The organism is Desulfofundulus thermosubterraneus DSM 16057 (assembly GCF_900142025.1).
In the GTDB taxonomy this organism is placed as follows: domain Bacteria; phylum Bacillota; class Desulfotomaculia; order Desulfotomaculales; family Desulfovirgulaceae; genus Desulfofundulus; species Desulfofundulus thermosubterraneus.
This window is the reverse complement of sequence record NZ_FQZM01000012.1, coordinates 1-57,671: the sequence shown is the minus strand read 5'-3', so window position 1 is coordinate 57,671 and position 57,671 is coordinate 1. Positions and strand designations below refer to the sequence as shown.

The 57,671-nt window shown below is 53.4% G+C and carries 49 protein-coding genes, 1 tRNA gene, 1 pseudogene and 3 riboswitches; of the genes and pseudogenes, 46 read left to right on the top strand and 5 right to left on the bottom strand.

All coding sequences use genetic code 11. The features are described 5' to 3' along the window. Positions 1-270: 270 nt before the first annotated feature. A riboswitch (molybdenum cofactor riboswitch) is annotated at positions 271-389 on the bottom strand. Positions 390-660: 271 nt separating this feature from the next. Both BUA65_RS05615 and BUA65_RS05610 read left to right on the top strand, forming a co-directional pair. Further along, positions 661-2,289 (top strand): long-chain-fatty-acid--CoA ligase, encoded by a 1,629-nt coding sequence (locus BUA65_RS05615; protein WP_072867902.1) that lies wholly within the window; start codon positions 661-663, stop codon positions 2,287-2,289. Between the two features lie 90 nt (positions 2,290-2,379). Further along, a complete protein-coding gene (locus BUA65_RS05610; RefSeq protein WP_072867901.1) occupies positions 2,380-2,673 on the top strand; it encodes a 4Fe-4S binding protein in 294 nt (97 codons plus the stop codon). Positions 2,674-2,794: 121 nt separating this feature from the next. On the opposite strand, the gene BUA65_RS05605 is transcribed toward BUA65_RS05610, so the two are convergent. Further along, a complete protein-coding gene (locus tag BUA65_RS05605; protein WP_072867899.1) occupies positions 2,795-4,777 on the bottom strand; it encodes a sigma-54-dependent Fis family transcriptional regulator in 1,983 nt (660 codons plus the stop codon). Positions 4,778-5,361: 584 nt separating this feature from the next. Here BUA65_RS05605 and BUA65_RS05600 point away from each other — a divergent pair. The 18 genes and pseudogenes from BUA65_RS05600 to BUA65_RS17615 form a co-directional block, all read left to right on the top strand. Further along, entirely contained in the window at positions 5,362-5,790 is a 429-nt protein-coding gene (locus tag BUA65_RS05600) for a MaoC family dehydratase (protein ID WP_072867897.1), read from the top strand. After that, entirely contained in the window at positions 5,790-6,575 is a 786-nt protein-coding gene (locus BUA65_RS05595; RefSeq protein WP_072867895.1) for an enoyl-CoA hydratase/isomerase family protein, read from the top strand. Before BUA65_RS05600 ends, BUA65_RS05595 begins: the two co-directional genes overlap by 1 nt. Before the next feature lie 46 nt (positions 6,576-6,621). Beyond that, positions 6,622-7,473 (top strand): 3-hydroxyacyl-CoA dehydrogenase family protein, encoded by an 852-nt coding sequence (locus BUA65_RS05590; protein ID WP_072867893.1) that lies wholly within the window; start codon positions 6,622-6,624, stop codon positions 7,471-7,473. A gap of 19 nt (positions 7,474-7,492) precedes the next feature. Continuing rightward, a complete protein-coding gene (locus BUA65_RS05585) occupies positions 7,493-8,266 on the top strand; it encodes an SDR family oxidoreductase (RefSeq protein WP_072867892.1) in 774 nt (257 codons plus the stop codon). A 17-nt stretch (positions 8,267-8,283) separates the two neighbouring features. Beyond that, positions 8,284-9,498 (top strand): thiolase family protein, encoded by a 1,215-nt coding sequence (locus tag BUA65_RS05580; RefSeq protein WP_072867890.1) that lies wholly within the window; start codon positions 8,284-8,286, stop codon positions 9,496-9,498. Between the two features lie 65 nt (positions 9,499-9,563). Then, positions 9,564-11,201 (top strand): acetate--CoA ligase, encoded by a 1,638-nt coding sequence (locus tag BUA65_RS05575; RefSeq protein WP_131821464.1) that lies wholly within the window; start codon positions 9,564-9,566, stop codon positions 11,199-11,201. A 225-nt stretch (positions 11,202-11,426) separates the two neighbouring features. Further along, positions 11,427-12,872 (top strand): sodium:solute symporter family protein, encoded by a 1,446-nt coding sequence (locus BUA65_RS05570; RefSeq protein WP_072867886.1) that lies wholly within the window; start codon positions 11,427-11,429, stop codon positions 12,870-12,872. Between the two features lie 462 nt (positions 12,873-13,334). After that, complete coding sequence (locus BUA65_RS05560; protein ID WP_072867883.1) at positions 13,335-14,156, top strand: DUF169 domain-containing protein; 822 nt, start codon at positions 13,335-13,337, stop codon at positions 14,154-14,156. Between the two features lie 282 nt (positions 14,157-14,438). After that, on the top strand, positions 14,439-16,586 hold the full coding sequence (locus BUA65_RS05555) for a molybdopterin-containing oxidoreductase family protein (protein WP_072867881.1): 2,148 nt from the start codon (positions 14,439-14,441) through the stop codon (positions 16,584-16,586). A gap of 6 nt (positions 16,587-16,592) precedes the next feature. Then, positions 16,593-17,636 (top strand): 4Fe-4S dicluster domain-containing protein, encoded by a 1,044-nt coding sequence (locus tag BUA65_RS05550; protein WP_072867879.1) that lies wholly within the window; start codon positions 16,593-16,595, stop codon positions 17,634-17,636. Positions 17,637-17,638: 2 nt separating this feature from the next. Next, positions 17,639-18,469, top strand: a complete 831-nt coding sequence (locus BUA65_RS05545; RefSeq protein WP_072867877.1) for an FAD/NAD(P)-binding protein — start codon at positions 17,639-17,641, stop codon at positions 18,467-18,469. A gap of 22 nt (positions 18,470-18,491) precedes the next feature. Next, positions 18,492-18,752 carry a hypothetical protein gene (locus BUA65_RS18045; RefSeq protein ID WP_131821463.1) on the top strand — a complete coding sequence of 87 codons (261 nt, stop codon included), beginning with the start codon at positions 18,492-18,494 and terminating at the stop codon, positions 18,750-18,752. A 75-nt stretch (positions 18,753-18,827) separates the two neighbouring features. After that, on the top strand, positions 18,828-19,628 hold the full coding sequence (fdhD, locus tag BUA65_RS05540) for a formate dehydrogenase accessory sulfurtransferase FdhD (protein WP_072867876.1): 801 nt from the start codon (positions 18,828-18,830) through the stop codon (positions 19,626-19,628). 22 nt (positions 19,629-19,650) lie between these two features. After that, positions 19,651-20,238, top strand: coding sequence for a molybdenum cofactor guanylyltransferase (mobA, locus tag BUA65_RS05535; protein WP_072867874.1), 588 nt, complete (start codon positions 19,651-19,653; stop codon positions 20,236-20,238). Positions 20,239-20,458: 220 nt separating this feature from the next. Further along, entirely contained in the window at positions 20,459-21,472 is a 1,014-nt protein-coding gene (locus tag BUA65_RS05530) for an MBL fold metallo-hydrolase (RefSeq protein WP_072867872.1), read from the top strand. 287 nt (positions 21,473-21,759) lie between these two features. Next, positions 21,760-21,954, top strand: coding sequence for a hypothetical protein (locus tag BUA65_RS05525; RefSeq protein ID WP_013823925.1), 195 nt, complete (start codon positions 21,760-21,762; stop codon positions 21,952-21,954). A 126-nt stretch (positions 21,955-22,080) separates the two neighbouring features. Continuing rightward, positions 22,081-22,572: a MogA/MoaB family molybdenum cofactor biosynthesis protein gene (locus BUA65_RS05520; RefSeq protein ID WP_072867870.1), complete on the top strand. Its 492-nt coding sequence runs from the start codon at positions 22,081-22,083 to the stop codon at positions 22,570-22,572. A gap of 35 nt (positions 22,573-22,607) precedes the next feature. Next, positions 22,608-22,919, top strand: a pseudogene (locus BUA65_RS17615) (P-loop NTPase family protein); the annotation flags it as partial. Between the two features lie 92 nt (positions 22,920-23,011). On the opposite strand, the gene BUA65_RS05505 reads toward BUA65_RS17615, so the two are convergent. The 3 genes from BUA65_RS05505 to BUA65_RS05495 all read right to left on the bottom strand — a co-directional run bounded on the left by BUA65_RS05505 (position 23,012) and on the right by BUA65_RS05495 (position 24,581). Next, entirely contained in the window at positions 23,012-23,407 is a 396-nt protein-coding gene (locus BUA65_RS05505; RefSeq protein ID WP_072867864.1) for a pyridoxamine 5'-phosphate oxidase family protein, read from the bottom strand. A 182-nt stretch (positions 23,408-23,589) separates the two neighbouring features. Next, positions 23,590-23,754, bottom strand: a complete 165-nt coding sequence (locus tag BUA65_RS19095; protein WP_341349609.1) for a pyridoxamine 5'-phosphate oxidase family protein — start codon at positions 23,752-23,754, stop codon at positions 23,590-23,592. Between the two features lie 125 nt (positions 23,755-23,879). Then, a complete protein-coding gene (locus BUA65_RS05495; RefSeq protein ID WP_242656238.1) occupies positions 23,880-24,581 on the bottom strand; it encodes a Crp/Fnr family transcriptional regulator in 702 nt (233 codons plus the stop codon). A 555-nt stretch (positions 24,582-25,136) separates the two neighbouring features. Here BUA65_RS05495 and groES point away from each other — a divergent pair. The 26 genes from groES to BUA65_RS05365 all read left to right on the top strand — a co-directional run bounded on the left by groES (position 25,137) and on the right by BUA65_RS05365 (position 57,292). Beyond that, the gene (gene groES / locus BUA65_RS05490) at positions 25,137-25,427 is read left to right on the top strand and encodes a co-chaperone GroES (RefSeq protein ID WP_013823923.1); all 291 of its coding nucleotides are present in this window, start codon (positions 25,137-25,139) and stop codon (positions 25,425-25,427) included. A gap of 54 nt (positions 25,428-25,481) precedes the next feature. After that, the gene (groL, locus tag BUA65_RS05485) at positions 25,482-27,101 is read left to right on the top strand and encodes a chaperonin GroEL (protein WP_072867862.1); all 1,620 of its coding nucleotides are present in this window, start codon (positions 25,482-25,484) and stop codon (positions 27,099-27,101) included. A gap of 101 nt (positions 27,102-27,202) precedes the next feature. Next, positions 27,203-27,481, top strand: a riboswitch (cobalamin riboswitch). Positions 27,482-27,890: 409 nt separating this feature from the next. Further along, positions 27,891-28,589 (top strand): energy-coupling factor ABC transporter permease, encoded by a 699-nt coding sequence (locus tag BUA65_RS05480; protein WP_072867960.1) that lies wholly within the window; start codon positions 27,891-27,893, stop codon positions 28,587-28,589. A gap of 2 nt (positions 28,590-28,591) precedes the next feature. Continuing rightward, positions 28,592-28,924 carry an energy-coupling factor ABC transporter substrate-binding protein gene (locus BUA65_RS05475; protein WP_072867860.1) on the top strand — a complete coding sequence of 111 codons (333 nt, stop codon included), beginning with the start codon at positions 28,592-28,594 and terminating at the stop codon, positions 28,922-28,924. Then, positions 28,917-29,699 carry a cobalt ECF transporter T component CbiQ gene (gene cbiQ / locus BUA65_RS05470; protein ID WP_072867858.1) on the top strand — a complete coding sequence of 261 codons (783 nt, stop codon included), beginning with the start codon at positions 28,917-28,919 and terminating at the stop codon, positions 29,697-29,699. Before BUA65_RS05475 ends, cbiQ begins: the two co-directional genes overlap by 8 nt. Next, on the top strand, positions 29,696-30,619 hold the full coding sequence (locus BUA65_RS05465; protein WP_072867856.1) for an energy-coupling factor ABC transporter ATP-binding protein: 924 nt from the start codon (positions 29,696-29,698) through the stop codon (positions 30,617-30,619). The genes cbiQ and BUA65_RS05465 overlap by 4 nt, the downstream gene beginning before the upstream one ends. A 109-nt stretch (positions 30,620-30,728) precedes the next feature. Beyond that, a complete protein-coding gene (locus tag BUA65_RS05460) occupies positions 30,729-31,676 on the top strand; it encodes an L-lactate dehydrogenase (RefSeq protein WP_072867854.1) in 948 nt (315 codons plus the stop codon). Positions 31,677-31,780: 104 nt separating this feature from the next. Beyond that, positions 31,781-31,858 (top strand) — tRNA-Arg (locus BUA65_RS05455). Between the two features lie 350 nt (positions 31,859-32,208). Next, a complete protein-coding gene (gene argH / locus BUA65_RS05450; RefSeq protein WP_072867853.1) occupies positions 32,209-33,585 on the top strand; it encodes an argininosuccinate lyase in 1,377 nt (458 codons plus the stop codon). Positions 33,586-33,994: 409 nt separating this feature from the next. Next, a riboswitch (guanidine-I (ykkC/yxkD leader) is annotated at positions 33,995-34,107 on the top strand. Between the two features lie 165 nt (positions 34,108-34,272). Then, positions 34,273-35,181, top strand: coding sequence for a branched-chain-amino-acid transaminase (gene ilvE / locus BUA65_RS05445; RefSeq protein WP_072867851.1), 909 nt, complete (start codon positions 34,273-34,275; stop codon positions 35,179-35,181). Positions 35,182-35,243: 62 nt separating this feature from the next. Then, positions 35,244-36,902: a dihydroxy-acid dehydratase gene (gene ilvD, locus BUA65_RS05440; RefSeq protein WP_072867850.1), complete on the top strand. Its 1,659-nt coding sequence runs from the start codon at positions 35,244-35,246 to the stop codon at positions 36,900-36,902. Between the two features lie 19 nt (positions 36,903-36,921). After that, a complete protein-coding gene (ilvB, locus tag BUA65_RS05435; protein WP_072867848.1) occupies positions 36,922-38,580 on the top strand; it encodes a biosynthetic-type acetolactate synthase large subunit in 1,659 nt (552 codons plus the stop codon). Between the two features lie 17 nt (positions 38,581-38,597). Beyond that, on the top strand, positions 38,598-39,116 hold the full coding sequence (ilvN, locus tag BUA65_RS05430; protein WP_072867846.1) for an acetolactate synthase small subunit: 519 nt from the start codon (positions 38,598-38,600) through the stop codon (positions 39,114-39,116). 3 nt (positions 39,117-39,119) lie between these two features. Beyond that, on the top strand, positions 39,120-40,115 hold the full coding sequence (gene ilvC / locus BUA65_RS05425; RefSeq protein WP_072867844.1) for a ketol-acid reductoisomerase: 996 nt from the start codon (positions 39,120-39,122) through the stop codon (positions 40,113-40,115). An 80-nt stretch (positions 40,116-40,195) separates the two neighbouring features. Next, positions 40,196-41,860 carry a biosynthetic-type acetolactate synthase large subunit gene (gene ilvB / locus BUA65_RS05420; protein ID WP_072867843.1) on the top strand — a complete coding sequence of 555 codons (1,665 nt, stop codon included), beginning with the start codon at positions 40,196-40,198 and terminating at the stop codon, positions 41,858-41,860. Positions 41,861-41,882: 22 nt separating this feature from the next. After that, positions 41,883-43,427: a 2-isopropylmalate synthase gene (locus tag BUA65_RS05415; RefSeq protein WP_072867841.1), complete on the top strand. Its 1,545-nt coding sequence runs from the start codon at positions 41,883-41,885 to the stop codon at positions 43,425-43,427. Between the two features lie 4 nt (positions 43,428-43,431). Then, positions 43,432-44,694: a 3-isopropylmalate dehydratase large subunit gene (gene leuC / locus BUA65_RS05410; RefSeq protein WP_072867839.1), complete on the top strand. Its 1,263-nt coding sequence runs from the start codon at positions 43,432-43,434 to the stop codon at positions 44,692-44,694. Then, positions 44,695-45,192, top strand: coding sequence for a 3-isopropylmalate dehydratase small subunit (gene leuD / locus BUA65_RS05405; protein WP_072867837.1), 498 nt, complete (start codon positions 44,695-44,697; stop codon positions 45,190-45,192). Continuing rightward, positions 45,192-46,274: a 3-isopropylmalate dehydrogenase gene (leuB, locus tag BUA65_RS05400; RefSeq protein ID WP_072867958.1), complete on the top strand. Its 1,083-nt coding sequence runs from the start codon at positions 45,192-45,194 to the stop codon at positions 46,272-46,274. The genes leuD and leuB overlap by 1 nt, the downstream gene beginning before the upstream one ends. A gap of 12 nt (positions 46,275-46,286) precedes the next feature. Further along, complete coding sequence (gene cimA / locus BUA65_RS05395) at positions 46,287-47,855, top strand: citramalate synthase (protein WP_072867835.1); 1,569 nt, start codon at positions 46,287-46,289, stop codon at positions 47,853-47,855. Positions 47,856-47,968: 113 nt separating this feature from the next. Beyond that, positions 47,969-48,790: a diadenylate cyclase CdaA gene (gene cdaA, locus BUA65_RS05390; protein WP_072867833.1), complete on the top strand. Its 822-nt coding sequence runs from the start codon at positions 47,969-47,971 to the stop codon at positions 48,788-48,790. A 21-nt stretch (positions 48,791-48,811) separates the two neighbouring features. Continuing rightward, positions 48,812-49,756: a CdaR family protein gene (locus tag BUA65_RS05385; RefSeq protein ID WP_072867831.1), complete on the top strand. Its 945-nt coding sequence runs from the start codon at positions 48,812-48,814 to the stop codon at positions 49,754-49,756. A gap of 189 nt (positions 49,757-49,945) precedes the next feature. Further along, positions 49,946-51,283, top strand: coding sequence for a phosphoglucosamine mutase (glmM, locus tag BUA65_RS05380; RefSeq protein ID WP_072867829.1), 1,338 nt, complete (start codon positions 49,946-49,948; stop codon positions 51,281-51,283). Between the two features lie 368 nt (positions 51,284-51,651). Further along, positions 51,652-53,481 (top strand): glutamine--fructose-6-phosphate transaminase (isomerizing), encoded by a 1,830-nt coding sequence (gene glmS / locus BUA65_RS05375; RefSeq protein WP_072867827.1) that lies wholly within the window; start codon positions 51,652-51,654, stop codon positions 53,479-53,481. A gap of 302 nt (positions 53,482-53,783) precedes the next feature. Continuing rightward, complete coding sequence (locus BUA65_RS05370; RefSeq protein ID WP_084062086.1) at positions 53,784-55,181, top strand: SIR2 family protein; 1,398 nt, start codon at positions 53,784-53,786, stop codon at positions 55,179-55,181. Continuing rightward, the gene (locus tag BUA65_RS05365) at positions 55,178-57,292 is read left to right on the top strand and encodes an ATP-binding protein (RefSeq protein WP_072867825.1); all 2,115 of its coding nucleotides are present in this window, start codon (positions 55,178-55,180) and stop codon (positions 57,290-57,292) included. Before BUA65_RS05370 ends, BUA65_RS05365 begins: the two co-directional genes overlap by 4 nt. A gap of 176 nt (positions 57,293-57,468) precedes the next feature. Here BUA65_RS05365 and BUA65_RS05360 read toward each other — a convergent pair. After that, positions 57,469-57,671 (bottom strand): ATP-binding protein (locus tag BUA65_RS05360; protein WP_165613200.1); only part of this gene is annotated, 203 nt, incomplete at its 5' end.

Genomic DNA, 57,671 nt, shown 5'->3' with positions numbered 1-57,671 from the left:
TTCCAGTGAGTGCTGGGTCCCCGCTCACTTATATGCTCCGCGCCGGCAACAAGTTTCAAAGATCGCCTCTCTCACCTCCTGACTCCTTAAGGACAGGCCATACATAATTGGATTCGCAGCCGGCAGGGACCTCAAGGCTTGTTCCAAAACAAAAAAGCTGTGCTCTGGCGAAAAGGTAGATGCACAGCCTTTTTCCGGGCGACCAGGTGGTTATACGCCCGCAGAAAAAAACTGTGTTCTGCGGGAAACAGAACACAGGCCTACCCCTTAAAAGCTTGGCAGTGTTCTCCTTTCCGCACTGGGAGGCACACCAGTTTCCCGGTATACCCTGCCGGCCCGAAAACCATAGCCATGGCCACAGGTAATCGGGCTCGGAGAACGGTTGTTATATTGTCCTATTGCAAGTTGCTACACAACATAATACTTATTCGAGGGAATGAAAAGAAATCCTCCCGAAGGGATAATTTTTTTAACCACTGAAAACCCACTGGCCTGCCTCCTGGCTAAAAAGGTGTCGCCCGTTAGGGCGCCGGGCCCGTCTGGGAGAATGTTCACAAAAAATAATGAAGAAAATTAAGAAAATAAAAAAAGACAGGGAGGTTTTTTCATCTATTTTGTTGAATGAATAATCACTTATTAAAGTCAGGAGGGAGGATTTCCATGGCCCAGCAAGTTACACTACCCTGGCTGCGCTTTTATGAGGAAGGTGTGCCCCCAAGCCTGGAATATCCGGATAAGACCATGCCCGAGTTGTTGGAACGCGCGGCAGTCGATTGGCCTGACCGGGTCGCCATCATCTTTGCCGGTGTGGAGATCAACTACCGCACCCTGGCGGGTATGGTACACCGGTTTGCCGCGGCCCTGGCGGCTCTGGGTATTAAAAAGGGTGACCGGGTAGCCCTCATGTCGCCCAACTGTCCCCAGTATGTGGTCGGCTACATGGCCATTCAGAAAATCGGGGCGGTGGTAGTGCAGGTAAACCCCATGTACACCGAGCGGGAACTGGAGCACCTCCTGGTGGATTCAGGGGCCGAAGTAATCATTGCCTATGACGCCCTTTATCCACGCATTAAATGTCTCCGTGGAGTGACTCCCTTAAAACACGTAATTTTATTTAGCCTGGGCCAGCCCCAGTGCACGGCCGATCCGGATGTCCTGCAGGCGGAACAAATGATGGCCGGTGCCCCGCCCGGGCCGCCGGTGGTAAAGATCGATCCCGTAGCGGATCTGGCGGTACTGCAATATACCGGCGGCACCACCGGCATACCCAAAGGCGCCATGCTCACCCACCGCAATGTGGTGGCCAATGCCCTGCAGATGGTGGCCTGGTTTGCCGGCTGCCAGTACGGGCAGGAGCGGGTACTTTCGGTGCTTCCCTTTTTCCACGTCTACGGTATGACCGTGGCCATGAATTTTGCGGTGGCTATTGCGGCGACTCAGATCATCCTGCTCCGATTTGAAATTAACCAGGTTCTTGAGTGTATCAATGCCTACCGGCCCACCCTTTTCCCCGGCGTCCCTACCATGTACGTGGCTTTTAACAACCACCCGGAGATTAAAAAGTACGACGTGCGTTCCATTAATTATTGCATCAGCGGTTCTGCGCCTCTACCTGTGGATGTGGCGCAAAAGTTTGAAGAGTTGACGGGCGGTTATCTGGTGGAGGGCTACGGGCTTTCGGAAACCTCCCCGGTGACCCATTGCAACCCCCTGCGGGGAAAACGCAAGGTGGGTAGCATCGGCCTGCCCCTGCCGGATACCCTGTGCAAGATCGTGGATCCGGAAACGGGTGATCGGGAGTTGCCTCCAGGGGAAGCCGGTGAGCTTTGTATCAAGGGACCCCAGGTGATGAAGGGTTACTGGAATATGCCCGGGGAGACAGCCTATGCCCTGCGGGACGGCTGGGTTTATACCGGGGACATAGCCAGGATGGACGAAGAGGGCTATTTCTACATTGTGGACCGCAAGAAGGACATGATTATAGCGGGCGGATTCAATATCTACCCGCGGGAGGTTGAAGAGGTTTTGTTTGAGCACCCCAAGGTTTTGGAGGCCGTGGTAACCGGGATACCCGACCCCTACCGGGGGGAAACGGTGAAAGCTTTTGTAGTTTTAAAACAGGGGCAGACGGCTACGGAAGAGGAATTGATCCAGTACTGCCGCGGCAAACTGGCGGCCTACAAGGTGCCGCGGCAAATAGAATTCCGGGACAGCCTGCCCAAAACCATTGTGGGCAAGGTATTGCGCCGTCACCTGCGGGAGGAGGAACTGGCCAGGCAGAAGAAATAGTGTTCATAAGATTTATCCGCGGTGGCAGGGATCGGCTGTCCTTTGTAGAATTATAAATACATATAATCTTTTGCATGGGAGATGGAGAGGATGGCCGAAGCCAAAAAACAACAAAAAGAAGTGGTTATCACTTTAAACGGCGTGCAGCTTGTAATACCGCCGGGGGCCAAAGTAAAAGAGGTGGCCGCGGCCGCCGGGGTCGAAATTCCCGCCCTAAAAGTGGACCCGGAAAAATGTAAGGGCTGCCAGATGTGCACTAAAGCCTGTGAAACGGGCGCCATCTCGGGCAACAAAAAGGAGCCCCATTCCATTGACCAGGCCCTGTGTATCCGCTGCGGTGAATGTCTGGCGAAATGCAAGCTGGGAGCCATTGTTCCCGCTTAAAGGTGACATATTAAAACCAGGCCGTGGTGGGGCCTGGTTTTTAGCTGTCGGAAGATGGCTTACCGGGTTGCTTTCTCCCCTCACCCGCAAAACCAGTTGATTTTAACCAATCCACGAGAGCTTACTGTTCCAGCTCGATACCATATTGTTTAATTTTCCGGTAAAGGGTGGCCCGGGAAATGCCCAAATATTCAGCCGCTTTTGTTTTGCTTTTATATCGGGCCAGACAGTTGCGGATGGCCTGTTCTTCCGCCTTTTTAATTAATTTGCTTTCTTCTTTTGTGAGTGCCGGGTTGTGGGAAATCATGTAATTGTTGTACTGACTTAACTCCGGCGGTAGTAAGTCGGGGGTAATCACTGTTCCTGTACAAAGGTTAACTGCACGTTCGAGCACATTTTGCAATTCACGAACATTCCCGGGCCAGTGATAGTTTAAAAAGATGGCCATTACTTCGGGAGAAACTCCTTTTATGTCTTTACCCTTGTTTTTACTGAGACGTTTTACAAAATGGTTGGTCAACAATGCAATGTCTTCCCTGCGCTCCCGCAGTGCCGGCAGAAATATAACCATAACATTCAGGCGGTAAAATAGATCCCGGCGAAAGGTCCCCCTTTCCACCTCTTTCAGGAGGTTTTTGTTTGTGGCAGCAATGATTCTAACGTTGACCGGGAGATATTCCCGCCCTCCCAACCGCATTACCCTTTGTTCTTCCAATACCCTGAGCAGGGCGGCCTGGAGATCCAGGGGCATTTCACCGATTTCGTCTAGAAAAATCGTCCCCTGGTCGGCTAATTCAAACTTACCTGGATTGCCCCCTTTACGGGCACCGGTAAAAGCGCCCTCCTCATAACCAAAAAGCTCACTGGCAATTAGCTCCCGGGGGATGGCCCCACAATTGACGGAAACAAAGGGTTGTTCGGCACGAATACTGGCGTTGTGGATCGACTGGGCAAAAAGTTCCTTGCCAGTTCCACTTTCCCCCAGCAAAAGAACATTGGAATCGGAGTTGGCGGCCGCCTTTCCCAGTTTTACTGCTTCCAGAAATAATGGATCTTGGCCTACTAGGTCGGAGAAACTTATTTTTGCTTTTGGTATAGCCAGACGGTTAACCAACCGGTTGACCCGTGAAAATTCCTGAAGAACTACCACACGCCCCAGGCTTGTGCCATCGTGATCGTTGAGCGGGCGACAGCTCACATTACACCGGATTTTCTCGTGTTTCCGGTGGATATGAATGATGGTATCGGTAAAGGCCCTATTTGATTGGACAAGATTGATAAAATAATGGTTTGCTTCTATATCCCCAAAAATCTCGGTTAACCTTTTGCCAATGGCCGTACTTACGTCGAGTCGCAGCAATTTGGCCGCCTGGGTATTAAGGTGCGTGATGTAGCCGTAATTGTCAATAGTTAGTATTCCGTCCGAGATTGATTCCATGATCAGGTTTTTGTAATGGTTGGCCAGAACATTTTCCCGAAGTACCCTTTTAATAGCCAGCTGGCTTTCAATGGCATTTGCACCAGCCACTACCATGCCCAGAGTATGGTAATGCACTTTTTCGAAATATCCAGTGATATCCAAGGCCCCGATGATCCGGCCGTTTGGATCACGGATAGGTGCTGCTGAACAAGTACCGTTATAGCAACAGATGCAAAAATGCTCGTAACCGTAAACCTGGATAGGTTTCCCTTCCACCAGACACAGTCCAATGGCATTGGTCCCCATTACTTCTTCCGACCAAACTGAACCTTCAATTAGATTAGCTCTTCTGGTAAATTCTAGCCCTTCCTGATCCCCGATCATGACCAGTATAACCCCATCTTTGTCTGCAATGGCCACTGCAAAGCCGCTTCCCTTTACGAAATCATAAATATTTTTTACTACAGGCACAGCCACTTCTAACAATTCCCGGTTTTCCTGGAGTTTGTTTTTAAACTCTTCGGCCGTTAACACGGTCTGGTTGGCCTTCATATAAGGATTGACCCCATGTTCAAGGCTTCTGGCCCAGGAGGCTTTGATTTCCTCCCGTACACGCACATTTTTATCACCAACGGTACGCACCAGTTTCCAGAGCATCTTCATTTCCTGGGCGGCCTGTAGCATAAACTAATCCCTCCTGTTGTCTCAAAACAAGTCGTCCAATTTTGATTTATTTTAGCATATAAGCGAAAAAAAATTAAGACCAGCCAGAAAATTTTAACCTGCAAATGTTACCTGCAAAGCTTCCAGTCTTTGGGCAGGTACCCAAAAACGGTTTGGACTTGGATAACTCTTGCAAGTTATCTCTATGTCCCCAGCCACGACTGCAACTGGCCATGACTAATATCAGTCTAAAAAGTGGATTATCCTTGTCTACTAGCGAATGAGGCTCTCTCCGGGAGATATTGCTTATGAATAAAGCCGGTGGATGAAGTCTGAGAACGAGGGGTGCAATAAACGTTCTACTATAAAACATTTTGTATCAACGCCGTCTCATATTTTTACGTTCCATGAACTTGCCTCATGGTTGGTTTTCGTTTTGACTCATATTTATACACTTTATGCATACGGTAAAACCGCTTTTTCTTTATGATATTTAGAGTTTTTTTCTTTGGTTTGATAATTATTGTGTTTTATGCCTGATTGGCATGATCGTTGCTAACTACAATTATTGAATTACTTCATAGGCCAAGGAGGGGAGGGATGATGTGGAAGAGAGGAAGACATTTGATCAAATCAAGGTTGGTGATGTGGCACGCTTTAGCAAAACAATTACGGAAAGCGATATTTATCTTTTTGCCGGGATTACCGGGGATTTAAACCCCGTACATATCAATGTGGAATTTGCCCGGAAAACTATTTTTGGACGGCAGGTAGCTCATGGCATGCTGACTGCGGGGTTAATTTCTGCAGTAATTGGTATGAAGTTGCCTGGCCCAGGTACCGTTTATCTTGGTCAAACACTTAAATTCTGCCTTCCAGTATTTCCTGGGGATACAATTACCGCGGAAGTTGAGGTGATTGAAAAAATTGCTGCAAAAAACAGGCTCAGGTTGCGTACAACGTGCTTTAATCAGGAGGGCAAAGCGGTAGTTGAAGGTGAGGCTTTAGTGATGGTAGGGAAAGAGGTATACTGATGGGTTATTCAGTTATCGATTACCAGATCGTTCAAGATCATATTGCGGTAGTTACACTGTCCCGCCCTGAGAGTTTAAATGCATTAAACAGGCAAATGTTTATCGAATTAGGCTTGGTTTTCAGCGAAATTGAACGAGATAACCGCATTAAGGCAGTCATCCTCACCGGAAGTGGCAGCAAAGCTTTTTCAGCAGGAGCGGACGTAAGCGAACTTCAACGCCTTTCTGCCATGGAAGCGAGAAATTTCGCCCTGGCGGCCTACCGGACCCAGGACCAAATTTGCTCCCTGCCGGTACCGACCATAGCCGCCCTTAATGGTTATGCCCTGGGGGGTGGTTGCGAACTGGCTATGTGCTGCGACTTGCGGTTGGCTTCCGAAAACGCCCGGTTAGGGCAACCGGAAATCAACCTGGGCATTATCCCGGGAGGAGGTGGTACCCAGCGTCTAGCCCGTTTGGTGGGGGTGAGCCGGGCCAAAGAATTAATTTTTACGGGTAAAATCATCCCGGCACGGGTGGCTTACGAGTGGGGCTTGGTGAACCGGGTTGTGCCCTTGGAAGAGTTAATGGAAACGGCAATCAAACTGGCCGGGGAAATAGCTACCAAGTCCCGTCCGGTTTTGGCTCTGGCCAAATCGGCCATAGACCGGGGCAGCGATATGGACCTTACCCATGCGTTACATTACGAGATAGAGTGTTTCGCCGGGTGTTTTGCCACCGAAGACCATCATGAAGGAATAAAGGCGTTTCTGGAAAAACGCGTGCCCCGGTACACCGACCGCTAAAAGGGGTTAGCCCGAGTACCTTGTAGAAGGGGGTTTTGATACCTTAATGGAGATTAAAAAAGTTGCCGTTATCGGTGCAGGAACCATGGGTGCCGGTATTGCTCAGGTTTGTGCGTCCTCGGGCTATGAGGTATATCTAAATGATCTTTCAGTTGAAATGCTGGAAAAAGCACAGGCAAATATAGAAAACAGCTTGGCGCGATTCGTTGATAAAAAAAAGATTTCGGCTGACGATATGAAAGCTGCCCTTGGCAGGCTTCATAAAACTACTGATTTGATCGAAGCAGTCAAGGATGTCGACCTGGTTATAGAAGCGGTATTTGAAGACTTGGCGGTAAAAAAAGAGCTCTTTAAGAAAATTGATCAACATGTGCCAGAAAATGCTGTGCTGGCCTCAAATACCTCTTCGCTGCCCATTACCGCCATTGCTGCTGCTACCAGGCGACCCGAAAGAGTAATTGGTTTGCATTTCATGAATCCTGTTCCGTTAATGAAGGGCGTCGAGGTTATTCGTGCCCGGCTCTCTTCAGATGAGGCGGTAGCAACAGGTATTGAATTCGTGAAGAGCCTTGGCAAAATTCCGGCCGAAGCAGTTGATTACCCCGGGTTTATTGTAAGCCGCATCCTGGACGTGATGCTCAATGAAGCTGTTTATTGTGTCATGGATGGCAACAAACCAGAGGAGATTGACAAAGCCATGAAGGTTTGCACCAACTTCCCAATGGGGCCGTTGGAACTGATCGACATGGCCGGAGCCGATGTGCTCCTGCACGTGATGGAGTGTTTAAATCGGGAACTGGGTGATAAATACCGTCCGGCACCGCTATTGGCACAGATGGTGAGGGCCGGGCAATTGGGGCGCAAGACGGGTCAGGGATTTTACTCCTATAAGAAGTAAAGGCAAGGGGGATCGTCTGGTGCAGGTAAGAGAGATGTTTAACCTGGAAGGTCGGGTGGCGGTGGTCACCGGTGGTTCAATCGGCCTGGGTGAGCAAATGTGTATGGCCCTTGCCGAAGCCGGCGCTTCGGTGGTGGTGGCCTCGCGCAAACTGGAACGTTGTGAAGCCACGGCCGAAAAACTGCGTGGGCTTGGTGTAAAGGCCCTGGCGGTAAAATGCGACGTGGCTCAAGTGGAAGACGTTCAGTCAATGGTTGATTTTACAGTGCGTGAATTTGGGCGCCTTGATATATTAATTAATAATGCCGGGGTCACCTGGGGTGCGCTAACAGAAGATTACCCGCTGGAGAGATGGCAGAAGATCATGGATGTCAATGTGACGGGCACCTTCCTGTGCTGCCAAAAGGCGGGCAAGGTGATGATTGGTCAGAAGTACGGAAAAATCATTAACATAACTTCAATTTGCGGCTTTGTAGGCAAGGATCCCGAAATTATGCATGCTATAGGCTATCATACCAGCAAAGGAGCAGTTATCTCATTTACCCGTGATCTGGCGGCCAAATGGGCACAGTACGGGATTACCGTTAATGCCATTGCACCCGGATGGTTTCCCACCCACATGTCCAGGCACGTTATTAATGAAAAAGGGGAAATTCTCTTGCGCCACATTCCCTTGCGCCGCTTTGGCACCGGGGATGACATTAAAGGTGCAGCCGTGTTTCTTGCTTCTCCAGCTTCTGATTATGTTACAGGACATGTACTGTGTGTGGACGGCGGCTACTTGGCCGTTTAATTGGAGGGATGTGAACATTGAAGTTACGCGATGATGAGATTGTGGTGGTCAGTGCGGTTCGCACTCCCTTTGGCCGGTTTGGAGGGTCTCTAAAGGATATTGATTGCTATGACTTGAGCGCTATTGTCATGAAGGAAGTGCTGGCCCGGGTAAAACTGCCGGGTGATGTGGTTGATGAGATTTTTTGGGGGGTGGGCGATACCACCTGTTGCAAGGATCCCTACACCCCGGTGGTGGCCAGGCAGGCATTGCTGAAGGCGGGTTTGCCCCCCGAAACACCTTCCTGTTCGCTGGACAAGGCCTGTGTTTCCGCCATGTCGGCAGTCAATTTCGGTTGCCGGACCATCCGGGCCGGCGAGGGGGAGGTAATTCTGGCCGGAGGGGTGACCAGCTTTAGTACGGTGCCCTTTTTACTGCGCAACCAGCGTTTTCATTCCAAAAAAATGGGCCATCTAACCATAGAGGATCCCCTGCTGGAATTGGGTTATAAAGACTATGCACCGGTGGCCAAGGATGCGGGAGAAGTTGCCTTAATGCATGGTATAGACCGTTTCCAGCAGGATGAATGGGCGGTCAGCAGCCATGTTAAATACGGCCATGCTTACGCCGCAGGAAAATTTCTCGATGAAATGATGGCCCTGGAAGTGCCGCAGAAGAACGGCGTAAGCGTCCTGAATATAGACGAACAGTACAGGCCTGATACAACCATGGAAAAACTTGCGGCCTTAAAGCCCATTTACGGCAGTCCCACCTGTACGGCGGGCAATGCCCCGGGTCTAAACGACGGGTCGACGGCGCTTCTCCTTACCACCAGAAAAAAAGCCAGAGAGCTTGGCCTGGAGCCCCTGGGTGCTATTGTCGGCATGGTTTCCATTGCCACCAAACCGAGGTTGCTCTCAGAAGCTCCGGCCATTGCCATCCAAAAGTTACTTCAGAAGACGGGTTACGGCCTTGAGGACATCAATTTATTTGAAATTAACGAAGCTTTTGCGGCAGTCACTTTGACCAGCACCAAGATGCTGGCCAACGGGGATATGAAAAAATATGAAGAGCTCAAAAAGAAGGTTAATGTAAACGGCGGTGCCATTGCCATCGGGCATCCCAATACCGCCAGCGGGGCGCGTTTGATCGGCACTTTGATCTATGAATTGCGGCGCCGCGGCGGCGGTTTAGGCGTGGCGGCCATCTGTGGCGGGCTGGCTCAGGGTGATGCCGCACTGGTCAGGGTTTGATATAGGAGGAGTTGATCCATAATTTAACTTTGGCTTATGTAGAAACATGTGAGGTGATTTCCTGTATGAGAAAGGTTATTCTTCCGGATAACGTAATTGGTCCGTCGGATTACCTTCCCGAAAAAATATTTACCCTCCCTGAACTAATCAGGTATCCCTATAACATTAACCTTGCCGACTACCTGGTGGGTCGTAGCGCTGCCCGATACCCGGACAAAGTGGCCATCTATTACAGAGACACCAAAATAACCTACCGGCAGTTGTGGGTGCAGGTAAACAGGCTTGCCAATGGATTAAGAAGCATCGGTTTGGGTGAATTTGACCGGATAATGTTAATGGGTACCAACTGCCCGGAATGGCTTATTGCCAACATGGCCTGCTGGAAAATAGGGGCAATTCCTGTACTGGTTAATCACCTGGTCAAATATGATGAGATCATCTACAGGGCTACTGATTCCGGGGCCAAGGCCATCATTTGCAGTGTGGCTTGTCTTAACGAAATAGAAAAGGCAGACCTTCCTTCTCTAAAGAAGATTGTTTACGGTGGCAAGGCTGACGCTTCCAACTGTGTAGCGTTTGAGGAGTTAATCAGGGAACAGAGTGATACCGCCCCATCGGCTTCCACAACCTTGGATCATGTGGGAAGGCTTATTTACAGTTCAGGTACTACCGGCCGTCCAAAAGGGATCATTTCTACCGTTCATGACATCCTGGCTGCTACTGATACGCACGGCAGATATGTTTTACAAATTAAAGAAGACGATATTTTAGGCGGCCATCCATATTTCAGCTTTGCTTTCGGTTCGGTGAATTTCACTTTCTACCCCTGGCGCTTTGGAGCCTCTATATCCATTATTGAGCGTTTTGAACCTGAAGAAATGTTCCATACAATCAAAAGCCATGGTATTACGATGTTATTTTGCGTTCCAACAGCTTTTAATATGATGTTAAACGTTTCCGAACCTCATGAGGAATGCATGAAAACCGTCCGCCTGTGCCAGAGTGCTGGTGAACCTCTTAATGCAAAGACTTACAAGGAATGGAAAAAGCGCTATAATGTTGAGATCATCAATAGCCTTGGTTCAGGCGACTTGATGTACTGGTTATCCACATATGAGGGAATGCCGGAAGAAAAAATCGGATCCCTTGGTACAACGGTGCCCGGTTTTGCGAACAAAGTGGTTGGGGAGGACTTCTCCGAGCTACCGAGGGGTAAGCCGGGAGAACTGCTGGTTAAGGGACCCTGCGGCCAGGTTTACTGGAACAAGCCAGAAAAGCAGGTAAATGCTGTCTGGCAGGGCTGGAACAGACCGGGGTTGTACATGTACCAGGATGAAGACGGCTTCTTCTGGTACTTGAGCAGGACCGATGACATTATCGTGACGTCCGGCTACAAAATTCCCTGCGGGGAAGTTGAAAATGCCCTCAACCAGCATCCTGCAGTATTGGAGTCGGCCGTTGTGCCCAGTCCCGATCCCGTTCGTGGCTCGATCATTAAAGCTTTTGTCGTGCTCAATGAAGGTTTTGATCCTTCGCCGGAACTGGAAAATGAGTTGCGCTCATTTGTCAAGGAGAAAATCGAAGATTACAAGTATCCACGAAAAATAGTGTTTGCTAGACCGGACGAATTACCCAGAACTACTACCGGAAAAATACAAAGAAACGTTCTCAGGGAAAGGGAGGAAAAGCAAAATAATCTTTAGAAAGTTTAAAAAATCAGCAAACGTATATCCGCATCGTATTAGTGCGGATAGCCGGGCTCAGTTATGGCGAATTCAAAGCATTCAAAAAAATTAAATAATTAACTGTACGGGAGGAGGTGTTAAACCATAAACAAAGAAAATTGCCGGGTTTGTTAAATCCAATAATTCTTTCTAGGGATTAGAGTGGCGAATTTTCGTAATTAATTGGGATATGGGGGTAATATTATGGAAATCAAAACCATTGAACTGATAATGCTAATTATTTACAATGCAGCCCTGGTTGTGATCGGCTATTATTACCGGAAAAAAAGCGAAAATCAGGGTCAGTTTTGGGTAGCCGAACGTTCAATTGGTGCAATTGTTAATGGAACTGGTATCTTTTCTGCCGTTGCCAGTGCGGCTTCCTACATGGGCTTTATTGCCCTTGGTTATGTTTATGGTATGCCGGTGAGCCTGATCATCATTGCTGCTGCTTCGGCAGGTTATGCTTTTGCCATGTTCGGTTTTGCAGCACCGCTGCAAAGAATGGGCCGTTTTTCGCTTGCTGACGTTTTCGGGGTAAGGTATGGTCCGGTCGCACGGCTAATTACGGCAGTGCTCACCATTACGTTTTTCTTCCTTTACCTTATCCCCCAACTGAAAGGGGGAGCCCTGATTCTTGAGATGGTCCTGGGCATACCTTACACCTTTGGAGTAGTTTTTATCGGCACGGTATTTATCCTGTATGTGGCCATCGGGGGCATGTACGCCGTAACCTGGACCGAGTTTATCCAGGGTATTGTAAAAGCCTTTTGTATGGGTGGTTTGGCCTTTATTATCCTGGTAACCATGAGTGGGCCCGGCAACCTGTTCAAGGAAGCGGTGGATGCAGCGCCGAATTTTGCGACCATTAGCCAGAAAATGCCTGTAATATCTAGTATCGGTTTGTTTTTATCAATATTCTTATTCATGGGGGCAAGTCCCCATGTGGTACAAAGACAGCTCACTGCCCGCACCCCTCACATTGGACGTCTCTCTTTCGTAGTTGCGATTGCCTTGTATGCTATTTTCGTTTTCTTTGGTTATATGACCATTATTCCGGCAGGTAAGATTTTTTTCCCCGCCCTGAAGGATCCGGACAACCTGATTCTTTATATGATTGAACGTTATTTTAACCCGGCTGTGGCCGGTATAATGCTGGCGGGGATCATGGCTGCTGTTCAGGCTACAGTGGCTACTATGTTGCTGGTCATCGGAGCCAATGTGGCAAACGATTTATATAAGAACTTTATCAAAAAAGATGCAAGCGAGAAGGAAACAGTCTTAGTCGGTAAGCTAGCATGTGTAGTACTGGGTGGTCTGGCTATCCTCATTGCCCTGAACCCACCCGGCCTAATTGGTGTCCTTGTCGGCTTGTTGACCGGTGTGGTAGGATCAACCTTCTTCTTCCCGCTTTGGCTTGGTTTATGGTGGGAGCGGGCTACCGCGGCTGGCGGCATTGCTGGCATGCTTGGGGGATTCATTCTCTACGTAGTATTGCACTTGGGGAAACTTATGCCTCTTTTTGCAGCAACGATACCGGCTGCCTTGTTATCCCTGGCTTTAACAGTGGGTGTAAGCCTTATTACTGCGCCGCCGCCTAGGGAAATTGCTCAACTCGTGGCTGAAATCCGGGATAATGTAGCAGTATAGCTTGGAAAGGTGGGGGGGTAAACCATGAAAATACTGCGCAGTCCAATGTTTATTTGTTCGTTCCTTTTGATCATTGTCATGTTTTTGACCTTTTTCTTCCTCCAGAGTTCTAGTGTATTTTTACACATACCGGCAATAAATTGGGCTTTAATGGTATTAAACCTGTTTTCTTTACTGGTAGCCATAGTGTATGTTTACTGGGTCCGTGCTTTGGAAGTCAAGAAAGAAAGGGGATGTAGATAACCTTGTCCGGCCAAGGGTCGGGTCGAAGGGTGATCCCTTCGACCCGACCCTTGGAAATATGATTGCGAGGCATAATGCAAAGGATAGGTACGAATATTCTGCTTCCGCTTACCAAACATAAGTTTTTGAAGTTGTTCGCTTAAAAAATACAGTGGGCAGGAAGCGTTTTTGAGTTTTTAGGCTTTAAAACCTGCAGAGATTAAGAAGGAGGTATCAATAGTGTCCGAATTAAGTGTATCAAGGCTTGAATACCTGGCGGAACGTTTCGATCGTTTGCTCAGGCCCACAAGTTTTCCCGTGGCCGTCAAGCTTTACAAGGACCCGGAAGAACTCAAGAGGGTAAAAGAAAAGAACGGCCGGACGGTGAGAATGGTCGAAGGCAAAAACCTGACGGTCTGTCAGTTAATCGGCCAGGCGCGTTACCTGGGCCGAGTATTGGGGGGAACAAAGGAAACGGCCTCCATGTGCATGTACGGCTCCTGGGTCCTAGGTTTTGAAGAGTTGCCGGTCGAGTATATGCACGGCTATGTAAGATCCTATTTTATCAACGAGGAGGTTGCGGAAAGAAATTTTGCCACCACGCCTCGCTTCGAGGTGGGCAGCTATTCCGGCATCCTGGTGGCACCGCTTGAGAAGATGCCGGTGATGCCTGACGTAGTAATCATCTTTGGCAATACTGCCCAAATTTACCGCTTGATTCATGCCTACAACTACAACAAGGGTGTGCGCCTTGAGTTCAGCTCGAACGGAGAGGCCGGGGGTTGTGCCGACCTGATCCCGCTGCCGGTGATGTCCCAAAAACCCAGCATAGCCCTGCCCTGCAATGGAGCGAGGATGCTAAGTTGGCCCTCCGATGACGGCCTGGCCTTCGCGATCCCTGCGGCTTGCGTCGAGGATATCGTTGCCGGGCTGGAGTTTACTCATGCCGGCATGATACGATACCCCCTGACCTGGGTCCACCTGGACTGGGAGGTGCAAGGCAGGATCAAGGACGTGATCAGGGGCAAAGGATTTTATCCAAAGGAAAAAAGGAGTATCTGAATGATTACCTTGAACCGTTGTTAACGGTTAATTGTCAACTATTTTTCTCCATATCAACAGCTATAAATGAAGCAAGGCCCTTTCCCGGTTCCCTGAAAACAAGGCTGGAGGATCCATATCAAAGACGGCTGCTGGAGCACATTTCCAAAATTTAAAAAGAGCTACGTGTTCTGTTTATGCCATCAACGGTAATTGGAAGTTGGAGATAGTTAGGAATTACCCATTTGAATGATCAATTAGAGGTATCAGAAGAATACGAGCAAAAAAAGGGGGATATTGAAGATGGCTTTGCGCAAAGAGCATGTCACATTTTGCCATATTTGTCCGAATCACTGCGCCCTCAAGGTTATTGTTGAGGATGGAAAAGTTGTGGAAGTCAAGGCAGCTGGAGGATCCGGTTTTCCGGTTCATATGTGCTCGGTGCAGAAAGGTGCGGATCATCTGATTGGAACTGTAAACAGTCCCGACCGCCTCAAGAAGCCCTTAAAAAGGAAAGGTGCTAAAGGGGAAGGCAAGTGGGAAGAGATTTCCTGGGATGAAGCCCTTGATACAATCGCTGCCAAGCTGCTTGAAGTTAAAGAGAAATATGGACCAGAAAGGGTTGTGCTGATCCTTGGAGAGCCAAAAGGAATGGAGTTTGCTTTTGCGCAGAGATTTGCTACAGCCTTTGGCACACCGAACGTTATCACTCCAGGCAACTATTGCGGTGTGCAAAACACCGAAGCCTTAAGATATACCTTCGGTTCCCGCTACATCATGGCAAGAATGGATAGTAATCCGAAGGTCATAGTGATTTGGGGTGCGAATCCAGCTCATACGGGTGGGACTTTTTCCAACATAGGACGCTACGACTTCAACAGAGCCCTGGTAAGCGGGGATACCAAACTGGTCGTCGTCGATCCCAAGAACATAGAGATATGGCCTGAGAAGGGAATGCGCGCTTCTGATGCAGACTACTGGATCAGGCCCAGGCCCAATAGTGACGGTATACTGGCCATGGGCATGATAAAGGTCATAATAGAAGAAAATCTCTATGACCGGGAGTATATCGAGAACTGGACGGTCGGCTTTGATGAACTCTGCAAAGAAGTCGCGACGTTCACTCTCGATGAGGTAGAAGAACTCACATGGGTGCCCAAAGAGACTATCCAACAGGTGGCAAGACTCTACGCCACTAATAAGCCCGGAATTATAGGAACCGGCAATGCCCTGGAAGGTAGTGTACAGGCGTTTCAAACTTTGCGGGCGATCTGCATCTTAAGAGGTATAACCGGCAACGTAAACACCCCTTCAGGAGGCCATGTAGAACTTGTGCCGCCGAAATACCATCCGCCGGGTTCATTCATGCTTGGTGATTTGAAAGACAGACTGCGGGAATATCCGAGGTCACCCGAGAGGACCATTTGTGGGCCGGATTTCGGTCTTGCTTCAAGATTTGGGTACGTACCTACGCAGGCACTGGTGCATGCCCTGTTGGAGGAAAAGCCATACCTGCCGAAGGTTGGGCTTGCTTTTGTCACAAATCCTCTTCTCACCTATCCCGACTCAAAAGCGACGGAGGCGGCTTTCAGAAAGTTCGAACTGCTGGTTGTGTCGGAGCTGTTCCATACAGCTACCACGAGGATCGCCGATATTGTCCTGCCGGCTGCCTTTCTGCACGAACATGACAGTATAGCGTATTGGCCAGCCTGGTTCGCAAACATCAGAGCCAATTGCAAGGTGGTGGATCCTCCGGGTGAAGCCTGGTCGGACATGAAAATCATAAATGAGCTCGCCAAGAGAGTCGGCCTGGAGCGTTATTTCTGGGAGAATGAAGAACAGGCATTGGATTATATGTTGAAACCCCTCGGGTTAATCTGGAAGCAGTTTCGGGATGAAGTAAAGTATCTTCATGGAAAAAGCAAATATGATCCCGACAAGGTGGCAGGTTATGGTACTCCTTCCGGAAAAGTGGAAATATATTGCGAAGCGTTGAAAAAGGCGAATGTTGATCCTCTACCGCGGTTTAAAGACCTTAAGGAACCCCTGATGGGCCGTTTCGAACTTAGTAAGGAATATCCGCTCATCATGACTAACTACAAGAGCGAGATTTTTATGCTTTCCGGGTACAGGAATGTTGAGGCAATGAGGAAGAAGTCCCTGGCTCCCACAACCTATATGAACCCGGAAACTGCAAAAGAATTGGGGCTACAGGATGGTGATTGGATCTACATCGAGACATACAAAGGCAGGATGAAGCAAAAACTTTCGGTGCAGCCAGGTATGCACCCCAAGGTTGTAAATGTGGAATTCGGATGGGGAGACCATGTCTACGAGGATGCAAACATGAACCTTATAACCGATTACGCTCCTCCTTGGGATTATCCGACCGGTTCCGTTACATTAAGAGGATATCCCTGCAAAGTATATAAGGCGCCGGAAAAGGAGTGATTAAATATGGAAAAAGTTCTGGATAAAGCGCATTTCTCTAGGTTTTTGGGTGATCTGGTAACAAAGTATAAAGTTATCGGGCCAACAAAGAAGGGTGGAGCCACGTCCACGTATACCTATACGACCTTTGACTACGTAAAAAGGGTGGAGGATCTGGAAATTGACTATAAGTCCAGCATGTTGTCTCCTAAGAGGATATATTTTCCGGATAGTCAACCACTCTATAAATATGAAAAAAATGGCCAGAATGTGAAGTTAGAGGACCTGCGGGAAGTTTGGGATAAGGAAAGAGTTCTTTTTGGATTACGACCTTGTGATATTACAGCAATATTGTGCCTCGATAAAGTTTTCATGGAAGATAGCTTTGTGGACCATTATTACCAGGACAAGAGACGCAAGAGCATCATAATTGGTTTGACTTGTAGTGAAACCCGGCAACACTGTTTCTGTAGTAGCCTGGGTTCAGGGCCCGATATTGAAAGCGGCTACGACCTGCTGATGACGGATATAGGAGACAGTTACTTCTTTAGAGCAAGAACCGATTTGGGCAAAGAGCTTATATCCGCTGATTACTTCAGGAATGCGACCGATCAGGATAGAGAACTGAGAGAGGCAAAGCTGAAAAAAGTTAAGGAGAGGCTTTCGGAGAAAGTAGATCCAGCGAAGATAATATCTGTTATGGCAGACAAGTACAACGATGAACTCTGGAATGAGTTTTCCGATAATTGTTTTACGTGCGGCGCCTGCAATATGGTCTGCCCGACGTGCCACTGCTTTACCATTATCGACAAAACGAGCCCGGACGGAAGTGAAGGAACAAGGGTACTCGTATGGGATTCATGCCATTTTGAGAGGTTCGCCCAAATGGCCGGGAACCTAAATATGAGAGGGGAGAAGAGCTCGCGGTTCAAACACAGGCTTTACCACAAGTTTTACTACACTGCAAAGCAACATGGATCGGTGTCTTGTGTCGGCTGTGGGCGATGCATGGAATTCTGCCCGTCTCATATTGATGTTCGTGCTGCTTTAAGGAGACTGCAGGAGGGATAGGGATGAATAACCTATATATGCCTGAGCTAGCTTTGGTAGAAGATATAAAAGAAGAGACCTCTAATATTAGAACACTGACAATTTCACTTAAAAGCCGAAAACCTTTCAGCGTACTGCCAGGCCAGTTTGTCGAGCTAACCATTTTTGGCTACGGTGAGTTTCCTGTGAGCGTTTCGGCTGTTCTCGGACCTACACGGGATCGTTTACAAACTACAATCCAGCGGATCGGAAAGGTCACGAAGGAAACTGCAAACTTGAGCGTAGGCTCGACAATCGGAATCCGAGGGCCGTTTGGTAACGGATTTCCATTGGCTGAAATGAAGGGAAAGAACATCTGTATTGTAACTGGTGGAGTTGGGCTTGCTGCTGTGAGGTATTTGATAAATTACATTATTGAGAACAGGGACCATTATGGTAAATTGCAGTTACTGCATGGAGCAAGAACTCCAGGTGATCTGATTTACAAGGACTTCCTCTTCAATAATGAAGAGGCGCAAGAACAGGGCATCGAGATCCTTCTTACCGTCGATCAACCGGATGCCGGTTGGGAAGGACATGTTGGCGTCGTAACAGAACTTTTCAAGAGAACAACACTCGATCCTGTCAATACGATGGCCGTTGTCTGTGGGCCTAGTATAATGATGAAGTTTGCAACTCAGTGCCTGGCCAATATGGGCTTCGGTGACGACCAGATGCTTGTTTCCATGGAGAGGCGAATGCAATGTGGCATGGGGATGTGCGGCCATTGCATGGTCGGCCAGAAGAGGGTGTGTCTGGATGGTCCGATCTTCACTTATGGAAGTATAAAGGATGCACTGGAGAGAGCATTTTAGGTGGAACGCAAGGTAGTAGCCGGTGCTTTCCAAAGAGACTTGTGCAATACCGGAAGCGGAACTTGTTTTTTTGGGGGTAGCTGGTTTTGGCAGCGCTGAAAATGGCGGCACGCAAAAAATGATCGGGATAAATGGTCAGGAAGAACAAATAGCTTGGAGTGGCGTGCCGCCATTGCGGCCCATATTTGCCCGGCACGAATCGAGAGCGGTATGTGCACGTAGGTTCCCAAATGAACAGAATTTTAAGCGTGGAGAGGATTTTATTTACCGTCTTAATTTGTAAATGCAGGAAAGGGTTGGGCATTGATAACCTAATACTTGGCCTGGTTATTCCGGATACTTATGGGAGGTCTTTAAGTTGCAACAGGAGAAGTTGACTACTGAGGTGCAACTTTTTCGATTGAGGGGTAATTCCTTAACACAGGAACAGGACGAAGTAGTTCGCGAGGTTCCGATAACCATTTTTTTGAATGATCAGGAGTTTGTCACGATGGTATGTTCGCCTTCTGCCATCGATGCTTTGGTAGCGGGGTTTTTGCTGGTCGAAGGCATAATTACGGATAGAAAGGATCTCCTAGGTATAAAGGTATTGCCTGAAGAGGGGTTCGTTTGGGCCGAAACCGTGCAGTCCAACCCGGCTGAATCGCTGTTTTTAAAACGTTGTCTGGCCTCTTGTTGTGGTCGTGGCCGTTCCACTTTTTATTTCATGAACGATGCCGGCCTGAAACCGGTAGAGGCCAATTTTACTGTTAAAGCCAGCCAGATTAAAGCCTTAAATGAGAGAAGAGAAAGCCAGGGGCTTGTTTTTAAGAGTACCGGTGGAACGCATGGTGCGGCCCTTTGTACAGCGCAAGAGATCCTTTACTTTTACGAGGACATCGGGCGGCACAATGCGGTTGATAAGGTCCTGGGGCGTGCCTTCCTTGACGGTGTTCCCTTTAATGATAAGTTTGTCCTTCTGTCCGGTCGCATTTCATCTGAGATGATCGTTAAAGTTGCTAGAGTTGGAGTACCGCTAATTATATCCCGCTCTGCTCCCACCGACCTTGCCCTGAATATGGCGAATAGCCTGAATATAACTGTAGTTGGTTTTGTGCGCCAGGACCGCTTGAACATCTATACACACCCCGAAAGGGTAGTCATAGACGATAAAGAATAGCATATTAAAGGAGTTTTTTGCAATGACGGAAATAACAGGAGTAATTCTGGCCGGTGGGAAAAGCACGCGTATGGGTATGGATAAGGCCTTCATACCCATCGGTCAAACCACCATGATTAAAAAGATTGCCTCGGAGTTAAGGAAAGTTTTTTCTAGAGTCATGGTCGTAAGTAACAAGCGTGAATTTTTATACCAGCACCTGGGATTGCCCGTGGTAAACGATCTTAGGTCGGGGTGCGGGCCACTGGGTGGAATTCATGCCGGTTTAACCTTTGCTGATACTCCATATATTTTTGTCGTGGCCTGTGATATGCCTTTTATTGATGCCAGGTTGATCCCGGTCCTGGTCGGAACTTGCTCCGGCTATGATGCTGTTGTCCCCCGTATTAAAGAATGTATGGAACCGTTATTTGCTGTTTACAGCAAAAGTTGTTTGCCAAGCATAGAGCAGGTTATTGATAACAAGAATTTTAAGTTAGTGGATCTGCTGTCCAGGCTCAAGGTAAATTATATTGATGAATCTAGATTAAATCTTGTTCCTGATCTTAAAAGGGTTTTTATAAATATTAATACACCCAGGGATCTTTTAGAGCTTGTAAAGTATAGCTGATTTCTAAGTAAATACAAAAATACTGCATTAATTTTATGATTGCTGCTCTGTTGTTGTTCTTGCCAACCGGAAATGAAGATAGGTGTTTGGAATTTTTACAGAATCAAGGTCTTGGATTTTACTATGAGTGTTACCAGTGCTTAATCAACTGTCCGATAGGCAGGTAGCATGAACTACCATGCTCAATAAACTTAAAACTCAAAATCCAGGAGACGATTTTATGCTTATAGACGAACAATTGGGTATCCATAGAGTTAAATTACCTCTTCCCTTCAGGCTTGATCATGTTAATTGCTACGCCATTAAAGGGAGTAATGGCTGGTGGTTAATAGATACGGGGTTGAATACGGAAGCAAGCAGAAAGACCTGGCAACAGTTCATGGAAACTTATCAAGTGAGAGTTAATGATATCCGGGGGATTTATTTAACGCATTTCCATCCCGATCATTATGGTGCTGCCGGTTGGCTACAAAAGATGTCCGGCGCACCTGTTTATATTAGTGCAGAGGATGCCGCGGTTGCGCAAAGATATTGGGAAAAAGGAGAGCAAACTTGGTCCAGTGTAAAGAAAATGTTTATAGAAAATGGTATGCCACAAGACCTAACAGCCGCCGTAGTCGAGTGCATGTTACAAATGATCCCTCTAACCCGGCCGCATCCTCGCTTAAACATTATCAAACCCGGGGAAACAATACAGTTGGGTGATTACAATTACCTTATAATCTTAACTCCCGGTCACTCCGATGGCCATGTTTGTTTTTATAACATTGAAAAGTATATCCTCTTTTCGGGAGACCATCTGTTGCCAAAAATTACCTCCAACATTAGCCTGTTGCCCTATTCTGCTCCAAACCCACTAGCAAATTTCATGCAATCCTTACAACAAAATCGCCATTTGAAATGTCGACGTGTCTTGCCCGCCCACGGGGAACCATTTGATTGCTTGGAAGAAAGAATTGATCAGCTGGAAACTCACCATCGTGAAAGGTTGGAGTTAATCAAAAAAATTGCATTCCAGGGAGCTACTGCCTATGATGTCTGCACGAAAATTTTTGATGAAAATCTTTCCCCGCATGAGATCAGGTTTGCCATGGCCGAAACTTTGGCTCATATGGTGTTCCTGTTGAAGAGGGGAGAGTTAAAAGTATATAAGCGTGATGGGGTATATATATTTTCAGGAAATGATAGTGTACCTGATCTTTCCATGGATGTCGGGCGAGGCGACTCCAGTTAGCGGTACCAAAACATTTGCTTCCATGGTATAATCAATGGCATAATGATAGAGAAGGTTTTGTCTCATTCTTAAGTGGTGATTCTTAAGTAGCGGGTGCTGGCGACCGCCCGCGACCAGAAAAAGTATACCTTGCCTATGGAGAGGGGACACCGGGCCGGTTAGGTTTTTCTAGGGGGAACGCGGCTGGCAGGTTGACCTAACCCGGCTAAAGCTGAAGATCTTATTCGACACTGACTATTTTTACATTATGTTTTTTTTGTAGTGGTTAGATGTGAGGGGGCTGGAAAATGAAGCAGAAGGAAAATAATTCCGTAGAACCAAAGGTATTGGAAGCGGTTAAACAGGCTGCAGTTGAAGGCCGGTTAACCTGCACTGCCGCTCGGGAGCTGGCCAGGGAACTGAATGTCCCGGTGCGTATGGTAGGGACGGCCTGCGACATCCTCGGTATAAAGATTAAGGCCTGTGAGCTGGGATGTTTCTAGTTAGAACGCAATTGCAGGCGGATTTTCTTCGCGGCATGGTATTATTTTAAGAAGCCCCCGAGCTTTTTGGCCCCAGGGCTTCTAAATTCCAGACAATGGGTGAAAAACGTTTGGGGGTGCTGAAACTTGTGGCGGGTAGGTATTCTTACGGCCAGTGACAAAGGGTCCCGGGGTGAACGGGAGGATAAGAGCGCGCAGGTGATCCGGGATATGGTGGCCAGCATCGGGGGAGAAGTGGTGTCTTACCATATTGTGCCCGATGACCTGGATGTCTTGAAGGAAATACTTATTAAAATGGTCGACCAGGAGAAGCTGGACCTGATTTTAACTACCGGGGGTACAGGCTTTGCCCCGCGGGACAACACCCCCGAGGCAACCCGGGCGGTTATCCAGCGGGAGGTGCCGGGTATTCCCGAGGCGATGCGCTACGAAAGCCTCAAGAAGACTTCCCGGGCCATGCTGAGCCGGGCCGTAGCCGGCATCCGTCACCAAACGCTCATCATCAACCTGCCGGGCAGTGCCAAGGCGGTCAGGGAGTGCCTGGAAGTGATTTTACCGGTACTTTCCCATGGATTGGAAGTACTGACCGGTCGGAGTGGGGAGTGCGGGGCGGACTAAGGGGAGCTTTGCCTGCGGCAAAAGCTTACGGCTGGGTTTCCCAGCCGGACTACGGGGAGCAGGCCCTGGAATTCTGCGACCTGCTGGTGACGGGCGCCGCCGTTGACGTGGTGGTCGTGGACTCGGTGGCCGCCCTGGTGTCGCAAAACGAGATCAACGGGGAGATGGGCGAGGTGCAGGTGGGGCTCCGGGCGCGTCTTATATCCTAAGCCACGCGCAAGGTGACGGCGGTGGTCTCCAAGAACAGGGCGGTTGTGATCTTCATCAACCAGCTCCGGGAGAAGGTGGTGGAAAACAGGTTCGGTCTCGTCCCCGAGGTTACGCCCGACGGAAGGGCGCTGAAGTTTATTCAAGGAAACCGTGGTGGACTATGGTTATATAAAGAAAGAGAGAGCCTTGCTTTAGCAAGGTTCTCTCTTTATGAGTCTAGATAAAAAAATCAACTGATTTTTTCTCCCGGGTTACTTACCGAAAGATCATAAATCTCATCTATAGAAATTTTTACTGCTGCTTTGGGCTTGGGCACACCCATTTGAGCAAATTCTTCAACAAAGCGTTCATAGAGGGGGCCTTCAAAAATCAACTCGGCCCGGCCAACAAATCGATAGCCTTTCATCGACTGTCGGTCGGCAACCACTACGGCAACTTTGGGGTTTTCCAGTAAGTTCCGGTAAGTTTGCTTTCCAATTGCTTCACCATACGCTAGGGTTTGATGGTCTAGCACCGCCATGGAAGCCTTGGGGGCTGCAGACGGCTGCCCCGTTTTATCAGCAGTTACTATAAAGCATAGCTCCCTCTCAATGATGGACTTCATTTCCTCAGTAATCTTAGGCATAGGTAACCCCCCTAAACTTATTTCACAGATTCATCACTTAAAAATGCCGCCTATAATAATGCTTCGGCTTTTTCTACCTTGAACAGTACTTCATTTTCTTTAGCACATGCTTTTCCGCTCAGGCGGTAACCGACCTTGCCGGATACCGCAACTACCTGCATTAAGCCTGTTTCAGAAAGGTTTTAGCGGGTTTTGACCATCTTGTATACGCCGAAAATCAGCATATCATCATCCCGGATTTCTTTTGCTTGGCCGACCACGATCAGGTGGGGCTGCCCTTCCTTTGATACAGTGTTCAGGGCCAGGAAAGGCAATTCGGAAATGACCTTTTTGATTTCTGGGATCAAAATCGTGCCGCAACCTGCAGAGCAACTACTTTTTTCTTACTCACCTCCCCTTAAAAAAGCTTAACTTGATATTAACACTTGCCCGGGGAGGGAGCTGTAAAAGATTTTACATTATCACACGAAATTTAAAAGCATCGATCACGTAAAACATAGTACTTTTCTTCCCGGTAGAGGTAATTACTCGTGGCCAGTTCTTTCAGCACCTGTGCCACCATTACCCGAGATGCTCCTACCATGGAAGCTATTTCCTGCTGAGTTAAATGGAGCTTGATACGCGTACCTTCAGGGCAGACTTCACCGTGTTCCCGGGCCAGCCGTATTAATAAACTTAACACTTTCTCCCGGGTAGTAAGCGAATTTAATTCGGCTACCTGCTCCCAGGTAGCATAAAGACGGCTTCCCAAGCTAGCAATAACCTGCCACGCCAGATCCGGTGTTTTTTTGATTACCTCTTCCATGAGGCGTCTGCTGATGCTGCAAACTTTGGCGTCTTCTAGAGCGATGGCAGTTGCCGGATGACATTTTTCCTGAAACAGAGCAGCTTCACCGATGGTTTCGCCCCGGGTAATGATTTGCAAAATTGTCTCCCGGCCATCTTCGCTTACCCGTACCATTTTAAAACTTCCTTCCTTAACCAGGCAAACAGTATCTACTTTATCCCCCTGGTAAAAAAGAACCTCTCCCCTCCGGATATAGCGTTTTGTAGCAGCTTGGCAAATGGGCCGAAAGGTTTCCCTCTCCACACCAATAAAAAGGGGAATATCCTTAAGGCAAAGGCAACGTTTTACTTCCATCTTCTTTTCCCTGCCCATCAAATTTTCATTCAACTTAATTGTGCCTGTTTCTAAACACATAATTTTACCATAACTTTTTTTCAGACAATGTAAAAATTTTAACATGTAGCGTTCGTCGCCGAGCGGCTGGGGCACTCCAGCGTGCAGATTACCCCGGACACATACTCCCACGTCCTGCCCGACGCCCAGGCAGAGACAGTGAAAACCATCGAGAGCATCTTCAGCAAGTAGGTTTGCAAATGTTTGCAACTGGAGAAAACAAAGGCCGGGAAGCCCTGATTTTTGGGGCCTTCCAACCCCTGCACAGATATTGCGTGTATAAAGCATTTTTTTTGTGGAGAAAATGTTTCTAGGGCAGCTAAGAAATGTTTGCACAAAAAGCAGTGATAACAGCTCATTGGCGGGAGAAAAAGCGAGATAATTCCCTGTAATTTCCCTTGACCGGTGCAAAAGGGGGATTAAGTCTTTTAAGGACAGTTGCTTTTGCTCTTCCCCCTTTATATTATAGTATTTGGGTATTAGCACTCGGTTTAAATGAGTGCTAACAATAGAAGAAATCAATCTCTTATCTTAAAGGAGGGGTTTTAGGTGAAGATTAGGCCATTAGGTGAACGGGTGGTTGTCAAGCCGCTGCCCAGCGAGGAGAAGACCAAGGGGGGCATTGTGCTGCCTGAAACCGCCAAGGAGAAGCCCCAGGAGGGGGAAGTGGTGGCGGTAGGTCCCGGCCGCCTGCTGGAAAATGGTACCCGTGTACCCATTGATCTCAAGGTGGGGGATAGGGTTTTGTTCTCCAAATATGCCGGCAACGAGGTCAAGATAGATGATGAAGAGTATCTGATCATGCGTGAAGCTGACATCCTTGGGGTTATTGAAAAGTAAAAGTAAGTGGTGCTTTGGAACGCGTGATCAAAATATCTAAGGAGGTCGAGGAAATTGGCTGGTAAAGAGATTATTTTCCGGGAAGACGCGCGCCGTGCCCTGGAAAGGGGCGTCAATGCCCTGGCTGAAGCGGTACGGGTTACCCTGGGACCAAAGGGCCGCAACGTGGTGCTGGAGAAGAAGTTTGGTTCTCCCATGATCACCAACGACGGTGTGACCATTGCCCGGGAAATTGAATTGACCGATCCCTTTGAAAATATGGGCGCTCAGCTGGTTAAAGAAGTAGCCACCAAGACCAACGATGTGGCTGGCGATGGTACCACCACTGCTACTGTACTGGCCCAGGCCATTGTCCGTGAAGGTTTGAAGAACGTGGCTGCCGGCGCCAACCCGATGATCATCAAGCGGGGCATTGAAAAGGCGGTAGATAAAGCCGTAGAGGCCATCAAGGCAGCTGCCAAGCCGGTGGAAAGCAAGGCTGCCATTGCTCAGGTAGCTTCCATTTCGGCTAACGACCCGTCCATCGGCGAATTGATCTCTGAAGCCATGGAAAAGGTGGGCAAGGACGGTGTAATTACCGTCGAGGAATCCAAGGGTATCGGCACCACCCTGGAAGTGGTGGAAGGGATGAATTTCGACCGGGGTTACATATCCCCGTACATGATCACCGATACCGAGAAGATGGAGGCCATCCTCAACGATCCCTACATCCTCATTACCGACCGGAAGATCAGCGCAGTGGCCGACCTGCTGCCCATTCTGGAAAGGATCGTGCAGGCGGGCAAACCGCTGTTGATCATTGCCGAGGATGTGGAAGGTGAGGCCCTGGCTACCCTGGTGCTGAACAAGCTGCGCGGCACTCTGTCCTGCGTAGCCGTCAAGGCTCCTGGCTTTGGTGACCGGCGCAAGGCTATGCTGGAGGACATCGCCATTCTTACCGGCGGTACCGTAATCAGCGAAGAGCTGGGCCTCAAGCTGGACAAGGCCACCATCGACATGCTCGGTCGGGCCTCCAAGGTACGGGTGAAGAAGGAAGAAACCATTATTGTCGGCGGTGCCGGTTCCCAGGACAAGATTAATGCCCGGATCGCCTCCATCAAGAAGCAAATCGAAGAAACTACCTCCGACTTTGACCGGGAGAAGCTGCAGGAGCGTCTGGCTAAGCTGGCCGGCGGCGTTGCGGTGATCCAGGTTGGCGCAGCCACTGAAACTGAAATGAAGGAGAAGAAACTGCGCATCGAGGACGCCCTGAACGCCACCCGGGCTGCCGTGGAGGAAGGTATTGTCTCCGGTGGCGGTGTGGCCTATGTAGCAGCGATTAAGGCCCTGGATGGCATCGAAACCGCCAGTCTTGATGAAAAAACCGGTGTGGACATTGTGCGCCGGGCTTTGGAAGAACCGCTGCGGCAAATTGCCAACAATGCCGGTGCGGAAGGTTCCGTGGTGGTGGAGAAGGTCAAGGCACTGCCCGATGGTATGGGCTTCAACGCCCTGACCGGCGAGTATGTGAACATGATTGAAGCCGGTATTGTGGATCCGGCCAAGGTGACCCGGTCTGCCCTGCAGAATGCCGCTTCCATTGCCGCTATGATTCTGACCACTGAAACCCTGGTGGCGGAAAAGCCGGAAAAGGAAAAGGATACCGGTATGGGCGGCGGAATGCCTCCAATGTAAGGTAAAACGAAAATTGAAAAGCCCCGCGTTTTTTGCGCGGGGACTTTTTATTTTTCGGGCAATCCTTCTGGACAGCATATGCCTGTTGTGTTATAATTTAGGCAATTGAATATTGGACGGGTGCTCCCTGCCAAAAGAGACAGGGATAGAGGGAAGTCAGTGAAAATCTGACGCGGTGCCGCCACTGTAAATGGGGAGCCCGCCACACAAAGCCACTGGTTCAGCACTTAATCTGTTTGATTCTGCTGTGATTAACGTTAATTGGTGATAAATACAAAGTAACGGTGAACAGAAATAAGCATGGTTGAGTGCTGGGCTGGGAAGGCGTGGTGAGGCAGTGATCCATGAGCCAGGAAACCTGCCCGTTCCAATTCACCGCTCGTACCTACGGTCCATGGGGAGGTGAAGCCGCTTGTAAGCCATTTTCCCCTGTGCCCGTTTCGGACAGGGGGTTCTTTACTTTCAGCCGACAAATTTTTAAGAATAGGTGCTTTATCCCGAGGGATAGAGCTTAAAAGTGGCCTGTGTGGTCCAATGCCGGGGGAGCCCTTTCAAAGGAAGGGTAAAACTTGAAGGGGCGATGATCTGACGGCAGAAAGGACGTGCCTATTCCACTTCTTGTTACCCGACACCGGGGAAGGCGGTGGGGCTAGTCCTTTTGTTCCCGGACTACCGGCGTTTCTCCCCCCGTTAGGTCGGGGGGATTTGCTTTTGAAGAATATTTTCCCAAAGGGGGTCATGTGAGTGCATTCAAGGATCCTTGTCCTGCTTTTATTGTTCACCTGCTTTATGATTTTCCCGCAGCAAAATGCCTGGGCCATGCACATAATGGAGGGGTTTCTTCCCTTAAAGTGGTGTCTTTTCTGGTATGCTCTGACCTTACCGTTTCTCGTTGCAGGTATCCTGTCCATTCAAAAGACCGTAAAGGTTGACCCGGGTGTGAAAATGCTCCTGGGGCTGGCTGGTGCCTTTGCCTTTGTCCTTTCGGCTTTGAAACTTCCTTCCGTTACCGGCAGCTGTTCTCATCCCACCGGCGTCGGGCTGGGGGCCATACTTTTCGGGCCGTGGGCCATGAGCGTATTGGGCTGCATCGTGCTGCTCTTTCAGGCGGTTCTGCTGGCTCACGGCGGCTTAACCACGCTGGGGGCCAACACCTTTTCCATGGCGGTGGTGGGCCCCCTGGCGGCCTACGTTATTTACCGGTTGGGTGAAAGGTTGGCCCTGCCCCGGTGGCTTTCGGTATTTTTGGCTGCCTTTTTAGGTGACCTGTTGACCTATGTTACCACGTCCATACAATTGGCGCTGGCCTTTCCCGCTTCCCATGGCGGGGTGGTAGCGGCCATGATCAAGTTCATGGGTATCTTTGCGGTAACCCAGGTGCCGCTGGCCATCAGCGAGGGTATTCTAACCATTATTGTTTTTAACTTCCTGGTTGCTCACAACCGCCATGAACTGGAACAATTACGAGTCTTATCCCGGGAGGTATGAGGATGAGAACCGGTGTGAAAAACCTGTTGTTGATTTTCATTGTCCTGGTACTGGCTGTCTTTCCCCTGGTGATGAATAAAAATGCTGAATTTGGAGGGGCCGATGACCAGGCAGAGAAAATCATTGGAGAATTACAGCCGGACTACCAGCCGTGGTTTAAATCCGTGTGGGAGCCTCCCAGCGGAGAAATTGAAAGCTTGCTCTTTGCCCTGCAAGCAGCACTGGGTGCCGGATTTATCGGCTATTTCATAGGGTTCTACCGCGGATGGAGGGGGAACCACGTCAAGCGAAAGCAACCCGGGGAGTTGTTAGAGGAGAGAGATACTGGTGCTTAAAATTGACCAGTATGCATATACCAGCAGCCTGCGCCATGTTCATCCTGGAGAAAAATTCGCCTTTGCCATGCTTACCATGAGTATATGCCTGGCGGCTTCAAGCGTACTGGTACCTGCCCTGGTCACCGGTCTGACGGCGGCGGCCATAATACTAGGTGCCCGCGTACCGGCCCGCTTTTACTTCAGGCTTTTGTTGCTGCCTCTGGGTTTTCTGGTGGCCGGGCTGCTGGCCATCACCTTGACCATCTCCCGAGAACCCGACCCGGCGGTGTACGGGTTCGCTATCTGGGGGATTACCTTGGGTGTAACCATACCGGGCCTTTATCATGCGGCCCTGCTTTTTACCAAGTCTCTGGGGGCCGTTTCCTGTCTTTACTTTTTATCTCTGACCACTCCCATGGTGGAGATCATTTCTGTCCTGCGCCGGTTAAAGGTGCCTGCCTTAATAATTGAATTGATGGGCCTGGTCTACCGATTTATCTTCGTAATCATGGAAACAGCCGGTAGCATGTACATTTCCCAGACCTCACGCTGTGGCTATGCCAGCTTAAAGACATCTTTTCGTTCCCTGGCTCAACTGGTATCAAACCTTTTTGTCAAGTCATGTTACCACTCCCAGGCCCTTTTCACCGCCCTTTTGGCCAGGGGTTATACGGGAGAGATACGGATGTGGGAAGACCCCCGCCCGGTATCCAGGAAAAATCTGGCCCTTATTGCCCTTGTAGATTTTATCCTGCTGGTTCTGGTTCTGGTGAGCTGGAGGTGGCCTGTTTGAAGGAGTTTATCCTGGAAGCTCGTGATATTCATTTTGTCTATTCCGATGGTACGATCGCCCTGCGGGGAGCCACTATGGCCATTGAAAAAGGAAGGAAAGTGGCGGTGCTGGGTTCCAACGGGGCCGGGAAGACCACTATTTTCCTCCACTTTAACGGCATCTTGCGCCCGGGGCGGGGCCGGGTGTTGTTTGCCGGCCGGGAGGTGCGGTACGATCACAGTTCGCTGATGCACTTGCGTAAAAATGTGGGCATTGTTTTTCAGGACCCCGATACTCAGCTTTTCTCGGCCAGCGTGGTTCAGGAAATTTCTTTTGGTCCTTTAAATTTGGGGCTGCCCGAAAAGGAGGTGGCCCGCCGCGTGGAAAACGCCATGGAGGCTACGGAAATTGCCGACCTCAGAGACAGGCCCACCCACCTTTTAAGCTACGGCCAGAAAAAAAGGGTTTGCCTGGCCGGTGTTCTGGCCATGGAGCCCAGTGTGCTGATCTGCGATGAACCTACTGCCGGGCTGGATCCCGTACATGCTGCCCAGGTAATGGAACTTTTTGACCGTATCAACCGGCAGGGTACTACCGTTATCATGGCCACCCACGATGTGGACCTGGCCTATTCCTGGGCCGATTATGTGTTTGTGATGAACCGCGGCACCGTGGTGGGGGAAGGTTTGCCCGGGGAGGTTTTTTGTGACGGGCAGCTTTTACAGCAAAGTGATTTGACCCGTCCCTGGCTGGTGGAGATCCATGAGCAGCTGAGCCGCAGGGGATGGCTGCCTGACGGTTTACCCTTGCCCCGTACGAAAGAACAACTTTTTGACTATATTCAAAGGGCTTCCGGTTCAGGGAAGCCTGCTTTGGTACATCTTTTCCCCCGGGGAAAGATGCACCCGGAATGTGCATCATGCAATGTGGGGAGGAAATAAGATAGGCCTTGGCGATAATGGTTATGAGTGGATGAAGTAAATGCTCCCCTGAAAATTTGGGGATAATTTTTCTGGGAGGAGGGGAAGAATAAAGGGGGAGGGGAAGCGGATGCCCGTAAATGATAAGCGTAAAATAGCCGTGGTGGGGGTAGGTGCCGTCGGCTCCGCTACCGCCTACGCGGTGATGATGAGCGGCCTGGTCAGTGAACTGGTGCTGGTGGATATCAACCGGGAGCGGGCCGAGGGGGAGGCCATGGACCTGGCCCACGGTGCCTCGTTCATCAAACCTATCCGCATTTACGCCGGCGAATATGAGGACTGCCGCGATGCCGATATCGTCGTCTTTTGCGCCGGGGTTAACCAGAAACCCGGGGAAACACGCCTGGATCTGGTGCAACGGAATTATGCCGTTCTGAAAGACGTTCTTGTTCGCCTCATGCCCCTGGAGGAGAACGGGGTGTTTTTGATGGTAACCAATCCGGTGGACATCCTTACCTACGCAGCGTTGCGCTTGACCAACCTGCCTCCCAACCGGGTTATCGGTTCTGGCACGGTCCTGGACAGCTCCCGTTTCCGCTATTTGCTCAGTCAATACTGCCAGGTGGAACCCCGGAACATTCACGCCTACGTGGTAGGCGAACATGGGGACACGGAAGTACCCCTGTGGAGCCTGGCCAACATTGCCGGCATGCCGGTGCAGGAATTCTGCTGCTGGCGTGGGGTGCCCTGCCTTAATCCTGATGAAATCACCCGCCGGGTGAGGGAGGCGGCCTACGAGGTTATCGCCCGCAAGGGAGCCACGTGTTATGCCATTGGCCTGGCGGTGAAACGAATTTGCGAAAGCATTTTAAGGGACGAAAACTCCATCCTCACAGTATCTGGCCTGGTGGATGGCGAATATGGGATAACTGGCGTTTGTCTTAGCCTCCCTTCCATTGTAAACCGGACGGGCCGGGCCCGGGTGCTGGCCGTGCCCCTGGCTCCCCAGGAAGAAGAAGCCTTACATCATTCCGCCCGGACGCTAAAATCAATTACATCGCAACTGGATTTACCGTAAAGGGCGCCGTATGGCCATATGCCGTGTGGCCCATATTATGTAAAAGAATTTACTATTGCTTTTTTTTGTGGTTTTGATATAATAACATGTGCAGCTGTTTAGATGCGCCTGTAGCTCAGCGGATAGAGCGCCGGCCTCCGGAGCCGGGTCTTGCGCAGGTTCGATTCCTGCCAGGCGCACCAGGATAAGACCCGCAAGCCCGATTAGATCAAGGGTTTGCGGGTTTTTGATTTCCTTAATACTACCTCGGAATTTTACAGCTTGTCAGCAGTCGTTAAGGGCAAGAACTCCTACACCGCTTCTCAGGCCCTTAACTGCTGCTTTTGTTGCTATGTGAAACTTGCCATTCTCGGCGAGCTGTTTTATAAATGGTTGTTAAGTGGTCCAATTGGGGGAAGAATTGAATTCGGGCGGAATCCCAAAAGACGTTTATGGGGCTTGAATTACCCGCCGTGGGAATGCTAAAATCAACAAGAATCGTTGCAAACAGGCTGGTGCAGCTAACAATCTCTTGCCGTAGGGAGTGTTTTCAGTGGCCAAACTGTGGGGAGGACGCTTTCAAAAGGCTACGGATCACCTGGTGGACGACTTCCATTCTTCTATTTCCTTTGACCAACGGTTGTACCGGTACGATATACGGGGCAGCATAGCCCACGCCCGTATGCTGGCCAAACAGGGGATTATTGCTCTGGAAGAGGCGGAGGCCATAGTACAGGGGTTGGAAGACATCCTGGCTGACATTGAGTCCGGACGGGTGGAGTTTTCGGTGGCCGCCGAGGACATTCATATGAATATCGAGCAACTGCTTACCGAACGCATCGGTCCGGTGGGGAAAAAGCTCCACACCGCCCGCAGCCGCAACGACCAGGTGGCCCTGGATGTGCGCATGTATCTCAAGGATGAAATTGACGCGATTATTGCTCTCCTCAGACAGCTGCAGGAAACTCTGCTGGATCTGGCCGAAAAGCACCTGGATACGGTCATGCCCGGCTACACCCACCTGCAGCGGGCCCAGCCCATCACCCTGGCCCACCATTTAATGGCTTATGTGCAGATGTTCGGACGGGATGTGGACAGGTTGCAGGACTGCCGGCGGCGTACGGATGTCCTGCCCCTGGGCGCAGGGGCCCTGGCCGGCACCACCTTTTCCATAGATCCTGCCTACGTGGCCGAACAGCTTGGTTTTGCCGCCGTGGCGGAAAATAGCCTGGATGCCGTCAGTGACCGGGACTTTGCGGTGGAATTTGCGGCTGCCGCAGCTTTGATCATGGTGCACTTGAGCCGCTTTTGTGAGGAGATTATCCTCTGGTCTTCTGCAGAGTTTGCCTTTGTGGAGCTGGATGACGCCTACAGCACCGGGAGCAGCATGATGCCCCAGAAAAAGAACCCCGATGTGGCGGAGTTGACCCGGGGCAAAGCCGGCCGGGTGTTTGGCGATTTGATGACCCTTTTGACCATGCTCAAAGGGTTACCCCTGGCTTACAATAAAGACATGCAGGAAGATAAAGAAGCACTTTTTGATGCCGTGGATACGGTCAAAAAGTGCCTGCGGGTTTTCACGCCCATGGTAGCCAGTTTAAAGGTGCGCCCGGAAAATATGGCCGGGGCGGCAAGGGGGGGCTTCACCAACGCCACCGACCTGGCGGACTACCTGGTGAAAAAAGGTGTACCCTTCCGGGAAGCCCATGAACAGGTGGGCAAACTGGTTTATTACTGTCTGTCCCGGGGTAAATCCCTGGAGGAACTGTCACTGGAGGAGTTCAGGCATTTTGCCCCCCAGGTTGAAGAAGATGTCTACCAGGCCATTGATATCAGGCAGTGCGTGGCCGCCCGGCGAGTGCTGGGGGGGCCGGCACCGGATTCTGTCCGGGAGGCCATTTCCCGGGCCAGGGAGAGGTTGGGCCGGTAAAAACTAAACAAATTCTTAACTAAAAATTGCTTGACACCCGTAACCTGAATCTGTATACTGGATAACAAGTTTACGGATAAAGACTGTGAAGGGGAGCGAGTAACCTGTCGTCCAGGCTGCAGAGAGCCGGGGTAGCTGCGAACCGGTGCCGGAGCAGGTGAAAGGATCGCCTCGGAGTCGCCAGCTGAAAAGCACTTTTGGAATGGTGCCGACTAAGCCGGGCCGGGTTGGTCACCCGTTACCAAAGCCGTGTCCTGGTGGGGACACATAAGGGGTTCTTGCCGTGAGGCAAGGGCAAGCAGGGTGGTACCGCGCGAGGATTTTCCTCTCGTCCCTGGCAGTTTTCTTTAAGCTGCCCGGGGTGAGGGGTTTTTAATTTTTATCCCACAAGTACATACGGTTTTACGGAGGGAAGTGTACCTAGGGTTCCGCCCCGCCTTTGCGGGGGACTGGTCCAAGCGGTACAGGCCGCCGGCGAAAAATCGCGGCGGTTACACCGTGGGGATAAAAGACCCGAGCGGATAGGTTCCACTCTGTGGGAAATATCGTTTCGGGTCTTCTTTTTTACTGGTTTGAAGCGGGGGTGAACATTGGTGTTACTTGTAGCTATCCCCCGGATGGGGGAGAGGGATGTTTTAATGGGGCAGGAGAGAGTGAATTTGCAAGAAAGAAGAGAGGTGTGTTTTGATGGGGCTGATTATTTATCTTGACGGTGAGTTTGTACCGGAAGAGCAGGCAGTGGTGTCCGTTTTCGATCACGGCCTTCTATATGGGGACGGCGTTTTTGAAGGCATCAGGGCTTACCATAACCGGGTTTTCAAGCTCAGGGAGCATATTATACGCTTATACGAGTCGGCGCGCACCATAGGCCTTGATATTCCCATCACCATGCCTGAAATGGAAGAAGTGGTGCTGGAAACCTGTCGGCGCAACGGCCTGCGGGACGGCTACATTCGCCTGGTGGTCACCCGGGGCCGGGGGGATCTGGGCCTTGATCCCCGCAAGTGCCCCAATCCGACCATCTTCTGCATAGCCGCTTCCATCCAGCTCTACCCCGAAGAATTATATGAAAAGGGGTTGGAACTGGTTACCGTGGCCACCCGGCGGAACCTGCCCGAGGCCTGCAACCCGCGGGTCAAATCTTTAAACTACCTCAACAACATCTACGCCAAGATGGAAGCCAACCTGGTGGGTGCCCCCGAGGCGGTGATGCTGAACCAGGAGGGTTATGTAGCCGAGGCCACCGGTGACAACATTTTCATTGTAAAAAACGGCGTGCTCATTACCCCGCCGCCCTATGCGGGCATTCTGGAGGGGATTACCCGCAACACCGTGATGGAGATAGCCCGTCAAAAGGGCATCCCGGTGGAGGAGAAACTCTTTACCAGACATGATATTTACACCGCCGATGAGTGCTTCCTCACCGGCACGGCGGCGGAAGTCATCCCGGCGGTTAAGCTGGACGGCCGGGTCATTGGCGACGGCCGTCCCGGGAAAATGACCTGGGAGTTGATCCACGCCTACCGCGAACTGACCAGGGTTGACGGGCCGGTTATTTTCCGGGAAGATGAGCGTAGCATGAACTGCGCCGGCTAGTGTCCGGTCAGTTCCAACTTCCGACTTCCGACGACTGACGACTGAATAAGGAGGGCTTGACCGTGCGTAGCGACGCCATAAAAAAGGGTCTGGAGAAGGCCCCGCACCGTTCCCTTTTAAAGGCCCTGGGTTTCGTGGACCAGGAACTGGAGCGGCCCATGATCGGGGTGGTGAATTCCTTCAATGAAATCGTGCCGGGGCACATGCATTTAAACGAGATTACCGCCGCGGTCAAGGCCGGTGTGCGAATGGCCGGCGGCACGCCGGTGGAGTTTCCCTGCATTGCGGTTTGCGACGGCATTGCCATGAACCACAGCGGCATGAAGTATTCCCTGGCCAGCCGCGAGCTGATTGCCGATTCCATAGAGGTTATGGTCCAGGCCCACCAGTTTGACGGCCTGGTCCTGGTCACCGCCTGTGACAAGATCGTGCCGGGCATGCTCATGGCCGCCGCCCGGCTGGACATTCCAGCCATAGTGATCAGCGGCGGCCCCATGCTGGCCGGCCGCTACCAGGGCCGGGATTTGTCCTTAAGCAACATGTTCGAGGCCGTGGGGGCCGTGCGGGCGGGCCGGATGACGGAAGAGGAACTGGCCGCCCTGGAGGAGGAGGCCTGTCCGGGCTGCGGTTCCTGCGCCGGTATGTTCACCGCCAACTCCATGAACTGCCTTACCGAGGCCATCGGCATGGCCCTGCCCGGCAACGGCACCATCCCTGCCGTTTCGGCGGCCCGGCGCCGGCTGGCCAAGTTGACGGGCATGCGCGCTGTGGAACTGGTGAAAGAGGATGTGAGGCCGTCAAGCATCCTGACCGCCAGGGCCTTTGAAAACGCTCTGGCCGTGGATATGGCCCTGGGCTGTTCCACCAACACGGTGCTGCACCTACCGGCCATTGCCCGGGAGGCCGGGGTGGAAATCAGCCTGGACAAGATCAATGAAATCAGTGCCCGCACGCCAAATTTGTGCAAGCTCAGCCCCATGGGGCCCTACTTCATGCAGGACCTCCATGAAGCAGGGGGCATCCGGGCGGTAATGGCCCAGCTGGCGAAAAAGGATCTGCTTCACCTGGATTTGCCCACGGTTTCCGGGCAAACCGTTGGCGAATTGATCCGGGGCTGCCGGGTGAGCCGTGCGGAGGTAATCCGGGACGTTGAGAACCCGCACAGCTCTACCGGTGGCATAGCCATCCTGCGGGGGAACCTGGCACCCGGCGGGGCGGTGGTGAAAAAGGCCGGCGTGGCCTCGGAAATGATGGTGCACCGCGGGCCGGCCCGCGTCTTCGATTCCGAAGAAGAGGCGTTGGCGGCCATCCTGGGCGGCACCATAAACAGGGGCGACGTAATTGTCATCCGTTATGAAGGTCCCCGGGGCGGTCCCGGCATGCGGGAAATGCTGGCCCCCACGGCGGCGGTGGCGGGGATGGGGCTCGACAGGGATGTGGCCCTTTTGACCGACGGGCGTTTTTCCGGTGCCACCCGGGGTGCCTCCATCGGCCATATCTCCCCCGAGGCGGCTGCAGGCGGTCCCCTGGCCGTGGTGAGGGACGGGGATATGATCGTCATTGATATTCCCAATTATCGCCTGGACGTAGAACTCAGTCCGGAAGAAATCCAGGACCGGCTGGCCCGGTGGACTCCTCCTGCTCCCCGGGTGACCGGAGGTTATCTGGCCCGCTATGCCCGGCAGGTGAGTTCGGCCGGCACGGGAGCAGTTTTCGAATAGATGGTGGAGGTGAGGGGGCATGAAAAAATCCGGGGCGCAAATCCTGGTCGACAGTTTGCGGGAACAGGGAGTGGATACCATCTTCGGTTATCCCGGAGGTGCGGTATTGCCCATCTATGATGCCCTCTACGATGCAGATATCCGGCACATTTTAACCAGGCACGAACAGGGTGCTGCCCATGCGGCGGACGGCTATGCCCGGGCTTCAGGCAGGCCGGGGGTGTGCCTGGCCACCTCCGGTCCTGGTGCCACCAACCTGGTTACGGGCATTGCCAACGCTTACATGGATTCCATACCCCTGGTGGCCTTTACCGGGCAGGTGGTTACCTCCCAGCTGGGCAAGGATTCCTTCCAGGAAGCGGATATTACCGGGATCACCCTGCCCATTACCAAGCACAATTACCTGGTGAAAGACGTGCGGGATCTGGCCCGCGTCATCAGGGAGGCCTTTTACATCGCCACTACAGGCAGGCCCGGCCCGGTACTGGTAGATATACCCAAAGACGTCTCCAGTGACCAGACCGAATATGAGGATCCCGGGCCGGTGAACCTGCCCGGGTATCACCCGGTGCTGGAGCCGTCGGCGGAACAGCTCAACCGGGCGGCGGAGGCCATAGCCCGGGCCGAGCGGCCGGTTATTTACGCCGGGGGTGGTGTGGTTTATTCCGGCGCCCATCGGGAGCTGCGCCGTTTTGCCGAGCTGATCCTGGCCCCGGTGGCCACCACCCTCATGGGCCTGGGGGGCTTTCCCGGGGATCATCCCCTGTCCCTGGGCATGCTGGGCATGCACGGCAGCAAGTACGCCAACTTTGCTGTCTGCGAGTGCGATTTGTTGATTGCCGTGGGTGTCAGGTTTGACGATCGGGTTACCGGTAAACTGGAGAGTTTTGCTTCCCAGGCCAGGATCATGCACATTGACATTGACCCGGCGGAAATAGGGAAGAATGTACGGGTAGATATTCCCCTGGTGGGGGATGTCAAGCGGGTGCTTTCCGCCCTTATTGAGCGTCTTGAAGCCAAGTTGCCGGGTGCCTGGCAGGAAAAGATCCAGACCTGGAAAAAGGAATATCCCATTACCTACGAAGAAAACGGCCACCTCAAGCCCCAGCAGGTCATCCGGGAGATATACCGGGTGACGAAAGGCCAGGCCAGGATTACTACCGAGGTGGGCCAGCACCAGATGTGGGCGGCCCATTATTATACTTATACCCGTCCCCGGACTTTCATTTCTTCCGGCGGGCTGGGCACCATGGGTTTTGGCCTGCCTGCAGCCATCGGCGTGCAGGTGGCCTGCCCCGGTGAGATTGTCTTTGACATCGCCGGCGACGGCAGCATCCAGATGAACATCCAGGAGTTGGCCACGGCGGTAAACTATGACCTGCCGGTAAAGGTGGCCATCATGGATAACGGGTACCTGGGGATGGTTCGCCAGTGGCAGGAGCTGTTTTACAACCGGCGCTATTCCTACACCGAACTGGTTAACCCCGACTTTGTCAAGCTGGCCGAGGCCTACGGTGCTGTGGGCATGCGGGTGGAGAAAGCCGCCGACGTCAGGCCTGCCCTGGAACAGGCCCTGGCTACATCTAAACCGGTGCTCATCGACTTCGTCATTGAACGGGAAGAGAATGTCCTGCCCTTTGTTCCTCCGGGTGAGTCCCTGGACCGCATGTTAGGCTAAACCGGGGAGGTGGTATCATGCGACACACCCTGGCGGTGCTGGTGGAAAACAACCCCGGGGTCCTGGCCCGGGTGGCCGGTCTGTTCAGCCGGCGGGGATACAACATTGACAGCCTGGCGGTGGGCCGCACCGACAACCCGGCCATTTCCCGCATGACCATTGTGGTGGAAGGAGACGACCGGGTGCTGGAGCAGGTGACCAAGCAACTCCACAAGCTCATCGATGTGATCAAGATCAGCGACATCACCGCCGACGAATACGTGGACCGGGAACTGGTGCTCATCAAGGTGAGCGCCGAGCCGGAAAAACGGGGGGAAATAATGCAGATTGCCGATATTTTCCGGGCTCGCATTGTGGACCTGGGACGGCGGACCATGATCCTGGAATGCACCGGCAACGAAGGCAAGATCAGGGCCTTTGAGGAGTCCCTCAAGCCCTACGGGATTAAAGAACTGGTGCGTACAGGTAAAATTGCCATGCTGCGGGGTTCCCGCTATACCAATATCAATACCAATGGTACACGGGAGGATGATTAGAGAATGGTGAAAGTGTATTACGATAACGATGCTGATCTGGCCGTGTTACAGGGGAAAACCATTGCTGTTATCGGCTACGGCAGCCAGGGACACGCTCAGGCCCAAAACTTAAAAGACAGCGGGTTAAATGTGATCGTTGGCCTGCATGAGGCCAGCCGCAGCCGGGAAAAGGCTAAAGCCGATGGATTTGAGGTTTACACCCCCGCCGAGGCTGCCGCCCGGGCGGACATCATCCAGGTGTTGGTGCCCGATGAGGTGCAGCCCCGCCTGTACACGGAGGACATTGCCCCCCACATGACGGCGGGCAAGACCCTCATGTTCTCCCACGGCTTCAACATCCACTACGGGCAGATTGTGCCTCCGGAGGAAGTGGATGTCATTATGGTGGCCCCCAAGGGGCCGGGGCACATCGTGCGCCGCATGTATACCGAAGGCAAGGGGGTGCCCTGCCTGGTGGCCGTGCACCAGAACGCCAGCGGCCGGGCCCGGGAATTGGCCCTGGCCTACGCCAAGGGCATCGGCGGCACCCGGGCTGGCGTTTTCGAGACCACGTTCAGGGAAGAAACGGAAACCGACCTCTTTGGCGAGCAGGCCGTCCTGTGCGGTGGGGTCAGCGAGTTAATCAAGGCCGGCTTCGACACCCTGGTGGAGGCCGGGTACGCCCCGGAAATGGCTTACTTTGAGTGCTTGCACGAGCTGAAACTGATCGTGGATCTCATCTACGAGGGCGGCCTGAGCTGGATGCGTTACTCCATCAGCAACACCGCCGAATACGGGGATTACATGGTCGGCAAGCGCATCATTACGGAAGAGACCCGCAGGGAAATGAAACGGGTATTGCAGGAGATCCAGAGCGGCCAGTTTGCCAAGCAATGGATCCTGGAAAATCAGGCCAACCGGCCCATGTTCAGCGCCATGCGCCGCCGGGAGGCCGAACACCCCATTGAAAAGGTGGGGGCCGAGCTGCGCAAGATGATGCCCTGGCTGCAGAAGCGCTAAATACCGGGTTCAGGGCGGGGCCCGCCGGCGGGCCCCCCGGTAACTCCCGGAAAAAACGGCTGGAAAAGGGGGGAGTTGCCTTGAAGATTACCGCTGCCCAGGCTCTCGTACGCTGCCTGGAGCTGGAAAAGGTGGATATTGTTTTTGGGTATCCGGGAGGCGCCATGCTCCCCGTATACGACGCCCTCTATCATTCCTCCATCAAGCATGTGCTGGTCCGCCACGAGCAGGGGGCCGTACATGCCGCCGACGGTTACGCCCGGGCCACCGGGCGGGTGGGGGTATGCATGGCCACCTCCGGCCCGGGAGCCACGAACCTGGTGACCGGGATAGCCAACGCCTACATGGACTCAGTCCCCCTGGTGGTTTTTACCGGCCAGGTACCCACCAGCCAGGTGGGCACCGACGCCTTTCAGGAAGTGGATATCACCGGGATTACCATTCCCATTACCAAGCATAATTACCTGGTAAAAGACCCGGCCGCCCTGCCCCAGATCATCAAGAACGCTTTTCATATTGCTTCCACCGGCCGGCCGGGGCCGGTGCTCATCGACCTGCCCAGGGATGTGGCCGGGGCAACCATTGACTTTCACTATCCTGAAACGGTGAAGCTGCGGGGGTATAAACCCACCTACCGGGGGCACCGCAACAAAATAAACGAGGCGGCGGAATTAATCAACAGGTCGCAGCGCCCGGTGATATACGCCGGCGGCGGTATTCTCAATTCCGGGGCCAGCGGAGAGCTTTTGGAGCTGGCCGAGTTAATTTCCGCTCCGGTTACCAATACCTTCATGGGGCTTTCCAGCTTTCCCGGGGATCACCCGCTGTTCCTGGGGATGCTTGGTCTACACGGGACCCGCTACGCCAACCTGGCCGTGACGGAGTGTGATTTGCTCATTGCCCTGGGGGCCAGGTTTGACGACCGGGTTACGGGCAAGCTGGCCAGATTTGCCCCCCACGCGGCGGTGATCCATGTGGACATCGACCCGGCCGAAATTGGCAAGAACGTGCCGGTGCATGTACCCATTGTGGGGGACGTGAAGCTGGTGCTGCAGTCCCTCTTGCCCCTGCTTAAGAAAACCGACCGTTCCCCCTGGCTGGCCCGCGTCCAGGAACTGCGGGAACTTTATCCTTTGCGCTACAACCGGGAAGGCGGCTTGAAACCCCAGTACATCATTGAAGAATTGTACCGCCACACCGGAGGCTGCGCCACCATCGCCACCGATGTGGGCCAGCACCAGATGTGGGTGGCCCAGTATTACCGGTTTAAGCACCCGCGCGGCCTGATCTCCTCGGGTGGTTTGGGTACCATGGGATTTGGCCTGCCCGCCGCCATTGGCGCCCAGCTGGGACTGCCCGACCAGCAGGTTATTCTGGTTACCGGCGACGGCAGTTTCCAGATGACCATGCAGGAACTGGCTACGGTGCGGGAGCAGGAGTTGCCCATAAAAATACTAATGATCAATAACCAGACCCTGGGCATGGTGCGCCAGCTCCAGGAATATTACTGCGAGGGCCGCTACATGGCCGTGGACTTCGAGTTCCATCCCGATTTCATCACCCTGGCCAGGGCCTATGGCATCAAGGGCTATACCGTAGAAACGGAAGAAGAGGCGCAAAGGGTCATCCCCGAGGCGCTCGGCACGACCGGCCCGGTGCTGGTCAATTGCTTGGTAAGTCCACAGGAGAAGGTTTTGCCCATGGTTCCCAGCGGACGTGGAATTGACGAAACCTTTGAATGTTGATTCCACTCAAAGGAGGACTTTTATGACCCGGCGTGTTTACATCTTTGATACTACCTTAAGGGACGGGGAACAATCCCCGGGGGTAAGCCTCAACGTGATGGAGAAATTGCAGATCGCCAGGCAGCTGGCCAGGCTGGGAGTAGACGTGATTGAAGCCGGTTTTCCCATCACTTCCCCCGGGGATTACGAGGCGGTTAAGACCATTGCCCGGGAAGTGCGGGGCGTGACCGTGGCGGCCCTGGCCCGGGCCAATTTCCAGGATATCGACCGGGCCTGGGAGGCCGTTAAGGGGGCGGAGCAGCCCCGGATTCACACCTTTATTGCCACCTCGCCCATTCACATGCGCCACAAGCTGCGCATGACCGAAGAACAGGTAATAGAAGCTGCCGTGGCGGCGGTCAAGCGAGCCAGGAGTTATGTTTCCGACGTGGAGTTTTCCGCCGAGGACGCCTCCCGGTCGGAGCTTGATTTCCTGTGCCGGGTGCTGGAGGCGGCCATTGCGGCCGGGGCCACGGTGGTGAACATCCCGGACACGGTGGGTTACGCCACGCCCGAGGAATTTGCCCGTTTCATCCGGGACATCCGCCAGCGGGTGCCGGGCATTGAGAAGGTGGTGCTGAGCGTGCACTGCCACGACGACCTGGGGCTGGCGGTGGCCAATTCCCTGGCGGCGGTGGCAGCCGGGGCCAACCAGGTGGAAGGGGCCATCAACGGTATCGGCGAGCGGGCTGGAAACGCCGCCCTGGAAGAGGTGGTCATGGCCCTGTACACCCGCCGGGACCAGTTCGGCTGTGAGACCAACATCCGTACGGAGGAGATTTACCGCACCAGCCGCCTGGTGTCCAGCCTCACCGGCATGCCCGTGCAGCCCAACAAGGCGGTGGTGGGTAAAAACGCCTTTGCCCACGAATCAGGCATTCACCAGGACGGGGTGCTCAAGGAGCGTACCACCTACGAGATCATGAATCCGGTGATGGTGGGGATCAGCCAGAGCAACCTGGTTCTGGGGAAGCATTCGGGGCGGCACGCCTTCCGGCAGAGACTTTTAGAGCTGGGGTACGAGCTCGGCGAGGAAGAGCTCAACAAGGCCTTCCAGCAGTTCAAGGTCCTGGCCGACAAGAAAAAGGAAATTACCGACGCGGACCTGGAGGCCATTGTGGAGGAAGAACTGCGCCCGGTGCCGGTAACCTATACCCTGGAGTACCTGCACATTTCCACGGGTACGACCATAGTGCCCACGGCCACCGTCGGGTTGAAGAAGGGCGACGAGGTCTTTGAGGAGGCGGCCTGCGGCAACGGCCCCGTGGATGCCATCTGCCGGGCGGTCGACAAGGTCACCGGTGTTCCCTGCGTGCTCAAAAGCTGGGGGATTAATGCCGTTACCTCCGGTAAGGACGCCATTGGCGAGGTTACCTTGAAAATCTCCGAAAACGGCGGCAAGACCTACCTGGGCCGGGGCATCAGCACGGACATCCTGGAGGCCAGCGCCAAAGCTTACGTCAACGCGGTCAACAGGCTCCTCTGGGAGTCGGGTAGGCTAACAGACAAGAGCAACGAGGTGAGTTAAGAACATGCCCATGACCATCACGGAAAAGATCCTGGCCGCCCATGCCGGCCTCGACCGGGTGGAGCCCGGGCAGCTGATCAATGTCCGGGTGGACCTGGTTTTGGGTAACGACATTACCGCTCCCGTAGCCATCAAGGAGTTCCGGCGCATCGGTGTAGAAAAGGTCTTTGACCGGGAGCGGGTGGTCCTGGTACCCGACCACTTCGTACCGAACAAGGATATCAAGTCGGCCGAGCAGGCCAAAATCCTCAGGGACTTTGCCCGCCAGCAGCAGTTGACCCACTACTTTGAGGTCGGGCGCATGGGGATCGAGCACTGCCTTTTGCCCGAGCAGGGGCTGGTGGGACCGGGGGACGTGGTGATCGGGGCCGATTCCCATACCTGTACCTATGGTGCCCTGGGGGCCTTTGCCACCGGGGTGGGCAGCACCGACCTGGCTGCGGCCATGGCCCTGGGGGAAATTTGGCTCAAAGTTCCCGAGTCAATTAAGTTCGTCTATTATGGGGAGCTCCAGCCCTGGGTGGGGGGCAAGGATTTAATCCTCTACACCATCGGCCAGATCGGCGTGGACGGTGCCCTCTACCAGGCCATGGAATTCACCGGCCCGGCCATCGAGACCCTGTCCATGGACGGGCGCCTGACCATGTCCAATATGGCCGTGGAGGCCGGGGCCAAAAACGGCATTGTGCCGCCCGATGAAATTACCCTCGACTACGTAAAAGGACGGGCCAGGAGGCCCTACCGGGTGTATCAGAGCGATCCCGGTGCCCGGTACGCCCGGGTTTACGAGTTTGATGTGAGCAAGCTGGAACCCCAGGTGGCCTTCCCCCACCTGCCCTCCAATGTCCGCCCGGTGAGCCAGGCGGGGCACGTGGAGATCCAGCAGGTGGTTATCGGTTCCTGCACCAACGGCCGGTTGGAGGACCTGCGCTTGGCCGCCCGGGTGTTGCAGGGCAAAAAGGTGCATCCCGGTGTGCGCCTGATTGTTATCCCGGGGACCCAGGAAGTTTACCGCACCGCCTTAAAGGAAGGTTTAATTGAAATATTTATTGACGCCGGTGCGGCGGTGAGCACTCCCACCTGCGGCCCCTGCCTGGGCGGCCACATGGGCATCCTGGCCGCCGGGGAGCGCTGCCTGGCCACCACCAACCGGAATTTTGTCGGCCGGATGGGCCACCCGGAAAGCGAAGTATACCTGAGCAATCCCGCGGTAGCCGCCGCCTCGGCCATTTTGGGGCGGATTGCCGCTCCCCAGGAGGTGCTGTAGATGAACCAGTTGCGCGGAAAAGTATGGAAGTTTGGTGATGATATAGACACCGACGCCATTATTCCGGCCCGTTACCTGAATACCTCCGATCCCCGGGAGCTGGCCGCCCATTGCATGGAGGATGCGGATCCCTCCTTTGCCGGGAGGGTGCAGCCGGGGGACATCATTGTGGCCGGGAAAAACTTCGGCTGCGGCAGCTCCCGGGAGCATGCCCCCATAGCCGTCAAGGCGGCCGGGGTTTCCTGCGTGATTGCCGCTTCCTTTGCCCGCATTTTCTACCGCAACGCCTTCAACATCGGCCTGCCCATCTTCGAGTCTCCGGAAGCGGCGGCTAAAATCCAGGAGGGTGACGAAGTGGCGGTGGACGTGGAATCGGGGACCATCACCAACCTGACCCGCAATGAGCAGTATCGGGCCACACCGGTGCCGCCGTTCATGCAGGAGATTATCGCTGCCGGAGGTCTGATTAACTATGTAGCCCGGAGGTTGAATGGATGATGTACAGGATCGCGGTTTTGCCGGGGGATGGTATTGGCCCGGAGGTAACGGCCCAGGCCACCCGGGTCCTGGCCGCCGCCGGACGTCGTTTTGGATATGAGTTTTGTTTTCAGGAAGGTTTAATCGGGGGAATAGCCTATGACGCCACGGGCCAGCCCCTGCCCCAGGCCACCCTGGATCTGTGCCGGTCCAGTGACGCGGTCCTTCTGGGGGCGGTCGGGGGGCCCAAATGGGATAACCTCCCGGTGCACCTGCGCCCGGAAGCGGGCGCCCTGCTGCCCCTGCGGAAGGCCCTGAATGTTTACGCCAACCTGCGCCCGGCCATGGTTTTCCCGGCCCTGGCCGGTGCTTCCACCCTGAAGACGGAAGTGGTGGAGGGGCTGGATATAGTGGTGGTGCGGGAGCTGACCGGCGGGCTTTATTTCGGGGAGAAAAAGCGGGAGGAAATTCCCGGCGGGCAGCGGGTGGTGGAAACGCTGGTCTACACCACCCAGGAAATCCAGCGGGTGGCCAGGCGGGCCTTTGAACTGGCCCGGAAAAGAAAGAAAAAGCTCACCTCGGTGGATAAGGCCAATGTACTGGAAAGCTCCCGCCTGTGGCGGGAGGTGGTTACGGACATGGCCCGGGAGTACCCCGACGTGGAAGTCAACCACATGCTGGTGGATAACTGTGCCATGCAGCTGGTGCGTAACCCTAAACAATTCGATGTATTGCTCACGGAGAACCTTTTCGGCGATATCCTGAGCGACGAGGCCGCCCAGCTCACCGGCTCCCTGGGTATGCTGCCCTCGGCCAGCCTGGGAGACGGGGTGGGCTTATATGAGCCGGTTCACGGGTCCGCCCCGGACATTGCCGGGCGCCAGCTGGCCAATCCCATTGCCGCCATCCTTTCCGGTGCCCTGATGCTGCGCCATTCCTTCGGGCTGGAGGAGGCGGCCGCGGCAGTTGAACGGGCGGTGGCCACGGTGCTCGAACAGGGATACCGCACCGCGGATATCATGGAACCGGGCAAGCGGCAGGTAACCACCACGGAAATGGGCCGGCTGATTGCCGAGCTGGTGGAAAGGGGCGAGCCTGTCTAAGGGGGAGAAACCATGGCGGTAGTGGAGATTTACGATACCACCCTGCGGGACGGCTCCCAGGGGGAAGGCATTTCCTTTTCCGCGGAAGACAAGGTCAAGATTGCCCTCAAGCTTGATAAAATGGGCTTTCACTACGTGGAAGGCGGCTGGCCCGGCTCCAACCCCAAGGACATGGCTTTTTTCCAGCGCATTAAAAACCACCGGCTGTCCCATGCCCGCATTGCCGCCTTTGGGTCCACCCGCAAGCCCGGTGTTCCGGTGCAGGAAGACGGCAACATCCAGTGCATTCTGGCCGCCGGGGTTTCCGTAGCCACAATTTTCGGCAAGAGCTGGGACTTACACGTGACCAGGGCCCTGGGGACCACCCTGGAAGAAAACCTGGCCATGATTGAAGAATCGGTGGGCTATCTGAAAAGCCGGGGATTGACGGTCATTTACGATGCGGAACATTTTTTTGACGGCTTCAAGGCCAACGCCGAATATGCCCTGGCCACCCTGAAGGCGGCCGTACGCGGGGGGGCTGATCGGCTGGTTCTTTGCGATACCAACGGGGGAAGCCTGCCGGAGGAAATAGCCGCCATAATACGCAGGGTGAGGGATGATGTCCCTGTCGTTCTGGGCATCCACTGCCATAATGACGGGGAGCTGGCCGTGGCCAACACCCTGGCGGCGGTGCGGGCCGGGGCAACCCATGTGCAGGGGACCATCAACGGCTACGGGGAGCGCTGCGGCAATGCCAACCTCTGTTCCGTTATACCCAACCTTACCTTAAAGTACGGCCACGAAACCATCCCCCGGTCTTCTTTAGCCCAGCTCACCGATCTCTCCCGCTATGTGAGCGAGCTGGCCAACCTGCATCCCAACCCCCACCAGCCCTTCGTAGGTTCCAGCGCCTTTGCCCACAAGGGCGGGGTCCACGTCAGCGCCATTTTAAAGGACCCCCGCACCTACGAGCACATTGACCCGGCGCTGGTGGGCAACCGGCGGCGGGTGCTTGTATCCGAGTTGAGCGGGCTGTCCAACCTGTTCTACAAGTTAAAGGAGCTCAACTTCAATCTCGATGCCAGCAGGGAAGAAACGCGCCGCTTCCTGGAAGAAATTAAAGAGCTGGAACATCAGGGGTACATGTTTGAAGGCGCCGAAGGGTCCTTTGAACTGCTCCTGCGCCGGGCGTACGACAATTACCGGGAGCCCTTCAAGCTGGAAAGCCTGCGGGTGATCATAGAGCTGAAGGAAAACAGCCCCGTGTATTCCGAAGCCATCATCAAGTTGACCGTGGGCGACCAGGTGGTGCACACGGCGGCGGAAGGAAACGGCCCGGTGAACGCCCTGGATAACGCCCTGCGCAAGGCCCTGGAAGTTTTCTACCCCGACATCCGGCGCATGCAGCTCACCGACTACAAGGTGCGGGTGCTGGATGAAAAGGACGGCACGGGGGCGGTGGTGCGGGTGCTGATTGAAACCGGGGACGGTGAGCGGTCCTGGGGCACCGTGGGGGTATCCACAAACATCATTGAAGCAAGCTGGCAGGCTCTGGTAGACAGCATCGCCTACGGGTTGCTCAAAAACAATGGAAGATAAATTCGGGCGCTCCTTTAGATGAGGGCGCTCCTTTATTTGCAACCACAAAAGGGTTATAATGTCTTTATGGATCCAATACTAACCGTGATCGGGGGTATGAAGGGGGAAAGAAGTTGCTGGAGCAACTCAAGGCCCTGAACCTGGATCTGTTTAATCTCACCAGTATCATCGACATCCTCATTGTGGCCTTTGTTCTCTACCGGTTAATTCTGTTGATTAAGGGCACCCGGGCGGTACAGCTGCTAAAAGGCCTGGCCGTTCTGCTGGTGGCAACGGCTTTAAGCAGCTGGCTGCATTTATACACCTTTCACTGGCTGCTGCGCCAGGTGATGACCGCTCTGGTGGTCGCCCTGCCCATAGTTTTCCAGCCCGAACTGCGCCGGGCGCTGGAAAAGTTAGGGGGAGGCCGCTTTTTTACCAGCTCGCTCATTCATCAGGGTGAGGATGATCGTTCCCGGACCATCAGCCAGGTGGTGCGGGCGGCCAGCCTCCTGTCCCGCCAGCGTATCGGTGCGCTCATTGTTCTGGAGCGGACGACCGGCCTGGAGGAGTACATCGATACGGGCATTAAAATTGACGGCCTGGTGACGGCAGAATTACTGCTCAATATTTTTGAGCCCAACACCCCTTTGCATGACGGCGCGGTGATCATCCGGGGGGACCGGGTGGCATCGGCGGCCTGCCTGTTACCCCTGACGGAAAGCCCCGATGTGGCCAGGGGATTGGGCACCCGTCACCGGGCGGGTATCGGCGTAACGGAAGTTTCGGATGCCCTGGCGGTGATTGTTTCCGAGGAGACGGGGATCATTTCCCTGGCCGTGGAGGGTGTGCTGGCCAGAAACCTGGACGAGCCTGCCCTGGCCGACCGGCTGGCCGGGGCGTTCGAGCCGCAAAAGGGGCGTTCCCTGGCCTTTTTGTGGCTCCGTAAACAGTAGGAGTGCCGGAGGTGTTCCTGTTTGCCCCGTTTAAACTGGCGCAATCTTTCCCTGCAAATCCTGTCGCTGTTAATGGCCCTGATCCTGTGGGTTTACGTGACTAACGAACAAAACCCCCTGGACGAACGCCCGTTTAATGTTTCCCTGCAGGGGCGGGGGATGCCCGACGGTTACATGATGACCGGGTTGCCGTCAACGGTGAATGTGCGGGCCCAGGGCAGCCGGGGTCAGCTGACCACCCTTACCCCGGGTGATTTCCAGGCGGTGGTGGACTTATCCGGCATCACCCCGGGGGAAAACGAGCTGACGGTAAATGTGAGTGCTCCACCCGGCATCCGGGTGATCCAGGTGTCCCCCTCCCGGGTGCGGGTGCAGGTGGACAGGATAGTGGAAAAGGAAGTCCCGGTGGCGGTAACCTTCAGGGGGGAACCCGCCGCCGGTTACAGTGCCCTGGCCGCTACGGTGGACCCGCCGCTGGTGCACCTGAAAGGGCCGGAGCGGTTGGTCAATGCCGTTACCCGGGTAACGGCGACCGTTGACGTACAGGGTGCCAGTGGAACGGTGGAAAGATCGGCGACACTCACCGGCCTGCCCCGGGGAGTCAGCGTGTTTCCCCCTGTGGTCAGGGTGACCGTTCCCGTTCTGGCCATGCCGGTGAAGGAAGTGCCGGTGGAACCCCAGGTAAGGGGGACTCCCGCGGCGGGTTACCGGGTGGAGGAGGTAAGGGTGGAGCCCGATGTGATCCAGGTATCGGCACCGGCGCCGGTACTGGAAGGTGTCCAAAGGGTAAACACTGTCCCGGTGGATATCAGCGGGGTCAGTCAGGACGTGGTACGAAGGGTTGGCCTGGTTGCTCCCGGGAGCGGCGTGGTCCTGCGTCCCGAGCAGGTGCAGGTTACGGTACGCCTTTCCCCCTTGCCGGAAAACCCTCCTGAAAGAACGCCGCCGGAAGAACAAAACCAATGAAAAACGGGTAGCTGCAGGGATTTGCCGGGAGTGATATGACCGGAAGTTATCCCTGATCATATTATTGTTAGTGAAGTCAAACTTCTAGACAAAAAATTGACCTCTTCAATGGGTGTAGATATAATTATCAGTGTTTGGACGTGATCTTGGAATTACTTCCTGCGGGTGAGTGTGAAAGGGGATCTGACCATGGGAGCAATATTTGGTACCGACGGCGTCCGGGGGGTGGCCAACCGGGAGCTTACCCCGGAACTGGCCTTAAAGCTGGGACGGGCGGGGGCTTACGTCCTTTCCCGGGGCCTGCCGGGGGCAAGCCTGGTGGTCGGCTGGGATACCCGCATTTCCTCCGACATGCTGGAGGCCGCCCTCACGGCCGGGATATGTTCGGCCGGGGTCAATGTCCTCAAGGTGGGGGTCATGCCCACCGCGTCCATTGCCTACCTCACCAGGGCCCTGGGTGCCGCCGGGGGAGTGGTTATATCTGCTTCCCACAATCCCATGGACGACAACGGGATCAAGTTTTTCGGAGCCAGCGGCTACAAGCTGTCCGAGGGGATGGAAGAGGAAATCGAGCAGCTGGTTTCCTGTCCCGACCGCATTCCCGCTCCCGTGGGGGCGGGGGTGGGTCGTGCTTACCCGGTAGTCGATGCGGTGGACCGTTACGTGGCCTTTTTAAAGGATACCGTATCATGTGACTTTTCCGGTTTGAAGGTGGTGGTGGACTGCGCCAACGGGGCCGCCTCCCGGGTTGCCCCCCGGGTGCTGGCGGAACTGGGTGCGGAAGTCATCCCCATATTCAACACCCCCGACGGGGTCAATATCAATGCCGGCTGCGGCTCCACCCACCCAGCCGCCCTGCAGGAGGCGGTGCTGGAGCATGGCGCCCACCTGGGGCTGGCCCATGACGGGGATGCCGACCGGGTAATCGCCGTGGACGGCCGGGGCAACCCGGTGGACGGCGACCAGATTATGGTTATCCTGGCCCGGGCCCTCCAGAAAAAGGGCAGGCTGGCCAAAAATACGGTGGTGGCTACGGTGATGAGCAACCTGGGGCTGGACCTGGCCCTGGGGCAGAGCGGCATCCGGGTGCTGAAAACCCGGGTGGGGGACCGTTATGTCCTGGAGGAGCTGCTTCGTTCGGGAGCCACCTTTGGCGGGGAGCAAAGTGGGCACATCATCATGCTGGATTACAATACCACCGGGGACGGCATTTTAACCGCCCTACAGCTCCTGCAGGTGGTCCGGGAAACGGGCGTACCGTTGCAGGAACTGGCCGCCCAGATGGAGAAGCTGCCGCAGCTGCTGGAAAACGTCCGGGTGACCGATAAGGAAAAGGTGATGAACAGTCCCGTTCTAGCCCGGGCCATCCGGGAACAGGAAGAACGCCTGGCCGGTCAGGGGCGCGTCCTGGTGCGCCCTTCGGGCACCGAACCCCTGGTGCGGGTGATGGTTGAGGGCCGGGATATGGACCTCCTGCGGTCCATTGTCGACGAGCTGGTGGACGTAATCCGCAAGGTGTCCTCTTAAACGAGGGTTTTTTGAAAGGGGGTGGGAAGCGCAAGTCTTTTTTGGGGACAACTGAAAACTAAAGCGCCAGAACCCGGAAATTGCCGGTTAGCCAGTTGATTTAACGGGTGTTCCGGGTTGACGAGGAGGGAGTTTATCGAAGTTTTCGGCGGGTGCTCCCCGGTTGGCCACGACCGTGAACGACACTACAAAACCGGCCGGCAACGGCCGGGACAAAGGGTGTCCGGTGGCATAAGGGTAGGAGGCCGTTCTACGAAATTACCCCCGTTCCTTCTTTTTACAAAAGCCCCTTTCTCTGCCGGAGGCCTTTCTGTGCCCCGGCATTTCTAATTATTAGACTAAAAACCTTTTTGCTGGAGGTTTTCCATATGTGTGGCATCGTTGGCTATACCGGCCCCCGGCGGGCCGTACCCATACTCCTTGGCGGGCTGGCCAAACTGGAATACCGCGGTTATGATTCAGCCGGCATTGCCGTTCTGGAAGACGGGGTCATTAAGGTGCACAAACAGGCGGGCAAGCTGGCCGGCCTGGCGGAAAAGTTGCAGGGTTACAACGGCCAGGCGCGAACCGGCATCGGGCACACCCGCTGGGCCACCCACGGCCGCCCTTCGGACACCAATGCCCACCCCCACATCGACTGTTCCGGGCGTTTTGCCGTGGTGCATAACGGGATTATTGAGAACTACCTGGAATTGAGGGAATGGCTCGGCTCCCAGGGCCACCAGTTTACTTCCGAAACGGACACGGAGGTGCTGCCGCACCTGGTGGAACACTTTTACCGGGGTGATCTGGTAGAGGCGGTATGCCGGGTGGTGGAGCACATCCGGGGTTCCTACGCCATGGTGGTGCTGTCTGCTGACGAGCCGGAAAAACTTGTGGCCGTGCGTCAGGACAGCCCCCTGGTGGTGGGCCTGGGTCAGGGCGAAAACTTCCTGGCTTCCGATATCCCCGCCCTGCTGGCCCATACCCGGCGCACCTACATTCTGGACGACGGCGAGATGGCCGTACTGACACCGGAAGAAGTGAGGATTTTTAACCGGTCCGGGGAACCGGTGGAGAAACGGGTCTTTGAGGTGAAATGGGAGGCGGCCCAGGCCGAAAAGAACGGTTTTGCCCACTTTATGCTGAAGGAGATCCACGAGCAGCCCCGGGCCCTGCGGGATACCTTGAAGGGCCGCCTGGCCGGTGACGATTCGGCGGTGGTGCTCAAGGAACTGGAGATTGATGACCAGAAGCTGAGAAGCCTGCGTAAAATATTTATCACCGCCTGCGGCACCGCCTATCACGCCGGCCTGGTGGGCAAGTATGTAATCGAACAGCTGGCCCGCGTACCGGTGGAGGTGGATATTGCTTCGGAATTCCGCTACCGCCAGCCTCTTATTGATGAAGATACGCTGGTGATAGTAATCAGCCAGTCGGGGGAGACCGCCGATACCCTGGCCGCCTTGAGGGAAGCCAGGCGTCTGGGTGCGCCGGTGCTGGCCGTGACCAACGTGGTGGACAGCTCCATTGCCCGGGAAGCCGACCACGTGCTCTATACCTGGGCCGGCCCTGAGATAGCCGTGGCCTCCACCAAAGCCTATACCACCCAGCTGGTGGCCATGTACCTGATTGCCCTGCACCTGGCCGCGGTACGGGGCACCATTACCCTTGAGGAAAGGCGGGCGATCATTAAAGAATTAAAGCAGCTGGACAGCCGGGCGGAACTGATCCTGGGCAACGGCCACCTGATCAAGGACCTCGCCCGGATTTACGGCAGGGCCGAGGATGTCTTCTTCATCGGCCGGGGCCTGGACCATGCCGTGGCCCTGGAAGGTTCTTTGAAACTGAAGGAGATCTCCTATATACACGCCGAAGCCTACGCCGCCGGTGAATTAAAGCACGGCACCCTGGCCCTGATTGAAAAGGGTGTGCCGGTGGTCGCCCTGGCTACACAAAAGAACCTCTTTGAAAAAACCCTGAGTAACATCAAAGAGGTGAAGGCCCGGGACGCCACGGTAATCGCCCTGGCCATGGAGGGGCAGAAGGAACTGGAAAAGGTGGCCGATCACGTGCTCTACATCCCGCCCACCAATCCCGTCCTGGCCCCCGTGCTGGCCGTGATCCCCCTGCAGCTCCTGGCCTACCAGATGGCCGTGGTGAGGGGCTGCGACGTGGACCAGCCCCGCAACCTGGCCAAGAGCGTGACGGTGGAGTAGGGGGCGGGGGAAAGTTGAAGAATTAATGTTTCGATGGAATAAAGTTTTGAACTGAGTATAAGTCGTGAACCGGATAATAAAGTGGTAAACTGAATTGAAATAGGCATGGGCGAGGAACGGATGGAACCTCGCCCTGTTTTTTCATTACGGCTGGTTGTCACATCAGGAGCTGCAGCAGCAGCTGCTATTTTTGGCAGGATTTTCGCTAGGTTCTGTCGAACCATGAGCACTGGTTTAACCCATATTGTTCCTAAACTGGAAGCTAGGTTTGTTCGGTGGTTCTACTACGAGGAGGTGCAATTATGACGTCTAATGATGAGCAAATTCTTAAATGTCGCGATGACAAAGAACCCGTTTGTCTCTTGAAGATTGATGAACAAAGTGGTCAAGCTTACAAGTTGGCAGACAAAAGTCAGTGCTCCTGGCTCGAGCACGGAAAGGCTATTGATACCGTAAAATTGCGGCAGCGAATCGAACCGTGGCTAACCGCTTTGTTCCAAGCGGAACATCTCGCGTTGCTGGTGGGATCTGGGTTCAGCAATGCGATTCATTGGATGGCAACCGGCAAAGAACCACCATGGACAAATATACAATGCAAGTTTACTTACTACCAAAATGAGATTGAGGCTGAGGTAAAGAGGTCAGCGTATGCCGCCGGTCGAGGGAAGGGAAATGTCGAAGACCAGATACGCGTGGCAAACGAATTACTCCGTGGGCTGGAAATATTAAAACCAGGCGATCATGAGGTGGTAGGACTCAGGGAAGATCTAAACCGTTTTCTCACTGACTTTGCTGAGTCGATTCTCAAAGGTGAAAGAGGTTTAATCAGTGCAGAGTCTGATAAACTCAAGAAAAGTGAGCAAGCTTTCACCTACCTCGTCAGCTTCTTGATGAGTTTCGCCAGCCGAACCGGTACTCGAGACCGGCTCCATATATTCACGACCAACTATGACCGCTTCATTGAAGCCGGAGCGGACGTAGCAGGCCTTCACCTGCTTGATCGCTTCGTGGGTTCATTGGCACCGGTCTTCAGGTCCTCTCGACTCGACTTGGACATGCACTACAACCCACCTGGAATCAGAGGGGAGCCGCGCTATCTAGAAGGCGTTGCGCGTTTTACTAAGCTGCATGGTTCATTAGACTGGGTAGATATCGAGAGAAACATTCGCCGTATTGCAGTTCCGTTCGGAGCACAAGACATCAAGCCGTACTTGGATGCCCTCGGTCTTTCGGGTGCTAAGGCGATACAGCTCATGATCTATCCGAACGCAGCCAAAGACCGGGAGACCGCCGCTTACCCCTATGTCGAATTATTCCGCGACTTCGCCGCTGCGGTGTGTCGGCCAAACAGCACGTTGGTTACTTTCGGCTATAGTTTCGGTGATGAGCACATCAATCGCGTTATTGAAGACATGCTCACTATTCCCTCAGCTCATTTGGTCGTTATTTCATATAGCGATCCTTTGGGGCGAATTATGAAAACGTACGAAAGACTGGGAAGACATGCGCAAATTACCCTCCTTATCGGCAATCACTTCGGCGATCTACAATCACTTGTGGATAACTATTTGCCTAAGCCAGCCATTGATCGGGCCACCTTCCGTATGGTTGAGCTTCTCAAAGCTCGCTGGGTAACGGACTATAATGAACCTGCTGTGGATAGTAACATATTACACGGGGAAGGAGATGGCAAGCCATGAGCCAAACCCCGTTCGAACATGCTGGGAGTTTGGTCATCGGAACCGTAGATTTCGTGTCGCCCAACGAGATCAAGGTTTTGTTGGATATCGAAGCCCCAGAATCGGTCGCCCTTAATGCCGGTGGGCCGCGTCCGTTTCCAAGGGTCAATAGCTATGTGTTGATACCTGTTGATGATGGCTATCTCGTTGGCCAAATCGAATGGATAACGGTGGAACGGTCAGCGTTTCCAAAGCGCCGGGGGATGCAGGATTTTGGTCTTGTTGATTTGCCTTTTCCGTTGCGCAAGATGAGCCTCAACCCGTTAGGAACTTTACGAAGGAAATCTCTCTATGCAGAGGAATACGTTTTCCAGCGGGGCGCTGACGCCCTGCCATCGATTGGCGTCGCTGTGCTGTTGCCCACGGAACGGCAGCTTAGATCAATCGTGGAGTCGGGCGAACGACGTCGAGTAAAAATCGGTACCAGCTCGCTTGCTGGAGATGCTGATGTGTATATCGATCCGGATCGGTTGTTTGGACGTCACCTCGCTGTGCTGGGAAATACCGGTAGTGGAAAGTCATGTTCCGTTGCCGGCCTCATCCATTGGTCGCTGGAAGCAGCGCAAGAGAACAAAACCGCCTGTTCCGGCCCGCCGAACGCCCGGTTTATTATTTTAGACCCGAATGGAGAATACTCAAGGGCTTTTTGTGGCGCCGGGTCTTCCGTGAAGGCTCGGATATTCAAGGTTAATCCAGAATTAAATGAATTTCCCCTGCAGGTTCCTCTTTGGTTCTGGAACAGTGCGGAGTGGTGCTCATTTACGCAGGCAAGTAGCAAGACCCAGAAGCCGACCCTTGTGCAAGCCCTGCGCTTTGTTCGAGACGGGTCGTGGGAACCGGGAGAAGATAAAAGCCACGAAATCCGACGTTTCCTCCGAACGATGGTGACCACTATCCGAATCGAAAAGAATTCCGGTAGCCCGTGGGGTTCTTTCCCAAAGCCGAAATCATTCTTAGAAAAGCTTGAGAAGTGGAAAAAGGGTATCGAGTCTGATTTATCTTTCCTTTCGGGGGAGCAATATGACAAGTTGAATTCACTTGTCAGCGTCATAAATGAACTGTGCGAGCTCCGTAGGAAGGAGAAACACTTCGATTTCACACCTCAGGAGGTCGACAAGCTTATTGCGGCTGCGAGCGAGGCACATTCGACCTTGGGTGGAGGTGAAGTTGATGTTGAACCGCCTGATGTGGATGCACCATGTCCGTTCAACGGGAATGCTTTTCTACGCAGTATTGAAGCCACGGCTGAAATGCTCAATGTATCGGAGCACGTCGAAACTTTATTGATTCGCGTGAGGAACCTTCTTACTGACGTCCGAATGAAGCCGGTTGTATGTGATACGGGAGACCTTTCACTCGAACAATGGCTAGAGAATTATATCGGTAGTGACAAGGCGGAAAACGGGTGTGTAACCGTCATTGACCTGTCGCTTGTGCCTTCAGAGGTCATTTATATCGTTACAGCAGTGATTGCGAGGATGGTTTTTGAAGCGCTGCAACGCTATGTGAAACTGAATCAGGTTGCGTTGCCGACGGTTCTTGTCATGGAGGAGGCGCATACCTTCATCAAACGCTATAAGGATGATACTGAAAACCATGATGCTGCTTCGGTTTGTTGCCAGGTGTTCGAACGAATCGCCCGTGAAGGTCGGAAATTTGGACTCGGGCTGGTAATTTCGTCTCAAAGGCCATCAGAGCTTTCGCCTACGGTTCTTTCTCAGTGCAATTCATTCCTTTTGCATCGGATAACCAATGACCGTGACCAGGAGCTGGTGTATCGGTTCGTGCCCGACAATCTCAGGGGACTATTGCGTGAACTCCCGTCGCTCCCATCTCAAAGCGCCATTCTCTTGGGTTGGGCAACGGAATTGCCGGTACTTGTGAAGATGAGAGACCTGCCCAAGTCCCAGCAGCCCCGCTCTGACGATCCGGACTTCTGGAATATCTGGGCTGGTGCGGTTGAAAGGCGGGTAGATTGGAAAGCCGTCGCTGAGGACTGGCAAGGTTCTGCCGTGAAGGGTGGTTCAACAGAAACAGCCGCCGAAGACAGCACCGGGGAGGGTTTGGCATGAAAGGGGAAAAACAGCCCGGCCTCACAGGGTCTGTACTGCTCCTGTTCTTATGCTTGATTCTGGGTTGTGCCAGGACCTACTTGTGTTTGGCAATTAAAAAATGATGAATTCGGCAATCAAAAAATGCAGAGTTTGCCATCACGCTCGGTAATTATTCTCCCTCGAATCGGGAGATTTCAGTTCGCTGTGGTCGTAATCCTATTATCTTTATCTTCCGACTGGTTAATAGCTATGGCTGAGAGCGCTTTCTGCAAACGATAGCTCTCCCCTTCAAAGGCCAGGATATGGGCATGGTGGACCAAACGGTCGATGAGCGCCGCTGTGAGGCGGTTATCCCCCAGCACGGTGTTCCACTGACCAAACTGTAAGTTGGAAGTAA

Excerpts from the sequence above, each read along its gene's own strand:
- BUA65_RS05615 (WP_072867902.1), top strand. The coding sequence starts at position 661 with ATGGCCCAGCAAGTTACACTACCCTGGCTGCGCTTTTATGAGGAAGGT.
- BUA65_RS05610 (WP_072867901.1), top strand. The coding sequence starts at position 2,380 with ATGGCCGAAGCCAAAAAACAACAAAAAGAAGTGGTTATCACTTTAAAC.
- BUA65_RS05605 (WP_072867899.1), bottom strand. The coding sequence starts at position 4,777 with ATGCTACAGGCCGCCCAGGAAATGAAGATGCTCTGGAAACTGGTGCGT.
- BUA65_RS05595 (WP_072867895.1), top strand. The coding sequence starts at position 5,790 with ATGGGTTATTCAGTTATCGATTACCAGATCGTTCAAGATCATATTGCG.
- BUA65_RS05590 (WP_072867893.1), top strand. The coding sequence starts at position 6,622 with ATGGAGATTAAAAAAGTTGCCGTTATCGGTGCAGGAACCATGGGTGCC.
- BUA65_RS05575 (WP_131821464.1), top strand. The coding sequence starts at position 9,564 with ATGAGAAAGGTTATTCTTCCGGATAACGTAATTGGTCCGTCGGATTAC.
- BUA65_RS05570 (WP_072867886.1), top strand. The coding sequence starts at position 11,427 with ATGGAAATCAAAACCATTGAACTGATAATGCTAATTATTTACAATGCA.
- BUA65_RS05555 (WP_072867881.1), top strand. The coding sequence starts at position 14,439 with ATGGCTTTGCGCAAAGAGCATGTCACATTTTGCCATATTTGTCCGAAT.
- BUA65_RS05550 (WP_072867879.1), top strand. The coding sequence starts at position 16,593 with ATGGAAAAAGTTCTGGATAAAGCGCATTTCTCTAGGTTTTTGGGTGAT.
- BUA65_RS05545 (WP_072867877.1), top strand. The coding sequence starts at position 17,639 with ATGAATAACCTATATATGCCTGAGCTAGCTTTGGTAGAAGATATAAAA.
- mobA (WP_072867874.1), top strand. The coding sequence starts at position 19,651 with ATGACGGAAATAACAGGAGTAATTCTGGCCGGTGGGAAAAGCACGCGT.
- BUA65_RS05530 (WP_072867872.1), top strand. The coding sequence starts at position 20,459 with ATGCTTATAGACGAACAATTGGGTATCCATAGAGTTAAATTACCTCTT.
- BUA65_RS05525 (WP_013823925.1), top strand. The coding sequence starts at position 21,760 with ATGAAGCAGAAGGAAAATAATTCCGTAGAACCAAAGGTATTGGAAGCG.
- BUA65_RS05505 (WP_072867864.1), bottom strand. The coding sequence starts at position 23,407 with ATGCCTAAGATTACTGAGGAAATGAAGTCCATCATTGAGAGGGAGCTA.
- BUA65_RS05480 (WP_072867960.1), top strand. The coding sequence starts at position 27,891 with ATGATTTTCCCGCAGCAAAATGCCTGGGCCATGCACATAATGGAGGGG.
- BUA65_RS05475 (WP_072867860.1), top strand. The coding sequence starts at position 28,592 with ATGAGAACCGGTGTGAAAAACCTGTTGTTGATTTTCATTGTCCTGGTA.
- BUA65_RS05460 (WP_072867854.1), top strand. The coding sequence starts at position 30,729 with ATGCCCGTAAATGATAAGCGTAAAATAGCCGTGGTGGGGGTAGGTGCC.
- ilvE (WP_072867851.1), top strand. The coding sequence starts at position 34,273 with ATGGGGCTGATTATTTATCTTGACGGTGAGTTTGTACCGGAAGAGCAG.
- ilvB (WP_072867848.1), top strand. The coding sequence starts at position 36,922 with ATGAAAAAATCCGGGGCGCAAATCCTGGTCGACAGTTTGCGGGAACAG.
- ilvN (WP_072867846.1), top strand. The coding sequence starts at position 38,598 with ATGCGACACACCCTGGCGGTGCTGGTGGAAAACAACCCCGGGGTCCTG.
- ilvC (WP_072867844.1), top strand. The coding sequence starts at position 39,120 with ATGGTGAAAGTGTATTACGATAACGATGCTGATCTGGCCGTGTTACAG.
- BUA65_RS05415 (WP_072867841.1), top strand. The coding sequence starts at position 41,883 with ATGACCCGGCGTGTTTACATCTTTGATACTACCTTAAGGGACGGGGAA.
- leuC (WP_072867839.1), top strand. The coding sequence starts at position 43,432 with ATGCCCATGACCATCACGGAAAAGATCCTGGCCGCCCATGCCGGCCTC.
- leuD (WP_072867837.1), top strand. The coding sequence starts at position 44,695 with ATGAACCAGTTGCGCGGAAAAGTATGGAAGTTTGGTGATGATATAGAC.
- leuB (WP_072867958.1), top strand. The coding sequence starts at position 45,192 with ATGTACAGGATCGCGGTTTTGCCGGGGGATGGTATTGGCCCGGAGGTA.
- cimA (WP_072867835.1), top strand. The coding sequence starts at position 46,287 with ATGGCGGTAGTGGAGATTTACGATACCACCCTGCGGGACGGCTCCCAG.
- glmM (WP_072867829.1), top strand. The coding sequence starts at position 49,946 with ATGGGAGCAATATTTGGTACCGACGGCGTCCGGGGGGTGGCCAACCGG.
- glmS (WP_072867827.1), top strand. The coding sequence starts at position 51,652 with ATGTGTGGCATCGTTGGCTATACCGGCCCCCGGCGGGCCGTACCCATA.
- BUA65_RS05370 (WP_084062086.1), top strand. The coding sequence starts at position 53,784 with ATGACGTCTAATGATGAGCAAATTCTTAAATGTCGCGATGACAAAGAA.
- BUA65_RS05365 (WP_072867825.1), top strand. The coding sequence starts at position 55,178 with ATGAGCCAAACCCCGTTCGAACATGCTGGGAGTTTGGTCATCGGAACC.